Annotated in this window: 43 protein-coding genes and 2 tRNA genes; 11 read left to right on the top strand and 34 right to left on the bottom strand. The window is 40.9% G+C overall.

Translation table 11 applies throughout. From position 1 onward, the window contains the following. Positions 1-7: 7 nt before the first annotated feature. From DW015_RS06915 to DW015_RS06905, 3 genes are all read left to right on the top strand, one after another. Positions 8-2725: a glycoside hydrolase family 2 TIM barrel-domain containing protein gene (locus DW015_RS06915; protein WP_117905119.1), complete on the top strand. Its 2718-nt coding sequence runs from the start codon at positions 8-10 to the stop codon at positions 2723-2725. Between the two features lie 192 nt (positions 2726-2917). Next, the gene (locus tag DW015_RS06910; protein ID WP_117905118.1) at positions 2918-3931 is read left to right on the top strand and encodes a M15 family metallopeptidase; all 1014 of its coding nucleotides are present in this window, start codon (positions 2918-2920) and stop codon (positions 3929-3931) included. Positions 3932-3950: 19 nt separating this feature from the next. Continuing rightward, complete coding sequence (locus DW015_RS06905) at positions 3951-4784, top strand: alpha/beta hydrolase (RefSeq protein WP_022287317.1); 834 nt, start codon at positions 3951-3953, stop codon at positions 4782-4784. A 144-nt stretch (positions 4785-4928) separates the two neighbouring features. Here the strand turns inward: DW015_RS06905 and DW015_RS13300 are convergent, their stop codons facing one another. From DW015_RS13300 to DW015_RS06850, 10 genes are all read right to left on the bottom strand, one after another. Continuing rightward, positions 4929-5312, bottom strand: a complete 384-nt coding sequence (locus DW015_RS13300) for a hypothetical protein (protein WP_147338144.1) — start codon at positions 5310-5312, stop codon at positions 4929-4931. Positions 5313-5328: 16 nt separating this feature from the next. Then, positions 5329-6828, bottom strand: a complete 1500-nt coding sequence (locus DW015_RS06900) for a UDP-glucose--hexose-1-phosphate uridylyltransferase (protein WP_117905161.1) — start codon at positions 6826-6828, stop codon at positions 5329-5331. Positions 6829-6914: 86 nt separating this feature from the next. Continuing rightward, positions 6915-7967: an aldose epimerase family protein gene (locus DW015_RS06895; RefSeq protein ID WP_147338143.1), complete on the bottom strand. Its 1053-nt coding sequence runs from the start codon at positions 7965-7967 to the stop codon at positions 6915-6917. Between the two features lie 31 nt (positions 7968-7998). After that, a complete protein-coding gene (locus tag DW015_RS06890; RefSeq protein ID WP_117905116.1) occupies positions 7999-9282 on the bottom strand; it encodes a galactokinase family protein in 1284 nt (427 codons plus the stop codon). A 2-nt stretch (positions 9283-9284) separates the two neighbouring features. Next, on the bottom strand, positions 9285-10712 hold the full coding sequence (melB, locus tag DW015_RS06885) for a melibiose:sodium transporter MelB (protein ID WP_242989595.1): 1428 nt from the start codon (positions 10710-10712) through the stop codon (positions 9285-9287). 150 nt (positions 10713-10862) lie between these two features. Further along, entirely contained in the window at positions 10863-11849 is a 987-nt protein-coding gene (locus tag DW015_RS06880; RefSeq protein WP_181979867.1) for a substrate-binding domain-containing protein, read from the bottom strand. Between the two features lie 10 nt (positions 11850-11859). Then, positions 11860-12729: a hypothetical protein gene (locus DW015_RS06875; RefSeq protein ID WP_117905114.1), complete on the bottom strand. Its 870-nt coding sequence runs from the start codon at positions 12727-12729 to the stop codon at positions 11860-11862. Further along, positions 12713-14467, bottom strand: coding sequence for a sensor histidine kinase (locus tag DW015_RS06870; RefSeq protein ID WP_181979866.1), 1755 nt, complete (start codon positions 14465-14467; stop codon positions 12713-12715). The genes DW015_RS06875 and DW015_RS06870 overlap by 17 nt, the downstream gene beginning before the upstream one ends. Before the next feature lies 1 nt (position 14468). Next, the gene (locus DW015_RS13295; protein WP_207659363.1) at positions 14469-16067 is read right to left on the bottom strand and encodes a response regulator; all 1599 of its coding nucleotides are present in this window, start codon (positions 16065-16067) and stop codon (positions 14469-14471) included. A gap of 419 nt (positions 16068-16486) precedes the next feature. Then, a complete protein-coding gene (locus tag DW015_RS06850) occupies positions 16487-17605 on the bottom strand; it encodes a 5-methyltetrahydropteroyltriglutamate--homocysteine S-methyltransferase (RefSeq protein ID WP_117905108.1) in 1119 nt (372 codons plus the stop codon). 229 nt (positions 17606-17834) lie between these two features. Between DW015_RS06850 and DW015_RS06845 the strand changes: the two genes are divergently transcribed. Beyond that, positions 17835-18428, top strand: coding sequence for a DUF3267 domain-containing protein (locus tag DW015_RS06845; RefSeq protein WP_117905106.1), 594 nt, complete (start codon positions 17835-17837; stop codon positions 18426-18428). Positions 18429-18884: 456 nt separating this feature from the next. Continuing rightward, positions 18885-19955 carry an ATPase gene (locus tag DW015_RS06840; protein ID WP_117905104.1) on the top strand — a complete coding sequence of 357 codons (1071 nt, stop codon included), beginning with the start codon at positions 18885-18887 and terminating at the stop codon, positions 19953-19955. On the opposite strand, the gene DW015_RS06835 is transcribed toward DW015_RS06840, so the two are convergent. Continuing rightward, on the bottom strand, positions 19945-20388 hold the full coding sequence (locus DW015_RS06835) for a GNAT family N-acetyltransferase (RefSeq protein WP_022287322.1): 444 nt from the start codon (positions 20386-20388) through the stop codon (positions 19945-19947). The two genes, DW015_RS06840 and DW015_RS06835, sit on opposite strands and share 11 nt — an antisense overlap. Positions 20389-20530: 142 nt before the next feature. Here DW015_RS06835 and DW015_RS06830 point away from each other — a divergent pair, with 142 nt between their 5' ends. The 3 genes from DW015_RS06830 to DW015_RS06820 are packed head-to-tail and all read left to right on the top strand — an operon-like array spanning position 20531 to position 23906. Continuing rightward, positions 20531-21571: a DnaD domain protein gene (locus DW015_RS06830; protein ID WP_117905102.1), complete on the top strand. Its 1041-nt coding sequence runs from the start codon at positions 20531-20533 to the stop codon at positions 21569-21571. 13 nt (positions 21572-21584) lie between these two features. Further along, entirely contained in the window at positions 21585-22565 is a 981-nt protein-coding gene (locus DW015_RS06825) for an ATP-binding protein (protein WP_117905100.1), read from the top strand. Between the two features lie 12 nt (positions 22566-22577). Further along, positions 22578-23906, top strand: a complete 1329-nt coding sequence (locus DW015_RS06820) for a triacylglycerol lipase (protein ID WP_117905098.1) — start codon at positions 22578-22580, stop codon at positions 23904-23906. A 38-nt stretch (positions 23907-23944) separates the two neighbouring features. On the opposite strand, the gene DW015_RS13415 is transcribed toward DW015_RS06820, so the two are convergent. The 5 genes from DW015_RS13415 to DW015_RS06800 all read right to left on the bottom strand — a co-directional run bounded on the left by DW015_RS13415 (position 23945) and on the right by DW015_RS06800 (position 32568). Continuing rightward, on the bottom strand, positions 23945-24112 hold the full coding sequence (locus tag DW015_RS13415; protein WP_181979864.1) for a hypothetical protein: 168 nt from the start codon (positions 24110-24112) through the stop codon (positions 23945-23947). Positions 24113-24115: 3 nt separating this feature from the next. Beyond that, positions 24116-24466 carry an Hpt domain-containing protein gene (locus DW015_RS06815; RefSeq protein WP_117905096.1) on the bottom strand — a complete coding sequence of 117 codons (351 nt, stop codon included), beginning with the start codon at positions 24464-24466 and terminating at the stop codon, positions 24116-24118. A gap of 30 nt (positions 24467-24496) precedes the next feature. Next, a complete protein-coding gene (locus DW015_RS06810; RefSeq protein ID WP_117905094.1) occupies positions 24497-26437 on the bottom strand; it encodes a diguanylate cyclase in 1941 nt (646 codons plus the stop codon). A 168-nt stretch (positions 26438-26605) separates the two neighbouring features. Continuing rightward, complete coding sequence (locus DW015_RS06805) at positions 26606-29854, bottom strand: UvrD-helicase domain-containing protein (protein ID WP_117905092.1); 3249 nt, start codon at positions 29852-29854, stop codon at positions 26606-26608. Further along, complete coding sequence (locus tag DW015_RS06800; protein ID WP_181979863.1) at positions 29851-32568, bottom strand: PD-(D/E)XK nuclease family protein; 2718 nt, start codon at positions 32566-32568, stop codon at positions 29851-29853. The genes DW015_RS06805 and DW015_RS06800 overlap by 4 nt, the downstream gene beginning before the upstream one ends. A 263-nt stretch (positions 32569-32831) precedes the next feature. Between DW015_RS06800 and DW015_RS06795 the strand changes: the two genes are divergently transcribed. Beyond that, on the top strand, positions 32832-34175 hold the full coding sequence (locus tag DW015_RS06795; RefSeq protein WP_117905088.1) for an MATE family efflux transporter: 1344 nt from the start codon (positions 32832-32834) through the stop codon (positions 34173-34175). Positions 34176-34281: 106 nt separating this feature from the next. Next, positions 34282-34368: transfer RNA gene (locus DW015_RS06790), tRNA-Leu, on the top strand. A gap of 50 nt (positions 34369-34418) precedes the next feature. Here the strand turns inward: DW015_RS06790 and DW015_RS06785 are convergent. From DW015_RS06785 to DW015_RS06695, 18 genes are all read right to left on the bottom strand, one after another. Further along, positions 34419-38027 carry a Helicase associated domain protein gene (locus tag DW015_RS06785; RefSeq protein ID WP_117905087.1) on the bottom strand — a complete coding sequence of 1203 codons (3609 nt, stop codon included), beginning with the start codon at positions 38025-38027 and terminating at the stop codon, positions 34419-34421. Positions 38028-38056: 29 nt separating this feature from the next. After that, positions 38057-38131, bottom strand: a tRNA-Gly gene (locus DW015_RS06780). Positions 38132-38173: 42 nt separating this feature from the next. After that, entirely contained in the window at positions 38174-38659 is a 486-nt protein-coding gene (locus DW015_RS06775) for a VanZ family protein (protein ID WP_117905085.1), read from the bottom strand. Continuing rightward, on the bottom strand, positions 38610-40448 hold the full coding sequence (gene glmS, locus DW015_RS06770; protein WP_117905083.1) for a glutamine--fructose-6-phosphate transaminase (isomerizing): 1839 nt from the start codon (positions 40446-40448) through the stop codon (positions 38610-38612). Before glmS ends, DW015_RS06775 begins: the two co-directional genes overlap by 50 nt. A 13-nt stretch (positions 40449-40461) precedes the next feature. Next, the gene (locus DW015_RS06765; RefSeq protein ID WP_117905081.1) at positions 40462-40920 is read right to left on the bottom strand and encodes an NUDIX hydrolase; all 459 of its coding nucleotides are present in this window, start codon (positions 40918-40920) and stop codon (positions 40462-40464) included. After that, complete coding sequence (locus DW015_RS06760) at positions 40920-42113, bottom strand: NAD-dependent epimerase/dehydratase family protein (RefSeq protein ID WP_117905079.1); 1194 nt, start codon at positions 42111-42113, stop codon at positions 40920-40922. The genes DW015_RS06765 and DW015_RS06760 overlap by 1 nt, the downstream gene beginning before the upstream one ends. Positions 42114-42126: 13 nt before the next feature. Beyond that, positions 42127-43317, bottom strand: coding sequence for a UDP-N-acetyl glucosamine 2-epimerase (locus DW015_RS06755; protein ID WP_117905077.1), 1191 nt, complete (start codon positions 43315-43317; stop codon positions 42127-42129). A 39-nt stretch (positions 43318-43356) separates the two neighbouring features. Next, positions 43357-43866 (bottom strand): hypothetical protein, encoded by a 510-nt coding sequence (locus DW015_RS06750; protein ID WP_117905075.1) that lies wholly within the window; start codon positions 43864-43866, stop codon positions 43357-43359. 1 nt (position 43867) lies between these two features. After that, complete coding sequence (locus DW015_RS06745; RefSeq protein ID WP_117905073.1) at positions 43868-44902, bottom strand: polysaccharide biosynthesis protein; 1035 nt, start codon at positions 44900-44902, stop codon at positions 43868-43870. Between the two features lie 124 nt (positions 44903-45026). Then, complete coding sequence (locus tag DW015_RS06740; protein ID WP_117905071.1) at positions 45027-46259, bottom strand: hypothetical protein; 1233 nt, start codon at positions 46257-46259, stop codon at positions 45027-45029. 12 nt (positions 46260-46271) lie between these two features. Further along, on the bottom strand, positions 46272-47042 hold the full coding sequence (locus DW015_RS06735; protein ID WP_117905069.1) for an SGNH/GDSL hydrolase family protein: 771 nt from the start codon (positions 47040-47042) through the stop codon (positions 46272-46274). Continuing rightward, the gene (locus tag DW015_RS06730; RefSeq protein ID WP_117905067.1) at positions 47039-48466 is read right to left on the bottom strand and encodes an oligosaccharide flippase family protein; all 1428 of its coding nucleotides are present in this window, start codon (positions 48464-48466) and stop codon (positions 47039-47041) included. Before DW015_RS06730 ends, DW015_RS06735 begins: the two co-directional genes overlap by 4 nt. A 28-nt stretch (positions 48467-48494) precedes the next feature. Further along, on the bottom strand, positions 48495-49757 hold the full coding sequence (locus DW015_RS06725) for a glycosyltransferase family 4 protein (RefSeq protein ID WP_117905065.1): 1263 nt from the start codon (positions 49755-49757) through the stop codon (positions 48495-48497). Further along, complete coding sequence (locus tag DW015_RS06720; RefSeq protein ID WP_117905063.1) at positions 49754-51172, bottom strand: O-antigen polymerase; 1419 nt, start codon at positions 51170-51172, stop codon at positions 49754-49756. Before DW015_RS06720 ends, DW015_RS06725 begins: the two co-directional genes overlap by 4 nt. A gap of 875 nt (positions 51173-52047) precedes the next feature. Continuing rightward, entirely contained in the window at positions 52048-53223 is a 1176-nt protein-coding gene (locus DW015_RS06710) for a glycosyltransferase (protein ID WP_117905059.1), read from the bottom strand. A gap of 12 nt (positions 53224-53235) precedes the next feature. Beyond that, positions 53236-55296 carry a sugar transferase gene (locus DW015_RS13740; protein WP_242993234.1) on the bottom strand — a complete coding sequence of 687 codons (2061 nt, stop codon included), beginning with the start codon at positions 55294-55296 and terminating at the stop codon, positions 53236-53238. Positions 55297-55299: 3 nt separating this feature from the next. Continuing rightward, positions 55300-55797 carry a hypothetical protein gene (locus DW015_RS06700; protein WP_242993233.1) on the bottom strand — a complete coding sequence of 166 codons (498 nt, stop codon included), beginning with the start codon at positions 55795-55797 and terminating at the stop codon, positions 55300-55302. A gap of 55 nt (positions 55798-55852) precedes the next feature. Beyond that, positions 55853-56083 carry a hypothetical protein gene (locus tag DW015_RS06695; RefSeq protein ID WP_117905057.1) on the bottom strand — a complete coding sequence of 77 codons (231 nt, stop codon included), beginning with the start codon at positions 56081-56083 and terminating at the stop codon, positions 55853-55855. 266 nt (positions 56084-56349) lie between these two features. Here DW015_RS06695 and DW015_RS06690 point away from each other — a divergent pair, with 266 nt between their 5' ends. After that, positions 56350-57420, top strand: a complete 1071-nt coding sequence (locus DW015_RS06690; protein ID WP_117905056.1) for a site-specific integrase — start codon at positions 56350-56352, stop codon at positions 57418-57420. The last annotated feature ends 251 nt before the right edge of the window (positions 57421-57671 follow it).

Genomic DNA, 57671 nt, shown 5'->3' with positions numbered 1-57671 from the left:
TTGCTTAATGATAAACAAGCTTGACCTCAGCGGCGAGTGGCTGCTGTGTCTTGACAAGGAATGTAAGGGTACTGACCTTGTTTTTGATGATACAATAAACCTACCAAACACCACTTCCAACGCTAAAAAAGGCGAATACAATACTGAGAGAGAAACTGGCTTTCTTACAGACACATATAAATTTGAGGGCTTTGCATGGTTCAGAAAAAACGTTGACTTCTCTGCTCTGCAATGTGAAAATCTTAAACTTTATCTTGAAAGAACAAGAATAACTGAACTTTATATAGACGGCAAAAAGATAGGCAGGCAGGAGAGCCTTTGCACTCCGCACATCTATGACCTGAACGAGTATATCGGTACTGGCGTGCATGAAATGACTATCTGCGTTTCAAATGTTGGCTACAAGACCAAGGGCGGACACCTTACTTCACCTGACACTCAGACCAACTGGAACGGAATCACAGGACGCATCGAGCTTATAGGCTACAAAAACGCCCACGCTGAAAATGTTATGCTTTGGTGCGATATCCACAGCAAGACAGTCAGGGTGACAGCCAACATAACAGGCGGAAAAAGTGGAAAAGCTGTTATAAGTGCTGAGAGCTTCAACAGCGAAAAGAACCATACACCTGCTGTGCAGAGCTTTGAGTACACAAACGGCAAGCTTGACGCTTTGTACAAAATGGGCGATGATTGCCTGCTTTGGAGCGAACATGAGCCAAATCTCTACAAGCTGAAAATAGACATTGACGGTGACGTGATCGAGCATATCATCGGTATGCGTGAGTTCAGGACTGAGGGCGGAAAGTTCACCATAAACGGAAAAAAAACTTTCCTCAGAGGAAAACATGACGGCATGATATTCCCTAAGACCGCTTTTGCACCTACCGACCTTGAAGAATGGCTGAGGGTAATGAAGATATCAAAGTCATACGGCATGAACCACTATCGTTATCACACCTGCTGTCCCCCTGAGTCTGCGTTTATCGCTGCGGATATGCTTGGAATTTATATGGAGCCACAGCTTCCTTTCTGGGGAACTATCACAGAAGAGGGCGAGGAAAACCACAATCAGGAGGAGCAGGATTTCCTCGTTGAAGAGGGCTTCAATATGCTGAAATTCTTCGGCAATCACCCTTCCTACTGCATGATGTCAATGGGCAACGAGCTTTGGGGCTCAAAGAAGATACTTAACGATATCATAGGCGGCTACAAGAAATTTGACAACAGACACCTTTATACACAAGGTTCAAACAATTTCCAGTGGTTTCCTAACGTTATAGAAAATGACGATTTCTTTGTTGGCGTAAGACTTGCAAACGACAGGCTTATAAGAGGCTCATACGCAATGTGTGACGCTCCACTTGGTCATATTCAGACTGACAAGCCTGCGGCAAATCACGATTATGACAGCATTATAAGACCTAAGAAGCAGGCAAACTCCACGGAAATTTCAGAGGACGGCACTGTTCAGATACAGTACGGCACGACCATGAAAACTGTCAAGGCAAGCGAAGCTGACGCAGATTTTATCCCTGAAGTGCCTATCGTTACTCACGAAATAGGTCAGTATGAAACTTATCCCAACTTCAAGGAGATAGAAAAATACACAGGTTCGCTTAAAGCAAGAAACTTTGAGGTATTCAGAGAAAGACTTGAAGAAAAGGGTCTTCTTCCGCTGGCTGAGGACTATTTCAAATGCTCAGGCAAGCTTGCGGTGCAGTGCTATAAAGAAGAAATGGAGGCTGTTTTCCGTTCAAGACTTCTCGGCGGTTTCCAGATACTCGATATTCAGGATTTCAGCGGTCAGGGTACTGCCCTTGTGGGTGTACTTGACGCATTCATGGACAGCAAGGGACTTATCACAGACAGCGAGTGGAGAGAGTTCTGCAATGACGCTGTTGTTATGGCACGTTTTGACAGCTATGTTCTTGAAGCTGGCAGCAGTTTCAAGGCGCACACAGAGCTTTGCAATTACAGACCTGACCTTAAAGACGGCAAGCTTATCTGCACTCTCACTCTTAAAAACGGTGATGTCATTGGCAAGGTCGAAAAGAATTTTGTTGCAGAAGGCAACTACACTGACATTTGCGATGCAGAGTTTACTTTCCCACAGGTCACAAAGAATACAAAGGCTGTGCTTGCACTTGAAATAGAGGGTACTGACATACACAATCACTATGACCTTTGGGTGATACCGACAGTTGAAAAGACAGATATAAGCGGCGCATACATTTTCAACGAAGTAAATGATGAAGCTGAAAGTCTGCTGAAACAGGGCAAGACAGTGCTTATCGTCCCTGACCTTTCAAGGCTTGAAAATTCTATTGAGGGCTTCTACTGTCAGGACTTCTGGTGCTATCATATGTTCTGTATCATCTCACAGATGATGAAAAAACCTGACCCTGTTGGCACAATGGGACTTCTTATCGACACCGACCACCCTGCTCTTGCAGGCTTTGCAGGGGAAAAATACTCAACGCCACAGTGGTGGGAGATAGTCCAGAACTCACGCTCGGTTATTCTTGACGACTTTAAGGGCGAGAAAAATGTTATCGTGAGAACTATTGACAACTTTGACCGCAACCACGATCTTTCACTTCTCTACGAGTATGAAAAGGACGGCGGCAAGGTGGTAGTTTGCTCATGCGATTTTGATAAGCTTTCCAAGTCACCTGAGGGACGTGCGTTCATAAAGTCTGTTGTTGACTATGTAAGAAACTAACAAAATATTTATTGCTAAGGGCTGTACTGTTTTGCGGTACAGCCCTTATTATGTTTGTGCTTGTTGCATAAAACGCTCGCAAAACATTTGTCTGATATAACAAAAGTGCCGACACTACAGTGGCATATGGTTCACTTATTACGAAAAATGTGTTATAATTTAGGTGTATGTTATACAGGAAGGTGATGTTAAGTGCCAAAAGTAAAACGTTATAAATACAAGAATATTGCAGCGGCTCTTGCCATACTGCTTTTGATCATTCTGGGAATATCTACATCGTGCAGTTCAAAGGCTGACAGCCCTAAGAAAATTTCCGACAGCTCGTCAAACTCCTCTGCGGTCAAGGCTGACAGCAGCAGTAAAAAAGCTGCGAAAAAGCTTACGGGCAATTATATGTATGTTACCGCAAAAAACAAAACTGATATGGTAAATGGAGATCTTATTCTCGTTAATGGCGACCACTCCTTCACCGGTACAGTGAATAACACAGACACAGTTTATTCCTATTTGTTTGACAAGAACGGAAGTCAAATAATGTCCACCAGCAGCACTCAACTGACGGCTAAAAAAGAGACTTTTGAAGCCTTTAGCAAAATGGGCAATGATTTTTATGCTGACAAAAAGATATCAACACTTATGATAAACACAGCTATGCCTGCGGAAGATGATGAAGACAGTTCATCAGCCTGCTACGAGCATGACACCGGACTTGCCTTTGACCTGCATCTTTATGACGCAAGCACAGGCGCATATCCTGAGTTCACAGGCGAGGGAGATTATAGTTGGATATCTGAAAACTGCTGGAAATACGGACTTATCCTCAGATACCCAGAGGACAAAGCTGACATCACAGGTGTAAGCCCTATGGCTTATCATTTCAGATATGTTGGGATACCACACGCTGAGATAATGACAGCAAACAAGCTTTGCCTTGAAGAATACATAGATTTTGTCAAGGACTATACATTTGAAAAGCCGCTCACATTCACGGCTTTTGATGACACTGAGTATTCAGTTTACTACGTTGCCGCAGACAAGGGCAGCACCACGAACGTGCCTGTACCACTTGACGACAGCAACAATGAGCGTCCTAACACTATCTCAGGCAACAACGTTGACGGTTATATCGTCTGCGTGAATATGACAGAAAATGCTGCACCTGCTGACTCGTCCTCTCAGACAGACCAGCAGGCGGCTACAGAATAATTTTTTCGGAGGAAATAAAATGCTTAAAGAAACAGTAGAAATAAAAGTAGATTATGAAAAGGCTGGCGTTTCAAGCGAAGGCTGCGCACCTGTGCTTGATTGCTATTACAACACACTCACTGAGGAAATAGGCAGAAAGAAGCACAAGGCAATTATAATCTGCCCGGGCGGAGGATATGATTGGTGTTCTGAGCGTGAAGCTGAGCCTGTTGCATTCAGATTTTTGGGTGCAGGCATATGTGCATTTGTGCTGAGATACTCATGCGTCAAGAAAAAATTTCCTACTGACGCTTTGGAATGTGCAGCGGCTGTCAAGTATGTTAGAGATAATGCTGAGAAATTTGACATTGACCCTGACAAGATAATAGTATGCGGTTTTTCAGCAGGCGGACACCTTGCGGCAACAATGGCAAACTTCTGGAACAGCGAGCTGCTCACAAAGCCTCTTGGCTGCAACCCTGAGGACATCAAGGTAAACGGCTCTATCTTGGGCTATCCTGTTATCACATCCGACCCTGAATACACTCATGAAGGCTCAATACTCAATATTATTGGCGAGGAAAAATCATCGGAGCTCAGAGAACTTGTTTCAATGGAGAAGAGAGTATCGGAGAACACTCCTCCTACATTCATCTGGCACTGTGCTGATGATGGCTGTGTAAGGGTTGAGAACACACTTTGGTATATGTGCAGTCTTTCAAAGTATCACATTCCATTTGAGAGCCACATTTATGAATACGGTGGACATGGACTTGCATTGTGCGACGAAACCACTGCCACATGGGAAGGCCACTATCAGCCGGTGGCGGCTCATTGGGCAGAGGCGGCTATTGATTGGGTACATAGGCTATAAAAATATGTTGCGTGTGGCAACATAATTAAGCTAAAAAATGACTCACATCAATTTGATAGATACTCATATAGACATTTTCAAAGAGCTAATATGAATGACCTATATAGTGAACTATAAACAGGACAGGTAGATACCTCAATTGAGTTATCTACCTGTTTTTATTATCATAATTTTGGATAATAAGATAAATTTATATAAATCCTTTTCCCATGCTGACTGGATCACACTATCTGGGCATCTTCGTACGGATACAGCGATGATATCTACATCCCATTTTCCACAGAAACACAGGAACTTGAGGAAAGAATGTGCTGAAAAAAGTCGAACAGGAAGCCGCCGACAAACTGGATGCTGCTCTGTTTGAGCAGAACCCGGCATAAGAAAAATACCTGGAATTCCAACAACGGGATTCCAGGTATTTTTTTCGGAAATGGAAGAAGATTTTATAGAGGTTTTGAAGAAGGGTATCACTTTTTCACTTGGTGGGGTGGTGAGGAAAGTGATGTAGTTTTCACAACCATCTTCCATTTTGATACGTTTTCAATTATTCTTCCAACAACGATTTCATAAATCGCACGAAGGCTGCTTTGCCTGTCTCATTTCTACGGAATACACCAGCATCTAACAAAACCTGCTCGAACACCTTCCCCACTTCTGCGTGTAAGATATACCATGCATTTTCCACTGAAAATTCCGGATGCTGTTTCAAAATGGAAACAGCCCAGTCAGCATGTGATGCGGTCAGCGGATTCGCCGTCAAATCTGCACCAGAAAGCATCGCCGTTCTCACAGCATCCAGTTCCACTGCAAGACGTGATGGCAGCACTGCAAGCCCCATGACCTCGATCAGGCCGATGTTTTCATTTTTGATGTGGTACAATGACGGATTGGGGTGAAATAGTCCCAGCGGACGTTCTTCCGTAGTGCGATTGTTTCGCAGAACCAGATCACACTCATAGGTACTGCCATGCATTCTGGCGATCGGTGTAATGGTATTGTGCGGCACACCATCAGTGGATGCCAATATCTGCACACTTGCATCGCTGTAGGTACGCCACTTTTCCAGAATCTTGCTGCAAGCCGCGGCGAGCATGCTCCGGTTTGATGCCTGCAGCCGTATCACAGACATGGGCCATTTTACAATACCCACCTGCACATCCGGAAACTGAGGAAGCACATAGTATTTTTCAATCGGTGCCTTTGCCATGGCAAAGGAATAGTTGCCGCCCTGAAAATGCTCATGACTGAGAATCGAACCGCCCACAATGGGCAGATCTGCATTCGAGCCAATGAAATAGTGGGGCAAAATATCCAGCACATCAAACAGTTTCTCAAACACTGCCGCATCGATCTTCATTGCTGTATGCTTTTTGTTGAACACAATGCAGTGTTCGTGGTAATACCCATAGGGTGAGTATTGCAGCTGCCACGGTTCTCCCTGAATTTGCAGCGAAACCGGACGCAGATTCTGCCTTGCCGGTTGTTTCAAGTTGCCGGCAAACCCTGCATTTTCCGGACACAGCTGGCACTTGGGATATGCAGATGCCTTGGCAGATTTTGCTGCGGCAATGTCCCTGGGATCTTTCTCCGGCTTGGAACGGTTGATCGTAATGTCCAGCATGCCGTATTCGGAAGCATATGTCCACTTCAAATCCTTTGCAATTCTGCCCCGACGCACATAATTCAGGTTCTGGCTAAACGCATAGTACCAGCTCGTTGCTGCTTCCGGCGATACAGCGTAGTGCTTCCGAAAAGATGCCATCACCTCTCCGGGCATAGGTGTCAACACGCCCATAAGCCTGGTATCGAACAAATCCCGTGAGGCACTGGTATCCGGAATGAGATGCTGTGCACAGGCATAGTCGATCAGTGGCTGCAAAATCGCATCAATCTCTGTTTTCGAAGATGCATCTCCGCTGGTCTGCCAATCGTTCAGCTGAAAAATCTCCATGTACTGATTCTGTACCACATAACGATCTTCCGGTTGGATCAAATCGTTTTGTAATCCGTAATCCATCAGCTTTTGAATTTCATCGCAAATCATCTGTCTCACTCCTCGTATCCATTTGGGTGGTGCGTATGCCAATTCCATGCACTGGCAATGATCTCCTCCAGACTAAAATACGCATATTATGCTTCTCCTTTCAGTGAAAAATGGAACTGTGTTTCCTGCCGGTACGGGGTATTTGCACGCAAAATTGGCGAGGGAAAATTAGGATGATTGATGGCGTCCGGAAAATTCTGCGTTTCCAGGCAAAAGGCACCTCGTTTTCCGTAAGCGCAACCGTCTTTTCCCAGATCCGCCGGAGTTTCTACGAAATTGGCAGTATACACATGAATGGCGGGCTGCGTTGTTTTGCAGGTAAGCCGGATTCCGCTCTCTGTGCTGTATGCCTCCGCCTGAATCGGTGAATCGGAACGAACGGCAAAACTATGATCTAATCCGGCTGCGTTCTGAATCTGCACGCAATCCTCCTGAAATGCTGCCGGAATCGGCTTGTATGCGCGAAAGTCAAAGGGCGTTCCTGCAACCGGTGCGATTTCTCCTGACGGAATAGAAGTCTGGTCAATTGGAATGTAGGAATCCGCAAAAAGTTTCAGCATATGATGCGCCAGTGTTCCACTTTGGTGTCCGTCCAAATTGAAATAGCTGTGGTTGGTCAGGTTGCAGATCGTATCTTTATCACAAACTGCCTCATAAGCAATGGTCAGAGTATTGGTATTGTCAAAGGTATAGGTAACAGTCACCTGCAAATTTCCCGGATAATGTTCCTCACCGTCCGGACTCTCTGTGGTGAAAGCAACGCTGTTCCCGCCGCATTCTGCCTGCCAGATACGCCGGCTTAAGCTGCGGTAACCGCCGTGCAAATGGTGTTTTCCATCGTTGCAATTCAGCTGTATCTCCTGACCATTCAGGACGAACCGTCCGTGACAGATACGGTTGCAGCACCTTCCAACAGTTTCGCCAAAATATTCTCCGCCGGTTTCATAGCCTTTCACATGGGCATAACCCAGCACCACGTCCCGCGGCAGCTTCTGCCGATCCGGCACCAGCAGAGAAACGATCGACGCACCATAATCACAAAGTGTCACGCTTGCACCGGAGGCATTCTCAATGCGGTAGAAATGTGCCATCTGCCCACTGGAAGTTGGTTCAAATTCTGAAATCTGTACTTGTTTCATGCGATACACACCCCCATTTCTCAACAAATCCTCAAGCAAACTGCATGCCGCCAATGTTCCGGATCTGGAGGATCTGGCAGCTGCCCGCCCCGAACAATTGATCCATTTTTTTGCAGTAATCTTTCGCCATATGTACCGGCACAAATGCCTGAATAGTTCCGGCAAATCCTCCGCCGTGCACTCTGGAAACGCCTGCATCTCCGAGAATCTGCTTGCTCGCCCAGAGCCCCAGCGTAATACCCTGCTCTGCCGGTTTGCTGCAGGAGTAGAGATTCTGGAGCCATTTCGCAGAGGAATCTCCGGATTCTTTCACCAGTTTCAGAAACCGTGGAAAATCATTGCTGGACAGTGCCTTTGCCTCCTCGGCTGCACGCCGGTTATCCCCGTAGAAATGGGCAGCACGCAAAATAGCACGGTCGGAACAGGCAGTTCGCAATTTCGGAAGTGCCTGCAGGAACTTTTCCTCGTCCACTTCCCGCAGATGATTTTTTCCGAATTGTGCAGCCACCAGATTCATCTCCGCCGGAATAGAAACGTAATCATCTGTTAAATCTGCATGGCTGCCCTTGGTATCTGTGATACAAAGCATATAGCCGGCATCTTCAAACTGACAGGACAGCTTTTCGATTTTCGGGTTGTCCGTGTCCTCAAAATCAATGAACACAAATCCACCTACAGAGCTTACCATCTGATCCATCAGCCCGCTCTTTTTTCCGAAGTACCGATTTTCCGCATACTGTCCGATTTTGGCAATCTCTACTGCTCCGGCAGCACCTGCATGATAGTGCTGGTCGATGATAGTGCCGATGAGTACCTCAAAGGCAGCCGAAGATGAGAGCCCACTGCCACTCAGGACATTGGAAGTGGTGTAAGCATCAAAGCCGCCTACAGCAACGCCAATTTCCTGAAATCTGGAAACCACACCGCGAATCAGTGCAGCGGACTTTCCCTTTTCCTCCGGATGTACCGTGAGGTCACACAAATCCACATAATCCTGCGGATACCCGGCAGATTGCAGCCGAATCACATGCTCGTCGTGAAATGCCACAATGGCAATGACGTCCAGATCAACAGAGGCAGCCAGAACACAGCCATGCTGGTGATCGGTATGGTTTCCGCCGATCTCGGTTCTGCCAGGTGCAGAAAATACGGCGATCTCCTCCCACTCAGGATACAGGCAAGAAAAGTTCTCTGCCGCCTGCAAATAGCGTGCTCGCTGTGCAGCAAGTACGGCATCGGAGCTGCCGTAGAGTTTGCAAAGCTTTTCATCATATTTTCCTGCGGTCAGGTCTGCCTGAAATTGTTTCAGTTTCATGGTCATGATTCCTCCTCTGTCGTCTTTTCGGATGTCAATTCAGTCTTTGGACTAGAAATGGCGGAAACCACCTTTTTCATATACGCATCGTTCAGCTTATACTTCCTGCGGTATACCACATATGCCAGCAGCATTCCCACAGCCGGAATGACACACATCAGCACACGAATAGAGTTCTGAGTTGCGAGGGACTGGATCTGATTCGGTACATATCCAGTCAGGTCCAGTGCAAAGCCAATGGACAGAGAAGTAAATGCAGCGGTCAGCTTCACGATCAGTGTCTGGAGGGAGAATACGACACCCTCATTCCTTATGCCCAGCTTATATTCGCCGTAGTCCACCACGTCTGCCAGAAAGACTGTCGCACAGCCCAGTTCCAGACCAGTACCAGTCTTGACGATAACGCCTGCAATGACAGTGAGCACAATGTTCTGCGGTGCAAAAATACCGGTGAGCAGTAGGATCAGCAGCCCGATTGCCGGAAGAATACATGCCATCAGGAATGCTTTCTTTCTGGAGAGCATCTTGGTGACCTTCGGGAAAATAATCAGACCAACCACTTCTGCGATGGAGGCACTGATCATAAATGCAGAGAGCATGCTGCTGTTGTTGCAGACATAAGCAAAATAATAAGTTGCAACACCCATAATGAGCTGGATTCCCACGTTGTACAGGAGGATCAGAGCCACTGCCCAGCGAAGCTGGTCATTTCTCTTGATGATGGAGAAGATGTCCTTGAAAGAAACCTTTTCTGCCTTTTTGCCCACCTGCTTTTTCGGCAGATTGATGACGGTAACTGCAATGGTAAAGATAAAGGTTGCGGCAATGATCAATGCAAAACGATGATATCCTGTATAACCGCCTCCCAGTCCCTTGATGATCTGTACGCCAAATCCGGCGATGATCAGGGACTGACCGATGCTGGCAAAAATACGGGGCAGTACAGAAACCTTTTCTCTCTCGTGAGGGTCTGAAGTCAGATTCGGAACGATAGACCAATATGGAATATCCATAATAGTATAGGTCATGCCCCAGAGGACATAGGCAACGGCAGCAAATACGCAAAGTCCGATGCCGCTCAGATGGAAGTCGGTGAACAAAATGATAAAAACAAATGCGTTGATCAGTGTTCCGACCGTCAGCCACGGGATAAACTTTCCGAAACGGCTTCTGGTGTTGTCCACCAGCATTCCCATAAACAGGTCGTTGAAGGCGTCCCAGATTTTTGCGGAAAAGAACATGATGCCGATAAATGCCGGTGCGACCTTAATGATGTCGGTAAAATAGATCATGGAGAACGTTGCGATCATGCCATAGATCATATCCTTGCCCAATGCACCAAATGCAAATGTATACTTGACTTTCCCCGGAACTTTCCCGGGATACATGACGTTTCCGCCGCCGGCGGGTTGTGTGCTGTTTTTTAACATAAGAAAAACCTCCTTGAATCGGAACCTATTTTCGTTCGGGTTCCTGTTTTGTTGACATCTATATCATAGCACAGGACATTTCCAAAAGGAATACATTATTCTGTGCAAAAGATACAAATTCCAACACGATTCAAGAAGGTTTGCTTTATTTTATTTCGTATAAGGGGATTGCGGAAGATAGCAGACTTTTTCTTTCGGCATTTCTGCTCCGGCATCGAAATATCCCTGAATGATTGCAAAAATAGTTTTTGCCTGTTCCGGAACATTCAGATCTACCGTCCCGTAAATCGCCCCGGCATCAATGGCATCCTGCATGTCCTGAATCCCATTGATGCCAATGATGACTGGCAGCGGCAGCTTCTGCTTTGCATAAAAATCTGCGACACCCAATGCCATGCTGTCATTGCTGCAAATCACCGCCTCGACTTCAGTTGTCTCCTCTGCGGAGAGGTTCTGCATCTCCCGCAGTGCAGAGGTTCTCGCCCAGTCCGCGGAGATCACATGGAGCTGATTCAGAGGAAGTGCAGCAGAAGCCGTTTGCAGAAACGCATCAGTACGGTTGATGACATCGGTATGTGCCTGTTCTCCCTCTACCAGAATATAGTCCAGCATGCCGTTCCGGTTCTTGTCCATCTCACAGGTATTCCAAGCCTGAATCAGCATTTCTCCCTGCATATTTCCGGCTTCTTTCGCCTCTGTGCCGACGTACCATACATTGTCCTGCTCCTCCAGATCCGCTTTCGCCGGTTCACGGTTGAACAGAATCACCGGCACATCCTGTTCCTGTGCATCCTCCAGTATCCCCACGACATTAGTGGGCGAAACCGGATTCCAGAGGATCACATCATACTCCTGCTGCAAAATTTCGTAAAGCTGTGTGTTCTGTGTTAACGCACTGCCGGAGGCATCAAAAACATCGTAGATGATCTCCCTTCCGTCGATGGTCTTATCTTTCAACTGACTGCGAATAGCATCTGTCAATGTCTGAATATAGGGGTCTTCCAGATCATATACCGCAATTCCCACTTTCAAAAAACGGTCAGTGTGCTGCTTTTGAAAGTGGACAAATCCGCCCACCGTAGCAGCAGCCAGAAGTCCAACGCCTACCGCAGAGAAAATAAGGTTCTTCTTTTTCATGGCACTTCTCCTATTCAAACAGCAGTGCGTCCTGTTGGGCATCGAACAGATTTTCCTTTGTGACCTCACGCAGTTCTGGCGGAGAAAACGGCACATTTTTCCCCTGCATACGCTTTGTCAGATAGGCGATTGCCTGATACCCAAACCCATAATCATTCTCTGTCACGATCATGTCCACCGCACCGCTTGTCAGTAATGTATAATCCGGCTGTTCGGGGCAGATCTGAATGACTGCCGCCGCATGGGAAAAAGCTTTGGTGTCGTCTGTTTCTCCGCAGACCAGCAGTGTTTTAGAGCCGTTTTCAAAACTGGTATCCCGATCATATACCGCATCATTTTGTTTCAGACACTGCTCCACAGACTCCGCAATTCGCACACTCTTTGCCTGCGTGGTATCTGCGGCAATTTCGAACGCACCCTGTGCTGCCTCTTGGATTTGCGGGGATAGGATCTCGGAGATCTGCTCCATGCCATCGCTATAAGCACCGTGGAAAAATGCAGGTGCATAGGTGACAGAGAAAACAGGGAGCTTGCATTGCTCCAGTGTTTCGGCATAGAACTTTTCGCTTCCGGTGTAGTATTGTTCCGGACAGAACAGCAGAACACCGTCACAGCCCTGCTTTTTTTGTGCAGACAGCAATTCCGCCCATGCGTTTTCCGAAAGCTCCGGAGTGTGTATGATACGAAGTGACACCGCACAATCCTCTGCACCGTCATAGATGCCCTCCTGAAACGCACAGAAATCGGACACTGCATCTTCCGACAAAATCACGGCGATCTGTTTTTTTCTTGTTTGAAAGAACTGCTGTTCAAGAAACAACAGCAGTACCAGCAGAATCCCTCCGGCAAAGAACCAGAGCACCTTATTTTTCAATTTCATCTTCCTGCCTCCTCATGGGAAAATAGATGCGTGCCGTAGTTCCCTCATCCGGTGCACTGATTATCTGTACGCCATATGCCTCACCGAAATACAGCTTGATTCGGTCATTGACATTTTTCACACCAATTCCGGAGCCACGCTTGCTGGACACCACATCGCCCTGCATCATCTTCTGCACCTGTGCTTCGGTCATACCCTCGCCGTTGTCGATCACATCGATGTGCACCAGTTCGTTTACCGCATAGATCTTCAGTTGGATCTCTCCGTCTTCATACATGCCCTCCATGCCGTGATAGACTGCATTTTCCAACAGTGGCTGGATCACCAGCTTGGGACACAGGCAGTCCGCCAGTTTTTCGTCCCAATCCACCGTAAATGTAAACTTATCCTGAAACCGCACATTTTGAATGGAAAGATAGCTGACGGCGTGTTCCAGTTCCTTTTTCAGCGTGATAATGTCCTTTCCCTGACTCAAAGAGATGCGGAAAAACTTTGCCAGCATGGACACCATTTTTCCGGCGCCCTCATACTTTTTGCTCTGTATCATCCAGATAATAGAATCCAGCGTGTTATACAAAAAGTGGGGATTGATCTGAGATTGCAGAAGCTTTCGCTCAGTAATCTGTTTTTCCCGTTCCTCTTTCCGCACTCGTTCCATCAGCTGATTCGTCTTTTCTGCCATGTCATTAAAGCCGTCGGAAAGTCCTCTGATTTCTCCGCAGCTCTCTGCTTTTGCACGAACCTGCAATTCCCCATGTCCAAACCGTTTCATGGTTTCGGAGAGCCGCAAAACCGGTGCGATCATCAGACGCTGAATCAAAAAGTCCAATATCACAGAAACCACCGCCATCAGCAGAACAATGACTGCGATTCCGGTTCTGAGCTGCGTGTTGTTTTGCAGTTCTTCCGTCAAAGAAGCAGCAGAGATCAGTTTCCAGCCGGTATATCCTATGGTTTGCTGCTGGAGCAGCCACTCCTTTTTGTCCTGCAAAACCACCTGATTTTTCGGTGCATGCTGCGTCCATTCGGTTCGCACACCGCTCTCCAGTCGTTTCTCAAAGGGATAGCAGATCAGATGCTCTTCGTTGTCCATCAGATAAAAATAATCCGTCTGTGATGCCGGATAGATGTTCAGCTCTGCCTCCATGTTGTCCATGCAGACATCAAACCGCAAAATTCCAGAACGGCTCTTTCCACCGTCCCGAAGCTCCACATAGCGGGAAACGGTCATGGCTTTTTGAAATCCTGCTGCTGTCTGGATATAATGAGGCACATCAAATGCGACGGTGTCAATTTTAGTTTCTGCTGCCTGAAACCATGTAGCATCGTCCACCGATTCTGTATCATAATTCTCTGCATTCTGCCAGAGCAGTGCCCCGTCAATATCATAAATGGCGGCATACAAAATCTTGTTTTCATGAAGCTGGCAGAAATCCGACAAAGTCTGTTCCGTCAAAAGTGCCTGCAGGTCAGCGCTCTTGATGATCTGATAGTAGGCAGTATTGGCAAGCTCAATGGTGTCGTCCACATCTTCCTCAATGCTGAAACTCATACGCCGCAGCTGCTGGGTATTTTTCTCCTGCAAAAAAGCGGTGATCTGTGCCTTGGTATACTCTGAATAAAGGGAGATGATCAGTGCAGTGAACAGACTGACGGTCAGGAAAAACAGGGCAGTAAAAATCAGACGAATGCTCTTTCCGTCAATCTTCCGGTGCAGCCATTGCAATATCTTTTTCATGCTAGTTCCCCGTTGCCAGTTCTTTTCGGAATTTTGCCGGCGACATGCCCATGTTTTTCTTAAAGACATAGCTGAAATAATTGGGTTCCGGATAGCCGACCATTTCTCCGATCACTCTGCTTTTTTCGTCCGTTGTCTTCAGCAGGCGAACTGCCTCGTCCACTCGCTTCTTCGTGAGGAACGCAAGAAAGCTCATGCCAGTTTCCTTGCGAAAGATGTTGGAAAAGTGAGACGTACTGACATGCAGATAGGCACACACCTCGTCCACGGACAACTCCGCATTGCCGTAATGCTGCTGGACATATTCCATGGCCTTTTGTGCAAGGATGCTGTTCCGATCCACCTTCCTCTGGTGAATCGCATAAATGATATAGTCGCAGTAATTCAGCAGCCATGCGTTCAGCTGCTCTCCCGTTTCCAGGGACAGGACCTTCATGGTCATACGCTTGGCATCGGCGAATATTTCGTCGTCCATCATGTGATACTGGCGAAAAATGCCGGAAATGGAAAAGATGATCTCCAGAATCGCTGACTGGTAAGCATTGAAATTATAGTGGCTCTCTTCCAGTTGTGTCACCAGCTTTTCCACTTCTTTCTGCACTTTTTCCTGATCTTCCAGCTTGATCGCAATTTCCAGTTCCTCTGTGGATATAGAGGTGTACACGTGGTTTTCGTACAATTCCACATCCTGATAAGAGGTCACAGACTCTTCTGCGGACACCACGCTGTATTCCAACGCCTCCATTGCCTGTGAAAACGAAGCCGGCAACTCTTCCAGCTTTTCACAGATGCTGCCGATGCCGCAGGAAAATGCCACTTGGTTATAGTGCTTGGAAATATGAGAGGCTTCGTTCAGTGCTTTCTGAATCCGTATCATTTCCGACGGTGCAGAGAGCAGCAACAGATAAATGATCTTGTCCAGATAACGAAATGTCCGAAAGGGACAGACCTGCTGCAGCATCTCATTGACGGATTCTGCCACGGAAAACTGCGACAGATAATCATCGCTTTCCTCCGTGATCTTCATAATGACCACACAAAAATGATTGGCATCCAGCGAAACCGACAGATTTTTTTGCTGCCGCTGCATCTGTTCTGGGGTAAGTGAGCCTCTGACCAGCTGTATTAGAAACTGCTCCTGCAACAATGGCAGGCTCTTTTGATAAATTTCCGCAAAACGCTCCTGATTTTGACGCTGTTCCAACTCCGTTTCTAATTCTCTGTGGATTTTTTTCAGCAGGTTTTGCATTTCCTGAAAGTCGATGGGTTTCAGCACATATTCCGATACCCCATACCGAATGGCAAGCTGTGCATATTCAAAATCGTCCCAGTCGGAAAAAAGGACAATTTTGATATGCATCATGTTCTCATGCAGGATTCTCGCCACTTCCAATCCGTCCAGAAACGGCATTTTAATGTCGCTGATTACCAAATCAGGACGAAGCGTTTCCGTCTGTTCCAGAAGCTCATTTCCGTTCAGTGCTGTTGCAATGACACGAAACCCCAGTGTTTCCCACTCCACAGAATCCCGAATTCCTTCTAAAATCTGTGGCTCATCATCCGCCAATATTACTGTAAAACACAAGATATTTTCCTCCATTCTCCGCCAATGCAGCTGATTATCAGTATGATTATAGCACATTTTTTCAGAATTGACAATGGAAAATAGAAAAAGAAAATCGGATCAACATATTTGAGAAAAATCACATCACTTCCCTCACCATGGTTTTGTCAATATCACTTGACACATTTTATTTGTATGTGTCAAGTTTCATTATACAGGATTAATTACCTTTACAGCCAAACATCTTGCAGAGATCCAAGAGATTTTAAAACAGAAACCTAAGAGCCTCAAGTAATATTATAGGGAGCGCTACCGATTTGGCAACGCTCCCTACTTTTTATTTGTCCTTTTCTCCGCACTCGTATGATCTGTTAAGAAGTTGGATATGTTTTGACGCCAGTCATTTTTTATCAAGAATATTGAGTATCCCTCGGGATATATGTTAAATCTGTTGGTTATCCCCAAACTTCTTCGGCGATCTCCTTAACAAGAGCAAGCTTTGCCCACTGTTCCTCCTCTGTGAGCTTGTTGCCTATCTCACAGGAAGCAAAACCACACTGTGGGCTAAGGCAAAGTCTGTCAAGCGAGATGTACTTTGCAGCATCGTGGATTCGGTCGATAACGGCCTGCTTGTCCTCAAGCTCAGGCTTCTTTGATGTGATAAGTCCGAGGACTACCTTCTTGTCGCCGCTCACTGCCTTCAAAGGTTCAAAGCCACCTGAACGCTCATCATCAAATTCAAGATAATATGCGCTTACGTTCTCGCCTGCAAAAAGTGTTTCTGCAACGCTGTCATAGGCGCCGCTGCTTGCATATGTTGAGTGAAAGTTACCACGGCAAACGTGAGTTGTGATAACAAGATCCTCAGGCTTGCCCTCGATAGCAAGGTTGTTTATTCTCAACAGAAGTCTTTTTATATCCTCAAGACCTGCGTCGTCAACTCCAAAAATAGCCTTTGCATTAGGATCAACTATCATGCCCCATGAGCAATCGTCAAACTGAATATTGCGGCAGCCTGCTGCGTAAAGATCAGCGATGACTTTTCTGTAGCCCTTTGCGATATCCTGAACAAGCTCTTCTGTATCGTTATAATACTTCTTTGTGTTCTCCAGTGCGAAAGGCATTATCATCTGTTCAAGAAACTGTGCAGGTGCTGGGATAGTCTGCTTTGCGACTGTGTTCTCGTCCTCGAGAGCCTTAACGAATTTAAAATGCTCAACAAATGGGTGGTCGCCAACTGATACCTTGCCTGTGAGGTATGTATCGTCTATCATTGCGGCTTCGCCATGGAATGGCAGACCTGTCTGTGTCTTGCTGTGGCCAACGCCGTTGAAGCCCCACATAAAGTCAAGATGCCATGTGGCTCTGCGAAACTCTCCGTCTGTGATGATATGATAACCAGCATTTTTCTGCTTTGCAACAAGGTCAAGGATAGCCTTATCCTCGACCTCTTTAAGCTGCTGGACTGTGACAGCGCCGTTTTCAAAATCTGCTCTTGCCTTTTTCAGATAGTCAGGTCTGAGAAAGCTGCCCACAAAATCGTAGCGGCATGGTGCTTTGATATTATTGCTCATTTTTATTACCTCTTTCATTTTACTACAGTTTATTTCCTATTGGTTTGCTGGTATTTAGTATAGCACGAAAAAAGGCGATAGTAAAATATTTATTTCTGTGGTATAGATATAGTTTCAGACTATAGCGAATCGAATAGTTTGCTTGACTTTGGGGCATATGGTGTGGTATAATGAATAATACGATTTAATTAGACGATAAATCGAGATTAGATAAACAAAGGTATGTAATATGATAAAAATTGTGTGGTCAATAAAAGATATAAATAAATATCAAACAGGAAACTTACCCGATAATGCAATAAAGATAGAAACGCCTAAGAGCGTCGATGAACTGATGAAAAAAGCGTTGCCGATAGCTGTAATTCTATGTGTTTTACTTTTTGCCGCTATACTTGGTAAAACCATTGTGTGCAAGGTGGTCGTGATCTCTCCAATATTTATTCTGGTGGGATTTGCTTTAGGCTTTTTATTGTTGATAATTCACGAGTGGTTACACGGAATCGTTTATCCTAAGGACGCAGATGTAACAATAGGAAGAATTAAAGGAAAGACAACATTTGTGGCATTAGCATCATATCCATTAAAACGAGATAAGTTTATATTGATGTGTCTGCTGCCTTTTGTTCTTGGGGTGGTTCCTTTTATATTATTTTTAATTAGTCCTGCCGAATTTAGAGTATTTAATGGATTGAATTTTGGTATGGCGTGTATGGGTATGGTTTCGCCATTTCCAGATGTTTATAATGTCCTTACCGTTCTAAGGCACTCTGAAAAAAACGATTCAATAATGTTCTACAAAAATGATATGTACAAGATCTCTTGAATTTCCAGACTAAGCTTTACCCATATATTCCACCGATACAGCCCCCTCTGTATCGGTATTTTTCTGTCCTTACCGCCTTCCATCGCCCCAATTCTATTGACATTTCCACCTTGTTGTTCTATCATAAAAGTTTACGAGTTAGTCATAACTAGCTGCACGATACTGCAGAAGTAAGATAGATAAGAAAGGCGGAACATAAATGAAAAGTTCTGCAATAGTAAAAAAGGCACTGCATAAAGCGGACGGCATTTTGTATCCTGTTGCAGGCAGGAAAGATAAAGTCGTTATTACAATATCAAGTTGCAACGTCATGCAATGAAAGTTTTTTTACTTTTATCAAGTTTTTTTGTCCACCTAATTTTTTTGAACAATCATGCTTTTTCTGACATATTATAAAAATGAAAATGCAAACGCAGTCATACCGATCTAGTGCGTTTGAGATATGGAGGGTAATTTATGTCAGAAAAGTATTTTTTGGGTGCAATGACGCAGAATGGTTTTTCCACGGAATTTGGCAAGATAATGGCTGATAAGGAGTATTTCACATTCATACTCAAAGGGGGTGCAGGCACAGGAAAATCTTCACTTATGAAAAAGATAGCCGCCGAGTTTGAACCGACAGAGGACGTCACTAGGTTTTATTGCTCCTCTGACCCTGCTTCCCTTGATGCAATCGTTCTGCATACATCAAAGGCCATAATCTGCGACGGCACTGCGCCCCACGTTATGGAATGTTCATATCCGGGAGTTTGTCAGAAAATAATCAACTTAGGAGAGTATTGGGACGAAGAAAAGCTGAAGGCCTTCAAATCTGAAATAATCGAGGTCACAGACAAAAACAAGTCGCTTTTGGCAAGAAGCAAAAGGTTTACCACTGCCCTGTCTAACGTTTGCTTCGATACCTACAATTGCGGTGAAGGCTGTCTGCTGGAGGAAAAGCTGAAAAGCTTCACAGAACGATCAGCAAAACGTCTTCTAAACAAAAAAGGCTCTGGCAGCGGCAAAACTGATCTTAGACAGTTGACCGCTTTGACAGAATACGGCTGTATGACGCAGCTTGCCACTCTTGACAGCTACCTTGACGTGTTCGCCATGAACGATGATTATTATGCCGCTTCCCACAAGTTCGTCACCCTCATGGCACAGCAAGCTGTAAAGCGAGGTTATGATGTTATCCTCTGCCCTGCTATCCTATTTGGCAACACTCTTTACGAGCATTTGCTTATCCCGGAGGCTGGCATCGCATTTGTGATAAATTCCCCTATAAGCAAGCTTGACGGCTTTGAAAAAGCTATCAACATGGGCAGATTTTATGACAAGAAAAAGATCTCAGCCCTGAAAACAAGACTGAGATTAGATAAAGTCACCGCCTCAGACCTTGCAGAGGAAGTGTATTCAGGCATCAAGAAAGCCAAGAAAGTCCATGACGAGATAGAAAAGTATTATATCGCCGCAATGGACCACGCCGCCCTTAATAAGGTTTGCGACAGCATTTCAAGGGAAATTCACGAGAGAACTATAAAATAGTTTTCCACATTCCGTCGTAAGGCGCAGGCTCAAAGCCCATTTTCTTATAAAGCGATATGGCTCTGCCGTTTTCAAGCTCGACTTCAAGTCGGATACGGCGGAGCTTTTTATCGCCATTTTCCTCGATATACTTAAAAAGCTCCCTGCCCAGACCTTTTGAGCGGTATTCCTCCAGCACAAAAAGCTCGTCTATCCATATTGTAATACCGCCTGCTTCAACTGAATATGTTTTCATTGTAACACAGTAGCCAACATTATTGCCGTCACAAACGAGCATATAACCCTGCACATACACGTCAGACCTCATCATTTCATCGAAGCCCTGCTCAAAATGTTCTCTTGGAACAGGCTTGTCCACCGCAGAAGAATTATAGAACTCAGTGGAAAATCTGATGTAATCTTCCCTGTCCTCAGGCACAAATTTTCTTATCATTTTTATCTCTCCGTTTCTTTGGTATTAGCTTATTATAGCATTTTAATTGTCATAAGTCAAATGCACAATTTTTGTTGCAAATGCTCAGATTATGTGATATAATTATTTTGGATAGTTTTAATCATATTTGCGAGGATACATAATGAAATATACTTTTGATTGCGACCGCTGGGGAAGCAGTTTTTCAGTGCCGTCTAAAGTGGTCGATAAATACATAAAATTAAGTGATGGCGACTTTGTAAAGGTACTTCTCTGCATACTCTGTTCAACGGAACGTGAATGTGACAGTGCAAAGCTTGCGGAAAAGTCAGGACTTCCTGAGAACACTGTCATTGACGCTGTGACACACTGGGTATCACTAGGAGTCATCACCACAGAAAGCAGTGATACGGCAAAGCCTGCACAGGTCAAAGCCGTTTCTACACCTGTTTCAGAGCCTGAAACAAAGGCCGAGCCTGTTTCAAAAGTTGAGGCAGTTGCCCCGAAACGTCAGAGCGTTTCAAACAAGCTGTGCATAAGATACAAAAATTCTGAGATATTGGAAAAGCAGCAAAAGGACCCTAACCTTGCACATCTCTTTGACGAGATACAAACCGTTTTACAACGCACTATCAATGGAACTGAGCAAGGGGAACTTCTTGCTCTTTATGAATATTACCGATTTGATGCTGCATCTATTCTATTAGCAGCGGAATACTGTGTGTCACTTGAAAAGCACAACGTGTCTTACCTTGTGACAGTAATGCGTGGGTGGTTTGAACAAGACATCTGTACTTATCAACAAATTGAACAAGAAATAATTAGGCTTTCCAACATAAAAAAGTATGAATTCAAGGTACTGAAAATTTTCGGACAGACAGCAAAGCCGTCAAAACAACAGCTTGAAATGATAGAAAAGTGGCGAACAATGGGCTTCACTGTTGAAATGCTGGAGATAGCCTATAACAAGTGCGTTGACAATACCAACAAACTGAATTACAAATATATAGACACTATACTGTCAAACTGGGCCGGCAAGAGCATCACTACCCCTGAACAGGTCACACACGAGGACGAAAAGTACCACACCTCCAAGAAAAATAAGAATACTAATAAGAATACAAATAAGCAAACTTCCTATGATCTTGATGATTTTGAAAAATTCGCAATGAATTTTGATCTAGAAAAATCAGGAAAGCTATGATAAGGAGTAGAAAATGAAATATTCAATAACCGCATATGACAAGGCTGAAAATGAACTTAAAAGACGGCGTGAAGCTGTCATGAACGAGCATGAGGTCCACGCTCAGGAGATAGCACAGCGACTTCCTGAAATAGAGGTTCTTACAAGATCACTAAAAGCAAATAACTGTGAACTCATGAAGGGCATAGTAGGCAAAAATGCTCATGGAAGAGAATATATACAAAAAATGCGTCAAAACAATGCCAATACTAAACGTGCCATTAAAGGTCTGCTTAAAATGGGAGGTTATCCTGAAGACTATCTTGATTATCACTATTACTGTCCTAAATGCTGTGATTATGGCTATCGTGACGGAGTGAAGTGCAAGTGCTTCACCGACTTGCTGAAAAAATACACCACTGAGGAGCTTAACGAGAATTGCAGTATCCAGCTTCACGATTTCTCTGAGTTCAGAATAGAATTTTATCCTGAAAGCGACGGTAATGGAATGTCACCAAGAGAGAAAATGAGAACGGTGTATTCAAACTGCCGTGCATATGCTGACAAATTTCATGAAAACTCTCCATCACTGTTTTTCATTGGCAAAACAGGTCTTGGCAAGACTTTTCTTTCAGCCTGTATTGCAAATGAACTTATACAAAAGGGCTACAGCGTCATTTTCGCCTCTCTGCTTAAGCTTCTCAGACAGATAGAGGACGAGCATTTCGGCAGAGCCATAGGTCAGACACTTGACATCATAGAGAATGCCGACCTTGTTATCCTTGACGACCTCGGCTCAGAATTTCAAACGAGCTTTACCGATTCCGTGATCTATGAAATAATCAACGAGCGTATCAACCTTGGCAGGCCAACCATAATCTCTACCAATCTCACCAATGAAGAATACAATGCAAAATATAATGAGCGTATAGTTTCGAGGCTCACAGGCTGTTTCATGCCTATTATGTTTGTGGGAAACGATATTAGACACGTAAAACTGAAAAATAATCTTTAAGGGGTAAAAAAAATGAAAAAAACTAGGGGGACTTTTCTTTCTATACCGGTGCTTCTGCTTGCAAACGCACCTGCGCTGTGGAAACTTATTGACATAAATTCTCTGCTCAAAACGCTTATCATCATACTTTTGGCACTATACACCTTGGTTTTCATGTTCAAATCACATGGACGCAAGGGTTCTCATGGAAAAATCCGACGGCTTGATTCCGGAGCGTTTGTACTTGGCTGCGGTGTTTTGCAAAGCGTTATACAGCTTATAATAGTGATAGTGCTTTGCTTTACAAAGCTGAACGGTTGGCGGCTTCTTGCAAATGCACTTTGCGCTTATGCTATAACAACGCTTTTGTGTCTGAGTGGCATTGTGCGGATAGCGGCTTCGGCACGTCAGGTGAAAATACTGTGGTATGTTATTCTGTTATTCACCTGGTACATACCACTTGTGAACTGCATCATGTTCAGAAAATTCTACAAGGCAGCGAGAAGTGAATACTACTTCGAGCAGGCAAAGCTTGACCTTGACGCTGCACGAAAAGAGAACGAGATATGCAAGACAAAGTATCCTATACTTATGGTGCATGGCATATTCTTCCGTGATTGGCAGGTAATAAACTATTGGGGCAGGGTACCTAATGAACTTATTAGAAATGGCGCAGAGGTCTATTACGGCAAGCAACAGTCCGCCAACAAAGTATCCGTCAGTGCCACTGAGGTAGCTGAAAGGATAAAAGAAGTTATTGCAGAAACCGGCGCAGAAAAGGTCAACATAATCGCACACTCAAAGGGCGGGCTTGACTCGAGATACGCTATCTCTCACCTCGGCATGGACAAATATGTGGCAACCCTTACCACCATAAACACGCCACACTATGGCTGTAAATTCGTTGATATGCTTCTTGGGAAGATACCTGAGAGCATACAGAGCTTTGTTGATAGAAAATACAACAAGCTTTTCACTGCTCTGGGTGACAAAGACCCAAGCTTTTTAGATGGCGTTTATGACCTGACTTACAAAAACTGCTCTGAGCTTAACGCAAGCACCCCCGACAGCCAGTTGGTTTCCTACCGCTCCGTGATGAGCAAAATGAACAGCATACGTTCCGCTGGTTTTCCGTTAAATATCGGCTATCTGCTCAACAAGCCATACGGCAAGGGCAATGACGGGCTAGTAACAGTTGAGTCGGGACTTTATGGTGAAAACTCCAAGATGATAGAACACAAGGGCAAGCGTGGCATTTCTCATGGCGATGTTATCGACCTTTTCAGGGAGAACATCAAGGATTTTGACGTGAGAGAATTTTATGTAGATATAGTAAAAGAGCTTAAAGAACAAGGCTTCTGATAAAAAGCACCCGTATCGCACATGATACGGGTGCTTTGCTATTTTCTGGAGCGAATTAAATATTTCATTCTGAAACGCTGTCTGCCATTGATAGTTTTGCGACTGAAGTTTGCTATCTTCGCATTGAACACAGACATCATTCTAAGCTCATGGGGTGGAAGCTCCTCCTCACCATAAAACCGACAGTCTGACAGACTATCGGTCAAAACTCAGCTATCTATTTTTGTCACATTGTCATAAACTATCTTATATTTTTCGCAGACCTTTTCATAATCCTGCTCATAGCCTGACAGCTCACCGTCCCTAAGATCCTCTGTAAGGTCATAGCTCGCCTTGTAAAGCTCATCAAAGCCAAGATTGCTGCAAATGCCTTTGAGGGTGTGAGCCATACGGAAAGCTTCCTTGGCGTTTTTCTCCTCTAAAGCCTTGCACATATCCTGAAAAGTTGTATCATCAGCAAATCTTTTTGCAAACTTTGTTATCATTTTCTCACTGCCGAAACGTACCAGAACGTTGTCATAACTTGCGCCAATGCTTTCATAAAATTCTCTAGTAGTCATCAGGACACTCCTTACAAATCATATCATCTCTTATTCTACGCCCTTGGCAAGCTCGTTCTGAATATCTTTAAGACATTCGACAAGCACAGGGTTGAATGTACCGCACTCTCCGTTAAGTATCAATGCCATAGCTTTTTCATGAGAATACGCCTTTTTGTAAACTCGCTCGCTGACAAGTGCGTCATAAACGTCGGCGACAGAAACTATCTGAGCCGATATGGGTATCTCGTCGCCTTTTAGTCCGTCAGGATAGCCCCTGCCGTCATAACGCTCATGGTGCCACCTGCATATGTCATGGGCTATCTTCAAGAGTGGCTCGTCACGGAACTGCTCAAGACTTTCAAGCATATGCGCTCCGATAGCGGAGTGAGTTTTCATTATCTCAAACTCCTCTTTTGTTAGCCTGCCGGGCTTATTGAGTATCTTATCGTCAATGCCTATCTTGCCGATATCATGGAGTGCCGCAGCCATTGGTATGAGAAGCTGCTCAGTGCCGCTGACAGTATACTTGTTTGTGCGCATAGGAAGCCTATCTAAAAGCAGCTCCGTTATGCGCTTTATGTTCACCACATGGCTTCCACTCTCGCCGTTTCTGAACTCTACTATCTGGCTGAGTATGCTTATCATCATACGGTTGTTTTTATCTTTTTCGTACATCTGGTCGCTGACAAGGGAAATAAGTCTGCGCTGTTTTGCATAAAGCTTAATGGTATTGAACACACGCTGATACACAACGCGTGAATCAAAGGGTCTGCTGATATAATCAGAAACGCCAAACTCATATGCTTTTCTTATAGAGGACGCAGAATCCTCGCTTGATATCATTATAACAGGGATATCCTCTATCCAATGATGTTCCGCCATATAATCAAGGACTTCAAATCCGTCCATTTCGGGCATGATTATATCTAAAAGCACAAGTGAAATTCCAGTGCCATACTGATTAAGCAGGTCAATACACTCCTCGCCGCTTGCCGCCTCATGTATGATATATTCATCGCCAAGCATTTCAGAGAGTATCTCTCTGTTTATATTTGAATCGTCAACAATAAGTATCTCCTGCTTTTGAGGCTCACCGACAACACTTTCGTGACCATCTGTGACAACTGTATCCTTCTTTGTCTTTGCCTGATACATAAGCTTATCAGCCTTGCTGACAGCTTCGTCAAGGCTATTGCCATCAGAGAAAACGCCGCCGACACTTGCTGACAGACGTATATTTGAATACCCTGGCACAGTTGCCGCATGGATATTTCGTTTTATCTTCCTGAGCTTATGGGCAAAATCGTCCTCCTGAATATCAGGCATGACAAGCAAAAACTCGTCGCCACCATAACGCACAAGCACATCAGATTTTCTAATACAGCGCCTTATAACATCAACCACTGTCACAAGCACCATATCTCCTGCGTCATGACCGCATGTATCATTATAAACCTTGAAGTCGTCAAGATCTATCATCGCAACGCCCGCAGGCACATGGGACTTTTTAAGCTTATCTTCAAAATATCTCCTGTTGCTCGCACCTGTCAATGCATCAGTATACATTGCCTTATGATATTTTGACAGCTTATTCATTATCTTTTCTCTGTCCTGAACACCCAGCAGAGAGTCCTCATCAAGCTTTTTGATAAGCTCCATAACATACGGCTCTCCGTCAACCTGAACATACTTTGAAAAGACCTGATAAATGTCAGTTCCCATAAATTCAAGCTTAGTTCTCGGCTTTTTATCAATAAAAGTTTTTAAGGATATACAGTTTTCACAAGGCTCGTCCACTTTCCAAAAAGAAAAACACTGACATGGATTTTCAACGCAGCCGCTCACTCCATGATGACCGTCCACTTTCAGAAGCCTGACAAAATCAAAAGTTTTCCTGAGAACGTCAATTTCCTTTTCTATCTCCGAAGAGGTAGAACTCAGTTGGCTTTCGCTGTTATCATCGCAGGTCCATAATTTGTACACGTCCATATTCACGTTCTCCTTACGCTTGGTGTAGACTTATTGTTGCTTTTTTTACTTTTTTCGACATTATTAACTGATTTATTATACCACACCTCAATCGCATTGTCAACCGAACGATACAAATTATAATATTATTCATAATATTAACACATTCATATTTTAAGCGACTTTGCTCTAGTTTTTCATATATTTATCGTCATTCATAAAGTAAATACGGCACTCCACCTTAGCTTCCTCACTGAGCGAAAGCATTTTTCTGAGTATCTTTTCGTAGAAATCAAGCTGTGAACGATATGTCTTTAAAATTCTCTCCTCAAAAAGCTTTCTGTCGGCTTCTTCCTGTATGTTGGTCTTATAGTCGATTATGATAAAGCTTTTGTCTTCCATTTTAAGCACAAGATCCATAACTCCGTTGCTGTATTCATTGCCGTCCATACTGTAGAATGGAAGCTCTGTATACACTGCCTGCGCAGTTTTGAGCAATTTTTCGATATCCTTATCTTTCAAAAAGCGGTGAAGCTGATAGTTGATATAGTCCTTATAAAAGCTCTCAGAATCCTGCGAACTGCACTCGTCCTCAAAGTCAAGATACGCTCTGATGACAATCTTACTCACAAGCTCTTTTTGCTGTGAAGTTTCGTTATACGGAAACAGCTTTTCACGCATATTCACCGCAAGCTCAAAGGCACGATGTACCATATGACCGATATCTCTGCCCTTTGGACGTTCATAAGATATTTTCTCCACCCCGCTTGGTATAGTGACCTTTTTGCCGTCCTCAAGGTGGCTCGGAGTGATTTTGCTAACATATTTCTCACTGAGCTTTTTAACGTTTTCATCAAAAGCATTTCGGCTGTTGTTCACCTCGTCGAATATATCCTTGACGTTTATCTGCGCCGCCTGCACAGCACTTTGCGCTGTGACATTGTTTATCTGCGGCAGTTCTCTGCCTATTTTGCTCATTGTAAGTTTGTCGATCACAGGTTTTTTCCGTTCAAAAGTATACACAAATATAAAAGCCTGCTTTGCTCTTGTGGCCGCAACATATTCAAGCCTGAGCTGTTCGCCAAAATATTTATCCTCTGCCTGCTTCCTCTCATTAGGATAGAATGTCAGATAGTCCATATATGAATAATCGCTTGTTTTCAAAGGTACATAGACCTGTCTTTTAGCCACAAGGTCGGTGTACTTTCCACCGCTGAATTTATGATTTTTAGCCTCCGCCATAATAACGATATTTCCCTCAAGACCCTTTGCCTTGTGAAGATTCATGAGCCTTACGCAGTTCTGCTCACTGCTGTCAAGGATAAGCTCTTTTTCTTTCAGCACAGAAAGCTCGTTTTTCATCATGTCCATAAGCTCATCGCTTCCTGCAAAATCCTGCTTTTCCCACTTTTCAATAAGATAGATAAGATTTGAAAGCTCATATTCTCTGTTGCTGGTATTATCAAAAAGAAGCTCAGGAAAATCAAGTATCTTATAAAGCTTCGCTATAGGCTCATTAACAGTATCGGCAGACGCCTTTACTGCAACAAGCGTGGCGTCATTGCTTTCACAGTTTTGTTCATAATCGTCTACGTCAATTTCAGCGTCTTCAAAATCGATGCTGTCAGGCCTACATCTCCAAAGGATAGAATAAGCCTTTTCCTTTGCGGTAGGGCTGTAGCTTTCAAAAACGAACTCTGCAAGAGCAATAAATCTTTTCAGCACCAGACTGTTTTTCTGAGGACGTTTGCCCCACATTGTGTATGGTATGCCACGATCTGTCAAGACCATTGAATAAAACTCCATTTGAGTTGTGTTCCAAAGAAGCAGAAGAAAATCACTGTATTTTATAGGTCTTTCCACACCCTTGTCGAATATCTTTCCACCGTTCACAAGGTCTGAAATTATCTTAGCCACACTTTCAGCACCCGGATCTTTGACAAAATATGCCCCTCTGATAACGTCATCGGAAACAGCCGCAGGCTTATCAGCCTTTGATATCATATCGCTGTATGTCATACCATATTTGCCGTTTATTTCAGGCTGAAACTTTTCATTTACCCAAGCTATAAGCTGCTCATCAGAGCGGAAGTTGTAATCAAGTGAGAAAAACTCGCAGTTTTTCTCGTTATTGTTCTGGAATTTGGCTTTCATTTTGTTATAAAGCCTGATATCGGCGTCACGGAAACCGTAGATAGACTGTTTAGGGTCGCCCACCGCAAACAGCGCACCATCACGGAGCGGGCATTGCCATATATCACCGCCTGCTATAAGCTTGCTGTCATCTGCACAAAGATACAGCAGAAGTTCAGTCTGCATAACATCAGTGTCCTGAAACTCGTCTATATAAATGCAGGAATACTTGTCTTTGAAAAAAGCCCTTGCCTCACTGCTGTTTTTGAGAAGCTCGTGAGTGTGATACAAAAGCCCGTCATTTGAAACGCTCTCCCCGTCTTCACTCTCCTGATAAGCCTTTACAGCCTGCTCTATATACGTTGCCGTCTTGTTGAGGGCATACAGTGCATTTTCTTTCTTTACATTATCAAACCCACTTGGGCTGAAAATGACCATGTTCTCATTGCTCTTTGGATGATCTTTCTTAATTTTAGTCTTATTAAAAGGCTCAAGGAACTTTTTGCAAGCTTTAAGATTAGCGCAAACTTTTACATAATTATACTTTGGGTCATAGACATTCATATTATCAGGAAATAACTTTGTCACATCACCAACAAGAAAACCTGCTATATCTTCGTATTTTCCACTCAAAGCACCATTATAGAATGCACGCACAAGACTATTCCTATAGTTACACATTTCTTTATAGGCAAGCTTATTTATGGTGTCAAATGTCACACTGTCATAGCTTTTATCCCTAACAAACTCAACATCTCTGTATTCAGCACACTCAAGAAATGTTTCCATAAGAAAGTTTTTCACACGGCTGTCTCTGAGCTTATATTGATTGCTGTTCAGAAAGCCGAAATCTTCTATGTTCGCACCATTTGTGCGGTAATATCTCTCGAAAAAGTCAGCCTGTGCCTGCTTTGTTTCACCGTCCTCGGCAAGTTTTAATCCCAAATGCAGGTCAGCTTCAAAAGGCTGTTCTGACAGCATACTCAAACAAAAGCTGTGTATAGTGCTTATCTTCATGCGCTGTAAATTCATAACAGCGTTCTCATACAGCTTCTTTTCCTCACCGCTGCATTTTGCGATAATCTCCGTAATCCCTGCCTGTATCCTCTCATAAAGCTCGTTTGCAGCAGCGTTGGTGAAAGTTATAAGCACTATCTTTTCAACAGGTATACCTGCGCCTATCTGACCTATAACACGCTGTATTATAAGCCTTGTTTTGCCTGCACCTGCGCCTGCTTCAACAAGGATATTCTTATCGTAACTGTCTTTGTTTATTATATAGCTTCTTATCTGTTCTTCACTCATTCTGTTGCACCCCCTGAGCAAACTTCTTCATAAGCAGGACAAAACGTGCATGGAGTAATTTTATCATTCTTATTCACAATACACTTTTTAAAGCCCTCTTCTACTATTTTCTTAAATGTTATTGTTATCATGTTTTCGATTCCAAAATTATCCTTATTGTTAACTACATGGCAATTCCCTTTTTCAAGAATGAAAACATAATCTGCGGAAACGATATCACTTTCGCTCACTTCTCCCACAGGCGTAAGACCTTTTTCAAGCGCAAGGGCATAAATATGATCCTGTGGGTCTTCTGGAAGCTTCTCCCTGAATTTTTTGATATCCTCCGTCTTGTAGTCAACTATCTGATATAACACCTTTGTGCCGTCTATTATCTTGTCAAGGCGGTCTATCCTACCCCTTATGGTGACTTCATACTCTCCTATTTTCACGTCGCCGACAAATGGATACTCGACCTCGACAACCTCACGTTTGCCTGAGTGTATATCGCCGTGCAGTTCGTCAAGATAAGCTTTGACACAGGTGTAATATTCATTTCTCTCACTCTGCGCAACAGCCATATCCACAGGGGGATAGTTACGGAGATAGTTTTTAGAAACGTTCTCGAATATCTCATCAAGCATCGCCTTGTCAACAGTTTCAGACACCTCAGCCGCACTTTTGCCTTTAAGCACAGTCTTGGCATAATTCTCCATTATCTCATGTATATACATTCCCTTGACATTGCCTTTGAGCCATGCACTGCGGTCTATATCCACCTCCTGCGGCTTTTCAACATGTGCGATACGCTCATAGAAAAACCTCAGCGGACATTGAAGCATAGTCGAAAGGCTTGTGGCAGAAATGATAAAATGATTATTTTCGCACATTTCACGCAATATATCTATACGGCTTTTTCTTTGCTTATCAAGATACTCCGTAAGGCTTTCGCTTTGCTTCGCACCGTCATCATGAAGCCCGATTTTTTCTGCCTTGTTAAGAAAAGCACTGTTTAATGATATCTCAGAACGCACGCTCACCTTGCGTCTGTCAGAAAGATAATCATACACTTCTATTTTGTTTACATCAATGCCCTTTTCAGCCGCAATAACAGTATACACTGCCGACGGGCTTTGCGTTCTTATTTCTACGGTATCATAAACACTACAGCTTACAACAAGGTTTGCTCTCTCAGCCATGAGAACAGTTCTCACAAGGTCAGTGAGCTTTCTGCGCTCGATAGCGTCAGAACAATGGTCACGGTTGCCGAAAAGCTGTTCTCTCTCCTTATCGTTCAGAACAGGTGACTCGTCCTGCATGACAGGAAATCTTCCTGTTGTCAGACCAAGAACGTAGATATTTTTCATGAAAAGTGCAGAATACCGCCCCGTAAGACAGCAGGTGACAGCGCCTTTTGATGCAGGCAAAGAATACCTTGCGTTCTCTGCAATGTCGGTGATCTCAGTCATTGCTTCCTGCAAGCTAAGACTCTTGTCATAGTCTGCATAAAATCTATATCTGCCTATCAAAGCGTCCTTAACACTTGATATGGAACTTCTCTGCTCAGCGTTTGTACCTTTCACATAATCATTCACCAAGTTCAGCACACCACCGTAAAACTCTTTTGCGCTGACATTTTCTTTTTTAAAGACATCATAAAAGTCCGTGAACACCTGACTATCCCTTGTGCTATACCATTCAATGCCCCAGCCGTTTCCAGAGTTCTGTGCTTCAAGGAATATCCTGCCCTTGCTTTTGGTCTTGCCGTCCTCTGTATTCTCCTCATATTTGAAAATAGGAGAGAGCATTACATCTCTGAAAAGGTCAAATCTATAGTCATTTTTGCACCATTTGAGCATTGCCCTGAAAAATGCAACAACGTCACTGTGTCTGCATGAAATGCCCTCAGGAAATTCCACAGGGACTTTGTATTGATCGCACATATTCACGAGCAAGTCCATATACTCATCATCTGGACACAGCACAGCGGTATCGCAAAGCTCGTAACCACTGTTCACGATATGTAGAACAGTTCTCTCCACCTCGTTTGTTACGCCATAATTTCTCCAAAGCTCCGCCTTTTGTGCTAACTCTCTCAGACCATTCTGATACTGCTCATCGTTCATATCAGCCATGTTATCTATCACCGCAGGTTCAGGCAAAAGCCCTATATACTCCGCGGTCAGCTTGTCAGCTTCTATTTCTTTGTCATATGCAAAATGAACGTTTCTCACGTCTGTCTTACCAGCCTTTATAAGACCGCTGGCAATGCTTATGAGCTTTGCACTGTCATATAGTTTGCTGTCTGAAAGCTTGCTTTCATACGCTTGAAAGATCGCACTCAGCGTGTTGATACGTCTGCTGTCCAAGGACAATGAATCAGGGCCTATACAGTTCATTCTAAGCTCTGATATTGTCTTGAATATCTCCATGCAGGCATTATGGTCATCGCTTTTGAAATAGTTTATACCGCTTTCATCAATAATACGTCTTACTATCTCACAGCCCTCAGCATTTGACAGTGTTATTATCCTGCTGTCCATATACTCGGCACTGGTTTCGATAATATGCTTTGCATGATCTGCGACTGTGTATCTTTCAAGCCTTATAACAATATTTTCACCGCTTGCGTTCTCCAACATTCTCTCGGCGTTGAGATAATCATTACATATGTAAACCTTTTCAGTCAAAGGGTCTGCTTCATTACAGTCTTTGAGCCACTCTATAAAAGTCATTACGCTTTCTCCCCTAACATAAATTATCATAATAACATTTTACCATAGCAGAAAAATCTTGTCAATCTACAATTAGCGTGTTTGTATACTTTTTTGAAACATAATATTAAAGAAAATTCATTGACAAAATCATACCGCTATGTTAAAATATACTTTGTAAAACTTGCGTGGATTTTTCCTGACAGTATGTCACTTTTCGCCACACAGCAAACAGGCTGTGCGGCTTTTTTTCTGCCCACAGACAAAGGAGTGTAAAAAAATAAATGAACAGTGATTTCATGAAAACAAGACCGATCTTCCCTCTTCTGCTTTCAATGTCCCTGCCAATGGTGATATCAATGCTTGTAAACTCTCTTTACAACATCATCGACAGCTTTTTCGTGGCAAAGATAAGCGAGGACGCAATGACATCGCTTTCACTGGTGTTTCCTGTGCAGAATTTTATAAATGCCACAGCTGTCGGCATAGGCATAGGCATAAACGCCGTTATCGCAATGCATCTGGGTGCAGGTCAAAAAGAAAAGGCTGACATTGCCGCAACTCAGGGGCTTGCCCTTTCGGCTTTGCATGGTATTGTGCTAATGATAATATGTATACTTATAATGCCTGCATTTCTATCTATGTTCACAAGTAATAAAAACGTTGTAGATCTTGGCGTGCAGTATTGCAACATTGTATTTACATTCTCTCCTGCATTAATGCTTGCCATTGCATTTGAGAAGATATTCCAATCTGTCGGCAGAATGAAGATATCAATGTTCAGTATGCTCTGCGGCTGTATTGCAAACATAATTCTTGACCCTCTGCTTATTTTTGGCGTTGGATTTTTTCCTGAAATGGGTATAAAGGGTGCTGCACTCGCCACCGGTATCGGTCAGGTGCTGACCCTTGTCATATACATAATAGCATATCTTCGCTGTGAGCTTCCAGTTAAGCTTTCCGCAAAACACAAGCGTCCCGACGGCATGATAATCGCAAAGATGTACTCCATAGGCATTCCTGCAACACTTAATCTTGCACTGCCGTCACTTCTCATATCCGCCCTCAACGGCATACTTGCGGCATATTCACAAAGCTATGTGCTTGTTCTTGGAATTTACTACAAGCTTCAGACCTTTCTTTATCTACCCGCAAATGGTGTTATTCAGGGTATGCGACCAGTTATCAGTTTTAACTACGGAGCAGGCGAGAAGGAGCGTGTGAAGAAAATTTACCGCATTGTCCTTTACATGACAGGTGTGATATTGGCGGCAGGAACTATCATATGCGCACTTTTCCCAGCCAAGCTCATAGGGCTTTTCACGGAAAACGCTGACACTATCGCCATAGGCAAAACAGCGCTTCGCCTAATTTGTATCGGCTTTGTTATCTCCGCAGTATCCGTCACCTCATCAGGTGCGCTGGAGGGACTTGGCATGGGCATTCCGTCGCTTATGATATCTCTGTGCAGATTTATTGCGATAATACTGCCACTTGCGTTTTTCCTCTGCAAGCTCACGGGACCAACAGGCGTATGGAACGCATTCTGGATAACAGAAGTCGTCACCGCTTTAATATCTGTATTTATCTACAGATTTTCAGTTTCAAGGCAAAAAGATTTAAAATAAACACCGTTGCCATTCCACGATTACCATTTATTTCTGTTTAACAACTTGTAATTTGCAAAAAAAGCGTTGACATTTTGCAAAAAAAGTGTTATAATATATCTTGCATGCCGCTGTGGTGGAATAGGCAGACACAAGGGACTTAAAATCCCTCGGGGTAAAACCCGTACCGGTTCAAGTCCGGTTAGCGGCACCAGAATAAAAGCTCTTAGGTCGTCTTGCGATCTAAGAGCTTTTTTAGGTTACTTATCTACAAATTTTTTCGGGATCAAGATCAACTTTGAGTGCTTCAAGCATTTCAATATGCTTGTCTGACATCTGTCCATTCTTGTATTTTTTCTTCTGAGAATTGAGCCATACTGCAATGCTGTTTTCTGATCCTTTTATTTTTCTTGTGAGAGGCATTCTCCCGTTTTCCGCAATGAAAGATCTCAATTCTTCGTATCTTGTCAGCCACTGTTTTTCAAATCTGTCATTTACTTGCGGCTCTATGCCTATCTTTTTGAGCTTTTCTATTTGTTCAGGCGTTCTTGATGTGCTATCTTTTCCATTTACTATCTTCTGTTCGCCATTGACCCAATTACACAGCTCACTGCCGTCAACAATGATACCCTTTTTGACGCTTGCACCAACACCATGCTCATCAAAATATCTCACTGCTTCTTCATACATTATATCCCAATGTGATATCAAATTATCAAGAACAGTTTTAGGGTCAAGTTCATTGAACATTTCCACTCTTTCATCACTGAATACTCCGTTTTGGATAAAATTTCTCTGCTGACGTATCCAAACAATGATTTTTATCCCTTTGTATTCTGCCTTAGGGTCGAGCTTTTCGCCTTTATGCAGTTCAAGATATTCCTTTACTATCTCGTATTTAGCAAGCCATTTTGTCATATTCGCCTTATATATCACTGACTTTTCGGCTTTAAAGGGATAACCGATATCGTCAAATTTTTTCATTTGTTCTTTGGTAAGCTCGCCTTTTTTATATGCTCTTTTTTGTCTAGCAAACCACAAGGATAGATCAGTGCCGTCATAGGCTGTATATTTTTCTGGGAGCCGTTTTGTATCGTTTTTTTCAAAATAAGCCTTTAATTCTTCATAGCGATACTCCCACTCATCTTTAGCGTCAAGAGGAAATCTCAGCCTTCTGAATCTCTCCACATATTTTTTTGCAAGCTCGCCACGTCTGTATCGTACTCTGCAATTGGATATCCAGTTTCCTAGGCGATATCCGTCGTCACACACAGTTATTGCCCTTATTTTATATATCCCTTTTTCAGATATAAATTTCTCAAGATGTTGAAAACCCTTTTCATAAAGACTAGCATTCTCTATCTCAGACAAATTGTCCCACTCTATCCCGAGCTTATCCAATAATTCTATCCTATCCTGTGAAAGAACGCCTTCTCTTTTCTGCACACGCTGTTTGTATATCCATATGCCAAGCTGAAATTCATGATATACAGCGTTCTGAGGCACGCTTATGTTTCCATATTCTTCGTAATATTGCTTTGCAAGCGAATATCTTTCATTCCATATATGTTCATGATATGAGATATCTGAAAGGAGTCCTATTACCTTAAGCTTTTCTATCTGTTCATCTGACAATCTTCCCTCTTTGGCATACTTTTTTTGTCTGCTTATCCAAGTGTTTATACTCGCCTTGCTAACAGTTAAGTCACCAGAAATGTCTGTGTTTCCGTGTTCATCATAATATTTTTTCAGCAGTAAATACTTTTCTTCCCAACGTGAAGAAGTTACATCAAAAACAAAGTTTATACTTTTCAGCTTTTCAATGCGACCGTCTGAAAGTTTGCCATCTCTATACAAAATACGCTGTCTTTCTACCCATGTGTCTAGACAAGCACCATTTTTGGTTTTATATGAAACAGGAATGTTGAAATTGTTGTTATCCTTATAGTATTCTGTAAGTTCACGAAACATATCATTCCATTTTCTGTTGTTTCTATCGTCCCAACTCATTCCGAGTTTATCAAGGCGAGATATTTGCTCGGCTGTCAGAGAACGTGAACCTGTCCGTCTTGATTTTCGCATACTGTCGAGCCAAACTCCAAGACATATTCCCTCGCTGTCTACATACTTTGCAGGAACGTCCAGGTCACCATTTTCACGATGATATCTAACGGCGGCCTCATAGTTTTCTTCCCAAAGATAATCAGGCACGTCCCATACCATTCCTATCTCATCAAGCCTTGCGGATCTTTCCTCACTAAAGCCCCATTTTCTGATACCATTTTTCTTTGCCATTCGCTGGGTGACTAACCACTGGCCAATGTTTATTCCATTTTCATTTACATATGAATATGGTGCTAAAAGATTGCCGTTCTCCTCATAATACTTTTTAGCGGCTTCATAATATCTTTCCCATGACAATTCGCCTATTGACTGCCAGCGCATACCGATAGCGTTAAGTGCGTCTATCTGCATCTGCGTAAGAGGTTTTCCATTATGAGTTCCTCTGTAAAGTCCTCTTTGTGTATTTATCCACAAGCCAAGGCTGTAGCCGTCCTCTGTAAAATATGTCGCAGGTATTTCAAGGTCACCGTTTTTTTCATAATAAGCTTTTGCCTTCTCATACATGATATCCCACGAAGCTGAAAGGGACTCCTCAAGCTTATCGAAAAGCTTTTTGCAGTCTTCAACTTTGTCAATAAGCTCAAAGTTATCATTTACTACCATGCCCTCGCTATCATGAGAACGATAATAACGAACAGCAACTTTCATTTCTTCTTTGATAGAATCTATGCTGTAAAGATTTTCAATGTTATTGACTATATCGAAAATAACAGGCCTTTGTGACTTCCCTGCACTTAGCGCACGTCCGATCTGCTGTTTATAGATAATTGGAGAGATAGTCGGACGCAGAAGAATAACACCTGAAACATCATCAACGTGAACGCCCTCGTTAAGCATATCTATGCAGTAGAGCAATTTAAGGTGGTCAGAATTATCCTCCTTAAATTCATGAAAAGCCTTGCTCGTTTCAGGATCATTGGAATAAGCTTCATAAATATGAGGCCTTTTATCCACCTTATGAAACCATTCGTCAGCCTTGTCTATCATATCGTCCATATGCTCACGATTTGCACAGAAAATGATATATTTTCCTGCTCTGTTTTCCATATGCTTATCAAAAATATCATCAAGCTTTTCTGCTTTATCTAACGCCCTGCGCAGTGCTTCAAGATATTCCTCAGCCTTGTCACGCATAGACTTATATCTTGCATTTTTTACTCTTTTTTCATATTCGTCAAGGTCCTTCTGATATGAAAATATCGAGAGAATATATTTAGGCGGATCAAGGATACCACGAACGATAGCGTCGCCCAAAGTCATTTCACTTGCGATATTTCCGTCAAAAAGCTCGTCTGTCATATCACGCTGGTTATCAAGATAACGTATTGCTGTGGCAGACAGACCTAACAGCGGTGTATCTGGATACATTTCAAGCAATTTCTGAACACCCATGCCCCAATATTCCGCACCGCATCTGTGAAATTCATCGAGTATTATGTAATCAGGTTTTATCTCCGAAAAATTCTCGTCAGATAAAAGCATAAGCTTGGCATAAGTATAAAATTTCACATTATGCGGCTCATATCCACCGCTTGCCTCTTTTAAATTCTCAAGCTGCGTCTGATAGATATACCTTGACGGAGAAAGCCAACATATTATCTTATCGGAGTTATCATAGCAGAGTTTAAAACCGATAAAACTTTTTCCTGTTCCGGTAGGGTGAACTACGGCAGCTTTATTTCGTTCAGCAAGCATTGACACCACAGCTTTATAGGCTTCTTCATTATGTCTGAACAGCTCTAATGCCACGTTATTCCCTCCTACTAAAACACATCATTTGGAGCAAGCAACGGGAATCGAACCCGCATCCCAAGCTTGGGAAGCTTGTATACTGACCATTGTACTATGCTTGCAAAAAGGCAATACTAAAATATATTGCCTTAGAACAAAGCCTGTTACCACGGGCCTTGCTCATTCTTGTATTTTTTATTGTATCTCATCTTTAACCGCCAAGATGTGAACCCCACGCAAGCCCCGAGAGTGTTGTTGAAAACATCATCAAATTCACAAAGCCCTCTGCCTGTGATATACTGCGTTATCTCAATACCTGCTGAAAAGGCAAGGGACATGAGAAAAACTTTTTTGAACTTTGTGACGTTTGAAAGATATGGCAGCAAAACACCCAAGGGGATAAACATTGCAATGTTTCCGAATATCTGTATCAGCCAAAAATCCCGCAGATACTTGATGTTTATGTTCTCCAAAAGGTTTCGCACCTCCCAGAAGGGCATAAGCTCCGCCTGACGCTTGCCCCACTGTCGGTCTAAAAGTGTGAGCCAGAGGACGGCAAAGATGTACACTGCAAACAGCGATGTAAGTATTTTTCTCTTTTTACTCCACCGTAACGCTCTTTGCAAGATTTCTCGGCTTATCAACGTCATAGCCCTTTCCTACTGATACATAATATGACAAAAGCTGAAGCGGTACTACTGAAAGGCTTGCCGCAAAAAGGTTATCTATCCTTGGAGTGTAAACTGTGAAGTCAGCAACGTCCTCCATAGCATAGTTTCCATAGGTAGTAAGTCCGAAAAGCTTTGCTCCACGGCTCTTTACCTCGACCATATTGCTTATGGTCTTTTCATAAAGTGCAGACTGTGTTACCACGCTGAAAACGACAGTTCCGTCCTCGATAAGGCTGATAGGGCCATGCTTAAGCTCGCCTGCCGCATATGCTTCGGAATGGATATAGCTTATTTCTTTGAGTTTAAGGCTTCCCTCCATACCTACTGCATAGTCGATACCTCTGCCGATAAAGAATGCGTCCTTTATGTTCACTACCTTTGAAGCAAACCACTGCAAGCGCTCCTTATCCTCGAGAATTTTCTCTATCTTTTCAGGGATAGTATTGATCTCCTCAACGAGCTGAGCAAATCTTTCGTCGGATATCTCCTCTCTTGCTTTTGCAAACTGCATTGCAAGGAGATATGCGGCAACGAGCTGACAGCTATAGGCTTTAGTTGTTGCGACGGATATCTCAGGGCCTGCGAGGGTATAGAAGACATTATCGGCTTCTCTTGCGATCGATGAGCCAACCACATTTACGATACCGAGAGTTTTTACTCCTTTTTCTTTGCAAAGGCGGAGAGCTGCAAGGCTGTCGGCAGTTTCGCCTGACTGGCTTATGATGATAGCGAGGCTATTTTTTGCCAGCTTCATTTGTCTGTATCTGAACTCAGAAGCAAGCTCCACACGGACAGAGAGCGAGGTCAGTTCTTCGATAACATACTGAGCCACCATACCCACATGGTAAGCAGAGCCGCAGGCAACGATATACACCTGCTGGATATTTTTCATATCCTCGTCAGAGAGTCCAACGCTTTCAAAGCTTATATTTCCATCTGTAAGTACAGAATTGATAGTATCCTTTATCACCTTTGGCTGCTCGTGTATCTCTTTGAGCATAAAATGCTCATAGCCGCTTTTTTCTGCAGCTTCTGCGTCCCACTCGATAGTTTTCATTTCTTTCTGTATTTCTTCGCCATCGAGGTTGTAGAAAGTAACTGCGCCCTTTGTAAGTTTTGCAAGCTCCATATTGCCTATATAGTAGACATTTCTTGTATACTTAAGAATTGCAGGAACGTCAGAAGCGAGGTAGCTTTCGCCGCCAGTTACTCCTATTATCATAGGGCTGTCTTTTCTTGCGGCATATATCTCTCCGGGATAGTCCTTGAACATAACAGCGAGGGCATAAGAGCCACGGATACGGACGAGGGCGTGATTAAGAGCGTCAACAGGAGTACCCAGGTACTTTTTGTAATAATAGTCGATAAGCTTTACGGCAACTTCTGTATCAGTTTCAGACTTAAAGGTATATCCTTTTTTGATAAGCTTTTCACGAAGCTCCTGATAATTCTCAATAATACCGTTATGTACGGCGATAACATTTTCATCGTCGCTGCAATGAGGATGGGCGTTTACAGTTGACGGCTCGCCATGGGTAGCCCAACGGGTATGGCCTATACCGCAAGCACCTTTTACAGCTTTTCCGTCATTGGTCATCTCTTTTAGGACTTTCAGCTTACCTTTGGCCTTTACGATCTCAGGCTCTGCGTCACCGTTTCTTACAGCGATACCGGCAGAGTCATAGCCTCTATACTCAAGCTTTGACAGGCCGTCCAAGAGGATCGGGGCTGCCTCGTTATTTCCAGTAAATCCAACAATTCCGCACATAACAGTGTCTCCTTTAAGTTTTATTTTTGTTGATGTAATCTTCTATAGCAGGTCTATTTGGAGGGAAGATATCCTCTGGCAGGTCGCAGATATCCATAAATTTAAGCTGCGACACCTCAGAAGCCTGCATTTTAAGCTCTCCTGTATACTCGTGGCAGGTGTAGACGATATCAACGTTTGACACCTTATCGCCGTTTGGGTAAGTATACTGCATTTTTTCACCTGAATAGACGCCAAGCAGTTCGAGCTTTTTTGCTTTAAGACCTGTTTCCTCAAAAAGCTCTCTTTCGGCTGTTTGCTCAACAGACTCACCAAGCTCCACCGAGCCGCCTGCATATCCCCAGCTTCCGCAGTCTGTTCTCTGCTGCATGAGCATTTGTCCTGCTTGGTTTATTACTATTACGCTTGCTCCCACCTGCAGCAGTGGGGTGTGGCCTAGGTGCTGGCGGAGGAATTTTATGTATTCTGACATTACACAGGCTCCCCAAAAGTATCAGGGTGACTTGGATCAAATATCTCATTGCAGGTCATAACAGTAACAAGATCCTCGGTATCACTGAGATTGATAATGTTATGGGTCCAGCCAGGTATCATGTGGATAGCCTCGATCTTATCTCCACTGACCTCAAACTCAACTTTCTCTCCTGTGTTTATGTTACGCTCCTGTATCAGACCATGACCGTGGACAACTATGAAAAGCTCCCATTTTGAGTTGTGCCAATGCTGACCCTTTGTGATGCCCGCCTTGCTTATATTTATACTTACCTGTCCGCAATCCTCTGTATGAACAAGCTCAGTAAAACTGCCTCTGTTATCTACATTCATTTTCAGCGCATACTTGAATTTATCTGCAGGGAGATAAGTAAGATACAGACTATACAGTTTCTTGGCAAAAGAGCCCTTTGGCATTTTAGGCATAAGCAGGGTCTTAGGCTGCTGCTTAAATTCTTCAAGGAGATCTACCACCTCGCCCAAAGTTACCTTATGAGTAACAGGCACATAACAATATCTGCCCTTATCATTTGCGACAGGCGTTACGCCGTCAAACTCGCAATGCTTTTCCTTTCCCTCCAGGAGGGCAAACATACCCTCAACAAGGTCATCAATGTAAAGAAGCTCCAGCTCACTTGCTCTGTCGTTTATGGAATACGGCTCGTCATTAGCCACGCAGTAGCAAAGTGTTGATACAAAAGAATTGTACTTTGGTCTTGAATGACCCATAAGGTTAGGAAACCTATATATTGCGACCTTTGCTCCTGTTTCTGCGGCATATTTCCGGAAAAGCTCTTCACCTGCGAGCTTGCTTCTGCCGTATTCTCCGTCATATCGCCCTATGAGCGTTGCCTGTATGGAAGACGAGAGCATGATAGATGCCTTGTTATCATACTTTTTCAGAGTATCAAGAAGCTGTGACGCAAAACCAAAGTTCCCTTTCATGAAATCCTCAGTATTCTCAGTACGGTTTACCCCTGCAAGGTTGAAAACAAAGTCTGCTTCCTTGCAATACTCGTCAAGCTGTTCCTTTGTGGAATCTATATCATACTCATATATTTCTTCAATAGAAATATTCGGTCTTGTTCGATTTTTGTTATCTCTGATATTTTTCAGATTATTCACAAGGGCTGTTCCAACCATGCCCTTTGCGCCTGTAACCAATATCTTCATATTTCCACGTTCCTTACTGATCTTTTCTCCAGACCATTTTGTTGACTACATTAACATATCCCTGAATGATCCTTACGACTTTCATTGATACTGTTTCGTCCACATAGTCAGGACACGGCTTGCCGAGAACGCCTTTCTGCTTCATTTCGATAGCCATATCTGTAGCATTGAGCAGCTCTTTTGTTGTAATTCCTGCAAGGATAAAGTCCCCTGCTTCAAGTGCTTCAGGGCGCTCGGTAGAAGTACGGATACAAACTGCTGCGATAGGGTGACCTATTGAAAGATAGAAGCTGCTCTCCTCAGGAAGCGTGCCTGAGTCTGAAACGATAGCAAGTGCATTCATCTGCAAACAGTTATAGTCATTGAATCCCAGTGGCTCGTTTACTCTTACTCTAGGATCAAGTTTAAAGCCGCTCTTTTCAAGTCTATGCTTTGAACGCGGGTGGCAGGAATACAATATTGGCATATCATACTTTTCAGCCAGTGCGTTTATTGCAGTAAACAGACTTGTAAAGTTCTTTTCTGTGTCGATATTCTCCTCTCTGTGTGCAGAAAGAAGAATATACTTATCCTTTTCAAGACCCATACGTTCAAGAACGTCAGAAGCCTGAATCTTATCCAGATTACCACGAAGGACTTCCGCCATAGGCGAGCCTGTCATATATGTTCTTTCCTTTGGAAGTCCGGTATCAGCAAGATACTTTCTTGCAAACTCGGAATAGCAAAGATTTACGTCAGAGATAACGTCAACTATTCTTCTGTTTGTTTCCTCCGGGAGGCACTCGTCCTTACATCTGTTTCCTGCTTCCATATGAAAAAGCGGGATATGAAGTCTTTTAGCGGAGATAGCTGACAGACAGCTGTTTGTATCTCCAAGGACAAGATAAGCGTCAGGCTGCAATTCTGAAAGCAGTTTATAGCTTCTGCCGAAAATATTTCCGCAGGTAACGCCCAGATTATCGCCTACTACAGGAACAAGAATATCAGGGCCGAACTCGCCGAAAGTGTTTTTCAGCTCAAAATCCTCCCAGAAAACTGTACTGAGGTTGCGGTCCCAGTTCTGATTGTAATACACAACGCAGGTATCAAAATACTCACGGCATCTTCTTATTACAGCCGCCAGGCGAATGATCTCAGGGCGGGTGCCGCAGCCGATCATTACCTTTGTTCTGCCGTCATTTTTCCATTTAAAATTATGTTCCATATACTTTCCTCCCGAGGTCAGCCACGACCTTTGGTAAAATCATTTATTCACAGGATACTGTCTAAGCTGCACAACTTCTCCGGCTTCTATCTTACTCAGCGCTGCTATCCTATTTTCGCCTTTTACTATTGCTCCAAGGCAGATATGACAGCCTTGTTCGATCACACAGCCATGGTCCACGATAGCACCCAAATTGATGATACAGCCACGTTTCACTGTCACATCTGTATTGATAACAGCTTTCGGAAGCACCACAACGCCCTTTTCGATAGAAGCGGTAGGACTTACATAAGCTGTAGGATGCACAACAGTGGCAAGTCTGCCGTCTTCTCTAGTTATTTTATCGCACCAAGACAAGCGAAACTCGTTATTTCCAAAGGCAGGAATAAATTCCGTATCGTCAGCAATATATTTAGTAAAAGAATCAAGTGTGCGGTCGGCAAATCTATCGTCCAGCATAGCTATCACATCATAGCCCAGCTGTTCAGAAACGTCCTTTACAGTATTTGCATATCCGCCTGCACCGAGGATGACCAACTTCTTTGACATATCAATCCTCAGCCAATCTCTCCTGGATATATGCAAGCTTAAGCATTTTTTCCTTTATTTCTTCCTTATTAAGGAGCTTTGTATTATTACTATTGAACTCAGTAAGAGTATTTCTATCTGCGTCGCCATCTCTAAAGAACTTATCATAGTTCAGACCTCTATTATCGGCAGGGACACGATAGAAGCCGCCAAGGTCGATAGCCTTTGCGCACTCCTCATTGGTAAGAAGTGTTTCGTACATTTTCTCGCCATGGCGGATACCAATGACCTTGATATCCTCTTTTTTGCCGCCAAACATTTCAGTAACGGCTTCAGCCTGAAGACCGATAGAGCAAGCGGGGGCTTTCATGATAAGCAGGTCGCCGTTTTCACCGTTCTCAAAAGCATAGAGTACAAGGTCGACAGCTTCTTCAAGTGACATAATGAAACGAGTCATATTAGGCTCAGTTACAGTGATAGGGTTGTCTGCTTTGATCTGATCGATCCACAGAGGGATAACAGATCCACGAGAGCACATTACGTTACCATAACGAGTACAGCAGATTTTAGTTTTTCCGCTATATCTGCTTTTAGCGATAGCGACGCTTTCTTCAAGAGATTTTGACTTACCCATGGCATTGATAGGGTAGGCTGCTTTATCAGTTGAAAGGCATATTACTGCTTCAACGCCCGCCTCGATAGCGGCTGTCAGGACATTATCCGTACCGATAATATTAGTTTTTACGGCTTCCATTGGGAAAAACTCACAAGATGGTACCTGCTTGAGTGCAGCCGCATGGAATATGTAATCTACGCCATGCATAGCGTCCTTACAGGACTGCAAATTCCTTACGTCGCCTATGTAGAACTTGATCTTGTCCGCTACCTCAGGCATTTTCGCCTGATACTCATGACGCATATCGTCCTGCTTTTTCTCGTCTCTCGAAAATATTCTGATCTCTCCGATATCTGTTTCCAGAAATCTGTTTAATACTGCGTTTCCAAATGATCCCGTGCCTCCGGTTATCATTAGGGTTTTGTTTGTGAATAAAGACATGTTAACAAGCTCCTTTATCATAGTAAATTATTTACTACTTACCTAAACTATATTCTTTCATTTGTATCATGAAGTAATTACATATTTATCTTTTTTAAAACTTCAATTTTAAACATAAGTTCTTTTAATCATCATAATTTTTTTCTTTTAGAGAACTCATACAAAAAATTTTAAGATATGAATTTATTTTATCATCGCCCAGTTCTTCCATTATTGTTTTTTTGTTCCATTCTGTATCCGAGATAAAAAAATCATCACTCTTTTGCATTGTGTGTTTTATAGCTTTCTGCATTTTATGTATTCTTTTACATACAAACCAAATTTGAATTTTACTAAGTATCATTTTTAAGGAGTCCACGATTTCTTCGTCTTTAAGCTCCAAAATTTTTTGTGATAATTTCTTGTCAACATGTTTAAGATTTAAAGTTCCATCCGATAATAACAAAGAGGAACTTTCCCAATATGTTACTAAATTAATATTACTTGTAAGAAAAAACGTCATCGGTGCATCATTATCGAATGCTTCCAATGAATCTACTTCTCCCTTTGAATTTAATCGAACAAAATAATTTCCTGGTCTATGGTCTCTCTCATGGCAAATAGCATCCAATACATTTAAAGAATTACAATCTCGTTGAAATTTAGGCGTGATTTTCTGTTTTTCTGCATATGACATTTTTTTAGGTGCTACCCCAATAACAGCGGACATTAGTGTTCCAATTTTCTCATTACCATCAGGAAAAACTAGTTTAACCAATTCAGTCTCCGGTATTAGATATCCTAAGCCCAATAAATCAGCTATTTTTTTTGTTGCCAAAGATTTACTTGCATTAAAGCTTTGATATGATCCTTTTTTTAATCCAGCATTCAATCGATAAGAATAAATTTCTCCCCATAAATACTGAAACAAATCTTTCAATTCACTCAATTCAATATTTTCAAGTTCTTGTATTCCCCAAACTGAAATATCATTTGATTTAAAAAAATATGAAATCTTTGAAGAGTTATCATTAACTATACCCATTCTAAATAGTTTATTCATAACATCTTGCTTCATTAAAATACTCCGCACTTTAACAATTTCTATTTTTAATGAATTATTATCTTTTAACGAATCAACATATTCGTCAATTAAATTTCCAAGATACTCTTCAAATTCTACATGTTTCTTACATTCTCTAAAATAATATTCTTTATTTTGGATGTTCAGCTTACAAATATTGAATGTTGTATTTTTTTCAATCAATAAATTCTTATATTCAACTGAAATAATACGTTTAACATCATTTGCTTCGATTGGCAAAGGTTTATATATCGTTTTACAAAGAAAATACAACAAATTTTGTTTTATATTCATGTTTATCGCATCCTATTTTTTATTTAATTTTATAATTTGAGATATTTTATCTCCAATAATACTTCCCATCCATTGATATCCATATATACTTGGATGAAAATGATCATCTCCATAAATTGACGGATTTTCTTTCCATCCTAACTGCTCTTGGCACGAATAAATATCAAAAAAATGTGTGTTTTCCTGCTCTGAGCATATTTTAGATATAATATCTCTATATTGTTTCAAATTATAATTTGAGCCTGGAAAGAATTTTTCATCTACATATACAGGAGAAATTGCCAAAATTTCTTTATCTGAAAAATTTCTCACAAAATCTCTATAATATTTTTCGAATGTTTCCTCATCAACCCAAGAATAAACTTTACAAAATTTCATCAAAACTTTTTTTAAATGCCATCGAATCCATGAATCAATATGTTCTGGTATATATCTCCACCGCTTTTTTGAATAAAAAGGTCGTGGATCTAACATACCATTCAACTTATAACGCTTAGGTAAGCACTTCCAAAAAACGCCTTCTGGCTTCGGTCTTATCAAAGCATCTACACTGCCCATAAAAAGAAGTATAATATCCGGATCACTTTTAATAATATCTTCAATAATTTCATTAGCATATATTATTGTTTTTCCAGTCACTGCTAAGTTCTCTAGATTACATATTACACCTGTTAAATTCTCTATTTTATTTTTTAAGCTTTCACAATAATTAATTTTTTTCTTTCCTAACCCCTGACTTATACTATCTCCAATAATAGTTACTTTAATAACACTTTTATTCATGTTTTGTTTCCTTTTTTCATTAATGTTAAAATAATTTTCTTTAGCATTTCGTCTTTTGTTAACAGTAAAATAACAATATACATCAATACTCCTATAAATATCTGCACTAAAGTGATATACCAAGTGCTTCCTAAAGTTCTCAAAAAATAGCACATACAAAACATTAATAATGATGCTAATAGATATTTTGATGAAGACAAAAACGCCATTTTTACGCTTATTTGTTTTCTCATTACAGAGTATTGAATAATTACAGAAATAAGTGCCGATAAAAGCGTCGCAATTGCAGCACCTTTATATTGCCATATAGGAATTAGAATGGCATTTATAATAATATTTAAAATCGCAGCTGCCATATAAGATATAGTCATAATTCGAGTTTGATTGGTAGCTGTAAAATATTGATTTCCTGATATATTAGCAAGCGAATTAAGTACGATAATAGGTGCAATAATTACTATTGCTGATGCAACGGGTAAAAATTCACTTCCTAAAAACCAAGGGATAAACGTTTTTGAAATCGACATCAATCCAAACATCATCGGTAATGAAGCAAATAATGAAAATTTAATAACTATTTGAATAGTTTTTTCTATTTCTTTATGATGGTTATTCCTAAAATCTGTAGCCAATTTAGGCATTATAACTGTTCCTAAAGCTGTTATAAGTGCTAACGGAATAGAAACTATCTTTTCTGCCTGATCATAAAAGGCTACTTGACTTGTATCTGACATTGCTTTCAACATGATTTTATCAACTTGTAAATACATAATAGTTGCTATCTGTGGTAAAAATAACAACAATGATCCTTTTATGTGTTTATACATATTTCTTAAATCAAAATGCTCGTAATTAATATATTTTTTTAATTGAAAAATCAAACTCAATGTCGTAACAAGAGTCGCAACAGAGAAAATAGCAAAATAAATCCATAAATCATTTGAATTTTTCACAAGCAAAAAAACGCCAATTACTGTAATGAGTTTTGCTGCAAAATTTCTCAAAGCTACAATCTTCATCTCTTCAAGACCTATCATCAACCATGACGTATCTATGAATGTTGAAAAAATTAAAATATACTGGATTGAAAAATATAATTTATATGAAGATTGTAGGATAATTATCCAATATGGTATAGAAATAATCAAAAGTAATATAAGTCTAAGTATATTAATATCGGCAAAAACTTTATCAAGTTTTCTTTTTTCAATTCTAGAATAAGCAACTTCCCGTGCACCATAATTATTAAGTCCAATCAAGCCTAAATTTGTTATAATACTACTAACTGAGCAAATATAACTATATATTCCTAATGCTTTAGATCCTAATGTCTTTGCAAGGTATGGGGCTGTTATAAGTGGAACAATTACTAAAAATACTTGATAGATCAAATTATATATATAATTTTTTACTAGTTTTTTCATAAATTAACGTTTCTCACTTTATATTATTTTAATTTTGAGTAAGATATTTTAGTATATCTAAGATCTTTTGATTATACTGTTCCCAAGTCATCTTCTTTATTGTGCGTACTGCATTATCAGACATCGTTTGAATTTTTTCACGATTATCAGCAAACCATAACATTTTTTCATATAAAGCCTCTGTAGACTGTATAGGAATTACGTATCCATTAATTCCATCCTCAATTAAATCAGCAATGCCAGAATTTTCGCTTGCGATAACAGGGCATCCCGCTGCCATTCCCTCAGCCGCCGCAAACCCAAAGCCGTCACTCAAAGAAGGAAACAAAAGTATGTCTGTTTCTGACAATATTTCTGGTATCTTGGAGTGTAACTGTTGTCCCCAATACTTTATGTTTCCTCTATATTTTTTCTTTATATCCTGTACCAAATTATCCTTTCCCACAATATTAAGTTTTGTATCCTTATTCGATAATCTTGTAAAAGCTTCCAATACATAAGACAAACCTTTAGCTTGTCTTGTTCCTCCCATAAAAGTGAATACTAACTCATCTGTTTTGCCAATATGTTTTTCTTCATAATTTAAGCTATCCATTCCATACGGACACACAAAAACATTTTTTTTGGGAACTCCTACTGCAACGTATGATTTCTTCGAAAATTCAGATGCTGCAATAATATAATCTGCTCGTTTTGCTTCATCAATATAATAATTTTGTCTTTCATCATTTAATGTAAATGAAATTTCCTGTTTTAACTTTTCCGCAAATTCCGGTGAACATTTCATATCTTTTTCAAATATTTTCTTTTGATACGAAAGATTTGCTGCTGAAGCATCCATCACCTTAATAATTCTTTTTTTAGCATAATGATCAATGTATTCATAGCATTTTTGAGAAAAAGTATCATATGTAATAATAATATCAATATCATTTTTTATAGCATATTTTGCCATTTTCAATCCAAAAACATCGCCTAAATAGCATGTCATCTTTTGGAAATATTTTTGTGATTTATCATAATGTGCTAAAAAGATTCTAAATAATCCCAATATAGAGCAAAAAGTGATAACTTGAGAGTCTTCCAAAAGTTCACTTTTACGTGCATTTGCTCTTTCCTTATTTTTGGATGATAAAATTGCTTTTACAATTCTCATAAAAAATGAATTTTTCTTATCATAAACCGTTGTTGCATAAATCAAATCATATTTTGAATCATTTAAAATTGCCTCAGCTAATTTTAATGAATGCTGTTTTCCAGGATGTCCTACTAAAACTTTAATTTTCTTCATATTCTTTTTATTCCCTTTAAAAATTTAATAAATAATAACGGTAAAACAAAAAATATAACCATATAAAAATTTGATGGTGTATATCCCCTAATCACAATCTGAAAATTTGATAATAGCAAAATACTATACATAATTTTATCAAATTTTGAGTATGATAGCCCATATCTATTCAACCAACTTTTATTCAAGTATCCATATAAAAACATAAAAATAACAACACCAGCACTGCCAAATTCGATATAGAACTCACCAATAATAGGATATGCTGTTCCTGATAAAAAAGCACTTTCTGAAATAGCATCTCTTATTAAATATAAACCTGCCGATGTTTCCGGTTTTGATTTCCAAATGATTCTTGGAACGAACATAAATGCTGTATAAAGGAAAATCTGTTGTCCATGCAAATAATTAGTTTCTTGGGGAACATAGCCAACTAATGCATAGTATGTTTTATATATACGAAAATTATCTTTAACCTGTTCTAAAGCAGCATCCCAATTAACCATATCATTCGAAATACCACCACCATATCTAACACTATTTCTTGCCGCTGCAACAAATCCAACAAATATGATCATTACTATAATAGCAGCTGTTATCGTTACAAATTTGGGACGTTTTTGTTTATATAAATACACAAAGACAATGGGAGCCAATACAAATATAATAATAATAAATCTATACCCTCTAATGTAATAAATAAAAACTGTTAAAATAAATGTTATTACTTTCAAACTTTTATTCTTTCCATAAACAAAATACAGCATCCATGCACCAACAAGGCAATAGCTGAACATGGATAATGCTCCTAACATTTTTCGAGATTCTAATAAATCCCCGTTTCCAGTTAAACCCCCTGTTAAAATGAAGGCAAGACTTTTTCCTGACAAAAGAAGAAATAGTACAGATATAAAATAACAAACTATCCAAAAAATTACTGCCACTTTTGTATAATAAGCATCATCTTCCATTTCTTCTGGTTTTTTCTTAACTTTATATCTCAATTTATTATAGGAAAAAGTAGCAAACGAAAATCTTTCTACTCTATATCCTATAAAAAAGCCTAAATATCCTGCAATAGCAATCCAAGTTCCCTTGACTCCAAAAGATGTATAATTTCCTCCAAACCAATTCAAATTATCTTCATAAACATCAATCATAGGTTCAAAGATAAACAGCATCATATATAAAATTGAAATAAATGTAATAGGTTCAAAAAAATCTCCCCCACTTGTTCCGATATGAATTATTAAACAAATTCCAATAATCACATATGCTGCAATACATGCACTAAACAATTTTTTTGCATCATATGTAGTATCTATTACCATCGAAATTATTAATAAAAAAAAGAAAATAGATATATATACTAACAAAGCTAATAAAAATCTGCTTTTTTTATTTTTTTTAACCATTTTTCCATTTATATGATAATTGGCAAGTTAATTATCAGGTGTTTCCTTTCTTTTAATAATGTAGTTAAATACATTCAGATAATGCGAACTTTTTATTTTGCACCGTAGTTCTACCCACACGTAGGAGTGTATTGCGACTACATTTATCCGAATTGTTTATATCTAGATATTATCAGAGTAATCTGGGGACTTATTTCCATCACGTCTATGATGATAATCGCTGCTGGAATTTCACGTTAGCAAACTTTAGAAATGCAAATACAACATCATGATTTATGTAGACATCGACATTGCCCAAGTCTATTACTTTTCTTCAGCCATACCTTCCGATGGAGAAAAACTAATCAAATCGTCCAAATTTACAAATGGCAATAATGGCTTCCAAATGCTGATTTCCAAGATAGATTCTCCAGACAAAAACAGCCTCATCATTTGTCTTGAATTGACGGCACACTACAGCAACAATCATGTTCAATATCTTATTGCTTAGAATAACAAAGTCAAGATGTTTAAATGTGAATCTAAAGTTTTCAAATATGCACTTGTTAATGCAGTTCACAATGTTGTTAAAAACAATGCCACCTCAAGGCTTACTATGATTTCAAATTGGTTGAAAATCGGAGCCACTCTAATGTCCTTGTGTACTATGCCAACAAACTCGTTAGAATCATCTAGAAAATGATAACTGACGATGCGTAATTTAATTGCAATTAAGTAGTCTTGATATCTACATCATAGATTTGTTTAAAATCGCCCACCATGGAGCCTTATTAAGATTACCTAATTTACTGCAAAAAAGATTTTTAAATTTACAGCCAATTTAAAATTGACTTTTCATAGCTGTCTTCCTTAATTATGTATTAATCTTTATTTTTTTATTTACTAATATATAATTTCAAATATTTTTTTACCACGTTCTTGCAATCAATATTAATTTTTTTTCGTTCAATGCTCTCTATTTTCTCAATAGCATTAATCAATTGATCGACATTTTGGTGGTTAACACTCAAACCATATATTTTCGCACTCTCCACACTTCCCCCCGTATCATAAGTAATAACTGGGGTACCACAAGCCTGAGCCTCAAGATTTACCGTCGGATAATTATCCTCATAAGTCAAATTCAAGAATACATCAGCCGCAGTATAGATCTCAGCCAACTCGACCGCACTGTTCGTCCTTGATATCTTTATAATGTTGTCAGGCACTTCCTTTATCTGCTTTTCAGATAAACCGACAAGTACGATTTTATAATCATCATCAAGCATTTTTGACAACTTAACAAAATCATTTAATCCCTTGCGTTCGTCCCAAACAGCAGCTACACCAAGAAGAACTTTTTTATCTTCAATATGATATCTCTTCCTAAAATCACTTGGTGTCGGTTTAAAGATACTTGTATCAATGCCATTATTTATAACTTCAACAGGATAATCTTTCAAAAATGACTCTTTGACCAATCCCGCCAACCATTTTGACGGAGTAACCAACGTCATATTTTTTACCCCAGTAAAAGCTGACTTTTTTCTTTTGAAATTAGTTTCAACATTGCCGTTGAAATTACAAGTAGGGTAACTCTTAAGTTGAGGACAACACTTACACTGCGTCTTCCATTTATCACAATTTGCAGCAGTAAAATATGCACAATGCCCTGTAAATGCCCAACAGTCATGCAATGTCCAGATAACTTTCATCTGTGGTCTTGACTTTATCCAGTCAAAAAGCATTTCAACATTTATGTAATATCCATGGATATTATGCAAATGCAGGATATCAGGATCATACTTATCTGCCCACTTCAAAAAATCAGCAGTGGCTTTCTTTGAGCCAAATCCATGAGTATCAAACAGCCTCGTTTGAATCGCATGGATCTTATTATCAATATCCGTACCGATCCTAACGGCATACTTCTGATATTTTTCCGGCACTGTTTCTCTGCCGTAGGCAATCTTTACCTCATACCCATTTTCAACAAGCACTTCTGCAAGGTCAGTGCAAATTCGTCCCGTACTGCGTATCCCACATACGGAATTTATCATTAATACTTTCACAATATAACCCTTTTAAATCAAGTTAAACTCCAACTTATCCATGAAAAGCATTTTATCAAAATTCTCTTCATAATATCTTCGAGCATTCTTACCCATTTCTAATATGTTATCACTACTAATGAATTTTTTGATATTTTCTGCCAATTCCGCTTCATCATCAGCTTTTCCGCAAAATCCACACTTTGCTTCTGCAATCACAACTCTTGTTTCACCGTCAATAGCCCCTATTATTGGCTTTCCTGCAGCCATGTAAGATTGTACTTTGCCTGGAAGCGTCAGACTCAAAATTGGGTCAGAAGCTAATGTTACAAGCATTGCATCTGCCATTGCATATAATTTCGGCATTTCCTCAAGAGAGCGTCTTCCATAAAAAATCACATTATCTAAATCTTTTCCCATATCTTTAAGTCTATCAAGATCCGTGCCACCACCGACTATATGAAAAACGACCGGCTCCTTTTTCAATATTTCTGCTGCTCTTATTATCGTTTCAATAGACTGAATCTCACCGATATTTCCTGCAAACATAAAGTTGTATACCCCGTCATCTGGTTTTGGAGATAGACAACCAAATAAGTCCTCAGCATACTGAGGAAGATATTTAAGCTTATCTTCATTTATTTCAAATTCTGAAGTCAAGTAGTCAGAAAACATACGGCTTGTAATAAGGATTTTATCCATTTTTCTGTATATTCTCTCACTTACATAATGAAAATATTTGTAAATGATCGAACTTCTTGTAATACCTCCTGCTATTAAGCTTTCAGGCCATAAATCAAGACAATACATTACAATAGGAACTTTATATTTATTCTTATAAGCAATAGCTGCATCTGCCATCATTACTGGACTAAGTTGATTGCAAAAAACAACATCAAATGGCTTTCCATCTGAAGCAACACAATCCTTGGAAAGAACATATGACGTAGATGATGCCGCATAGCTGTAGTAATTCAGCAATCGCTTAATAGATCCGGTCTGACGAGGAATTGTATAACACCGATGCACTCTAACGCCATTGATCACCTCATCAATATGTTTACCCTTTCCATAACCCTCGTAAATAATTCCTTCTGGATAATTTGGATAGCCAGTAACAACTTGAACTTCATGCCCACGTCGTACCATTTCTTCGCATATATCAGAAACACGAAACGGTTCAGGCTTATAGTATTGACAAACCACCAATATTTTTTTCTTTGCGTCTAAGGTACTTTCAGTCTGAGTTTTCTTCATCTCACCCGTTCCACCCTCAACAACAGAATCATCCTTACCAAACACATGAAGCGAGCCGAGAAAAACCTTAGCGTCCATTATCGGACCAAGTTTTCTAACATACTCGCCGTCAAGATTAGCTTTTTCAGGTATCTCAAGCTCATCACGGCCATTTATCTGCGCCCAGCCTGTAAGTCCAGGCTTTACGTCATTTGCGCCGTATTTGTCCCTTTCCGCAGTAAGCAGATCCTGATTCCAAAGTCCCGGACGAGGACCTATTACGGACATATTGCCTATGAAAATATCCCAGATCTGTGGAAGCTCATCAAGGCTATGCGCCCTTATAAATTTGCCGACCTTGGTTATGTACTGATCAGGATTGTCGAGCATATGCGTAGGCACATCATGCGGAGTACACATTTTCATAGATCTGAATTTATGTAGCTTGAAGTACTTTTTATTCTGCCCTACTCTTTTCTGAGTAAAAAATACAGGACCCGGATCTTCGATTTTTATTGCTAAAGCTGTCAAAGCGAAAACAGGGCTAAGAACAACAAGTCCTCCAAAAGAAAGCACAATGTCAATGCCTCTCTTTATGTATCTTTCGTATAAGCCTGGCTTGTGGTCGCAATCACCTATAGCCTCGAGGTGACCTCTTATGCCATCAGCATTTTCCTTATCATTCTCGTCTTTCACAAAAATGACTTTTTTACCCTCAAGAGGATTTTTCTGCTCTGGCTCATTATCATAAACAGTATCTCTTTTTTTACGCTTTGACACGATACTGAGTATTACAAAAGCCACAGCTAAAACAGCCACAGACTTTCCTATAAACCTTTTGACTTTTTTCTTATCCATACTCTACTTCTCTCCAGTAAAAACCAATCCGTAATCAACTTTAGTGCCTTTATGCACAATAACACCTGATGCTATGATTGCTCCACAATTTATATGACAAGTGTCTTCTACAACACTGTTGTGATTTACAACCGCTCCAGCAGAAATAAAACATCCGTCGCCAATTCTGACATCAGTATATATGACCGCTTTGGGTTCGATCACACAGCCACTCCCAATCATTGCTGAAGGTGAAATATATGCGTCAGGGTGAATGATCGTTGCAAGCTCATATCCACACTGTTTCAACAAAGTCAGATATTTTTCTCGCACATCTGCTTTTCCAATCGCTACTATCGCAATTTTATACTCACTTACCCACTTTGAAATATTGTTTGTACTGTCAATAGCGACAGCATTGTTGTCATCCAAAAAATCAATTTTGTCAAATCGGCCTGTTGTCAGAGCTATCTCTCTGACAACCATGCCATACTGTCCTGCACCTATAATTAACAAATTCAAGCTTTATTCTCCAATATTGATATTACATTTATACTTCAAGTCATAACCATATCGCCTAAAAGAACCCAACGTCCTTATCCTGACACCAATCAGTGCTGTTTATTTCAGCCTCTTTCAGAACAATGATTATTCTTTCATTCTCTGCATAGATCCTATCAATAACATATCTCTTATCAAATTGAGCTTTTGATAATTCAATACCTGAACAGTACTCAAGCTTTTGATCACCTGTGCAGACAACTATTTTGGAACTAATCTTTTTTACTATCGGGTCGATCTTGTACATTGCCAGTTATCCCCTTTTCGTCAAATTCTCTATTTTACGAAAAAAGCTTGTCATAATAATATGCACTTTAAAATCGAAAATATAGGATATATAATTTAATAACAGATGCACATAAGCTCAAAAGTAAATTTTTGTTTACCTATGTTATTATACACCTTATTACTGTATTTGTCAATAAGTATGAACAAAAAATGTAGAAATAGAATTAAAAACAGCAAAACTTACAATATATATGAAAAAACTTACTGAAATTTGGAGGATTTAAGATGAATTATCGAAATGTTTATCTCAGAAAAGACGGAAGATATGAGGGAAGGGTATTTTTGGATACCTCAGGATCAAAACGAAAATATCATGCTTTTTTCGGCAAAACGCATGATGAAGTAATTGCAAAGATGAAAAAATATTACATTGATCTTATATCTAAAACACAAATAAGAAAAACATTCACAGAAGTGTATGATGAATGGTTTGGCACTGTCACAATACGCATAAAAGAATCAACCGCTGCAAATTATATTTTAAAAGTTGACAAACATATTCTGCCTTTCTTTGGGCAGAAATGTATATGTAAAATAACCAATGACGATATATATGATTTTATCAGAAGAAAACAGCAGGAAAATCTCTCAAATCGTTATATTACTGACATTTTGGTTCTTATGAAATCTATTTTCAAATATGCGTATAAAACTTATAAGATAGATAATATAATGGACGGTATTGTAATGCCGAAGAAACACAGAGTTGGAATAAGAATATTGAATGACGATGAAGACAAAAAGCTGTGTGATATACTGGCTCAAAAGAATGATCTTACATCCATAGGAATTTATCTTTCAAGAGTAACGGGTTTACGAATAGGTGAACTTTGTGCCTTAAAATGGGGAAACATTGACATTGAACAGGGTATCATAAGTGTGAATAAGACTTTACAAAGAATACAAGTAAAGAATGGGCTATACAAAACTAAGCTTATGCTTGCAGAACCGAAAAGCGAGTCTTCAAAAAGAAAAATTCCCATTCCAAAATGTGTTTTAGAGCTTTTGAAAAACAACAGAGGAGATAATGATAATTACATACTTTCTAACAAGAAAAAGCCAATAGAACCAAGGACGATACAATATAGGTTTGCCAAGATTTTAAAAAACGGAAATTTGCCGTCAGTACATTTTCATGCTATAAGACATTTCTTTGCCACAAATTGCATAAAACTCGGCTTTGATGTAAAAACTTTGTCAGAAATACTGGGACATAGTAATGTAAGTATTACACTTGATCGCTATGTTCACTCGTCTTTTGAGCAGAAAGCGGAATATATGAATCGTATAAGGTAACATATAAAATTGCAACAAGATAATTGAATATTTTCGTAAAATAGAGGATTTGACGAAATTCGACAGAGCAAAGCTTAAAAAGTATCGTAAAATAGTTATTTATTGTTATACGAATAACGTAATTTTGCCGTCAAAAGCACATCATGATGAATCATAAAGTAACAAAATAAAAAGCTCTTAGATCGTCCCTGTGATCTAAGAGCTTGGGTATGAAAAATAAACTGTGTAAATGAATTTCCCACAAAAATTTT

This window comes from Ruminococcus sp. AF37-20, from assembly GCF_003460465.1.
GTDB lineage: Bacteria > Bacillota > Clostridia > Oscillospirales > Ruminococcaceae > Hominimerdicola > Hominimerdicola aceti.
This window is presented reverse-complemented; position numbering and strand designations above follow the sequence as displayed.

Excerpts from the sequence above, each read along its gene's own strand:
- DW015_RS06915 (WP_117905119.1), top strand. The coding sequence starts at position 8 with ATGATAAACAAGCTTGACCTCAGCGGCGAGTGGCTGCTGTGTCTTGAC.
- DW015_RS06905 (WP_022287317.1), top strand. The coding sequence starts at position 3,951 with ATGCTTAAAGAAACAGTAGAAATAAAAGTAGATTATGAAAAGGCTGGC.
- DW015_RS13300 (WP_147338144.1), bottom strand. The coding sequence starts at position 5,312 with ATGGAAGATGGTTGTGAAAACTACATCACTTTCCTCACCACCCCACCA.
- DW015_RS06900 (WP_117905161.1), bottom strand. The coding sequence starts at position 6,828 with ATGATTTGCGATGAAATTCAAAAGCTGATGGATTACGGATTACAAAAC.
- DW015_RS06895 (WP_147338143.1), bottom strand. The coding sequence starts at position 7,967 with ATGAAACAAGTACAGATTTCAGAATTTGAACCAACTTCCAGTGGGCAG.
- DW015_RS06890 (WP_117905116.1), bottom strand. The coding sequence starts at position 9,282 with ATGAAACTGAAACAATTTCAGGCAGACCTGACCGCAGGAAAATATGAT.
- melB (WP_242989595.1), bottom strand. The coding sequence starts at position 10,712 with ATGTTAAAAAACAGCACACAACCCGCCGGCGGCGGAAACGTCATGTAT.
- DW015_RS06880 (WP_181979867.1), bottom strand. The coding sequence starts at position 11,849 with ATGAAAAAGAAGAACCTTATTTTCTCTGCGGTAGGCGTTGGACTTCTG.
- DW015_RS06875 (WP_117905114.1), bottom strand. The coding sequence starts at position 12,729 with ATGAAATTGAAAAATAAGGTGCTCTGGTTCTTTGCCGGAGGGATTCTG.
- DW015_RS06870 (WP_181979866.1), bottom strand. The coding sequence starts at position 14,467 with ATGAAAAAGATATTGCAATGGCTGCACCGGAAGATTGACGGAAAGAGC.
- DW015_RS13295 (WP_207659363.1), bottom strand. The coding sequence starts at position 16,067 with ATGGAGGAAAATATCTTGTGTTTTACAGTAATATTGGCGGATGATGAG.
- DW015_RS06850 (WP_117905108.1), bottom strand. The coding sequence starts at position 17,605 with ATGAGCAATAATATCAAAGCACCATGCCGCTACGATTTTGTGGGCAGC.
- DW015_RS06845 (WP_117905106.1), top strand. The coding sequence starts at position 17,835 with ATGATAAAAATTGTGTGGTCAATAAAAGATATAAATAAATATCAAACA.
- DW015_RS06840 (WP_117905104.1), top strand. The coding sequence starts at position 18,885 with ATGTCAGAAAAGTATTTTTTGGGTGCAATGACGCAGAATGGTTTTTCC.
- DW015_RS06835 (WP_022287322.1), bottom strand. The coding sequence starts at position 20,388 with ATGATAAGAAAATTTGTGCCTGAGGACAGGGAAGATTACATCAGATTT.
- DW015_RS06830 (WP_117905102.1), top strand. The coding sequence starts at position 20,531 with ATGAAATATACTTTTGATTGCGACCGCTGGGGAAGCAGTTTTTCAGTG.
- DW015_RS06825 (WP_117905100.1), top strand. The coding sequence starts at position 21,585 with ATGAAATATTCAATAACCGCATATGACAAGGCTGAAAATGAACTTAAA.
- DW015_RS06820 (WP_117905098.1), top strand. The coding sequence starts at position 22,578 with ATGAAAAAAACTAGGGGGACTTTTCTTTCTATACCGGTGCTTCTGCTT.
- DW015_RS06815 (WP_117905096.1), bottom strand. The coding sequence starts at position 24,466 with ATGACTACTAGAGAATTTTATGAAAGCATTGGCGCAAGTTATGACAAC.
- DW015_RS06810 (WP_117905094.1), bottom strand. The coding sequence starts at position 26,437 with ATGGACGTGTACAAATTATGGACCTGCGATGATAACAGCGAAAGCCAA.
- DW015_RS06805 (WP_117905092.1), bottom strand. The coding sequence starts at position 29,854 with ATGAGTGAAGAACAGATAAGAAGCTATATAATAAACAAAGACAGTTAC.
- DW015_RS06800 (WP_181979863.1), bottom strand. The coding sequence starts at position 32,568 with ATGACTTTTATAGAGTGGCTCAAAGACTGTAATGAAGCAGACCCTTTG.
- DW015_RS06795 (WP_117905088.1), top strand. The coding sequence starts at position 32,832 with ATGAACAGTGATTTCATGAAAACAAGACCGATCTTCCCTCTTCTGCTT.
- DW015_RS06775 (WP_117905085.1), bottom strand. The coding sequence starts at position 38,659 with ATGACGTTGATAAGCCGAGAAATCTTGCAAAGAGCGTTACGGTGGAGT.
- glmS (WP_117905083.1), bottom strand. The coding sequence starts at position 40,448 with ATGTGCGGAATTGTTGGATTTACTGGAAATAACGAGGCAGCCCCGATC.
- DW015_RS06765 (WP_117905081.1), bottom strand. The coding sequence starts at position 40,920 with ATGTCAGAATACATAAAATTCCTCCGCCAGCACCTAGGCCACACCCCA.
- DW015_RS06760 (WP_117905079.1), bottom strand. The coding sequence starts at position 42,113 with ATGAAGATATTGGTTACAGGCGCAAAGGGCATGGTTGGAACAGCCCTT.
- DW015_RS06755 (WP_117905077.1), bottom strand. The coding sequence starts at position 43,317 with ATGGAACATAATTTTAAATGGAAAAATGACGGCAGAACAAAGGTAATG.
- DW015_RS06750 (WP_117905075.1), bottom strand. The coding sequence starts at position 43,866 with ATGTCAAAGAAGTTGGTCATCCTCGGTGCAGGCGGATATGCAAATACT.
- DW015_RS06745 (WP_117905073.1), bottom strand. The coding sequence starts at position 44,902 with ATGTCTTTATTCACAAACAAAACCCTAATGATAACCGGAGGCACGGGA.
- DW015_RS06740 (WP_117905071.1), bottom strand. The coding sequence starts at position 46,259 with ATGAATATAAAACAAAATTTGTTGTATTTTCTTTGTAAAACGATATAT.
- DW015_RS06735 (WP_117905069.1), bottom strand. The coding sequence starts at position 47,042 with ATGAATAAAAGTGTTATTAAAGTAACTATTATTGGAGATAGTATAAGT.
- DW015_RS06730 (WP_117905067.1), bottom strand. The coding sequence starts at position 48,466 with ATGAAAAAACTAGTAAAAAATTATATATATAATTTGATCTATCAAGTA.
- DW015_RS06725 (WP_117905065.1), bottom strand. The coding sequence starts at position 49,757 with ATGAAGAAAATTAAAGTTTTAGTAGGACATCCTGGAAAACAGCATTCA.
- DW015_RS06720 (WP_117905063.1), bottom strand. The coding sequence starts at position 51,172 with ATGGTTAAAAAAAATAAAAAAAGCAGATTTTTATTAGCTTTGTTAGTA.
- DW015_RS13740 (WP_242993234.1), bottom strand. The coding sequence starts at position 55,296 with ATGGATAAGAAAAAAGTCAAAAGGTTTATAGGAAAGTCTGTGGCTGTT.
- DW015_RS06695 (WP_117905057.1), bottom strand. The coding sequence starts at position 56,083 with ATGTACAAGATCGACCCGATAGTAAAAAAGATTAGTTCCAAAATAGTT.
- DW015_RS06690 (WP_117905056.1), top strand. The coding sequence starts at position 56,350 with ATGAATTATCGAAATGTTTATCTCAGAAAAGACGGAAGATATGAGGGA.